The organism is Streptomyces sp. EDA2-14, from assembly GCF_054963755.1.
Genome location: NZ_JBUEGE010000016.1, coordinates 112,833 through 168,872, shown reverse-complemented (window position 1 = coordinate 168,872; position 56,040 = coordinate 112,833). Strand labels below are relative to the sequence as shown.

Sequence of the window (56,040 nt, the reverse complement as noted above, 5' to 3'; positions counted from 1 at the left end):
CATCTCGACGGCCGCGACCGCGTTGATGATCCGGTCGGCGCCGACCTCCTTGGGGTTGTCCATGAGGATCGGCACGCCGGTCTTGATGCCGGGCTCGACCAGGACGGCGGGCACGTCGCCGTAGTAGCGGCGGGTGACCTCGCGCAGCTCGTGCAGGACCGAGGGGACGGTCGAGCAGATCGCGATGCCGTCGATGCCGTCGCCGAGTTCGTCGCCGAGCAGCGGGTGCATGCCCATCAGGCCCTGGAGCAGGACGGCGAGCTCGTCGGCGGTTCTGCGCGCGTCCGTGGAGATGCGCCAGTGCTCGATGATCTCCTCGCCGTCGAACAGGCCGAGGACGGTGTGGGTGTTGCCCACGTCGATGGTGAGCAGCATCAGGCGTCCGCTCCAGAAGACGAGGCGCGAAGCGCTTCCTCAGAAGGGTGGTGGTGGGAGACGGGCGGGCGCAGGTCGAGGCCGATGTCGAGGATCGGCGAGGAGTGGGTGAGGGCGCCCACGGCGAGGTAGTCGACGCCCGTCTTCGCGTACGTGGCGGCGTTCTCCAGCGTGAGGCGGCCGGAGGACTCCAGGAGCGCGCGGCCGTCGTTGATCGCCACGGCCTCCTCGGTCTCGCCCGGCGTGAAGTTGTCCAGGAGGATCAGGTCGGCGCCCGCGTCGAGGACCTCGCGGAGCTGGTGCAGGGTGTCGACCTCGACCTCGATCGGCAGTCCGGGGAAGCGCTCGCGCACGGCCTGGAAGGCCTGCGACACGCCGCCGGCCGCGACCACGTGGTTGTCCTTGACCAGGGCCGCGTCCGACAGGGACATGCGGTGGTTGACGCCGCCGCCCATGCGGACCGCGTACTTCTCCAGGGAGCGCAGTCCGGGGGTCGTCTTGCGGGTGTCGCGGACCTTCGCCTTCGTGCCGTCCAGCACGTCCGCCCACGCGCGCGTGGCCGTCGCGATGCCGGAGAGGCGACACATGATGTTGAGCGCGGTGCGCTCCGCGGTGAGCAGGTCGCGGGTGCGGGTGGTGACGGAGAGCAGCTTCTGGCCCGCCTCGACCCGGTCGCCGTCCTCGGCGTGCCGCTCGACCTCGAACTCGTCCGCGGCCACTACGGAGATGACCGCCTCGGCGACGCGCAGGCCCGCCACGACGCCCGCCTCGCGGGCCGTGAAGTCGGCGGTGGCGACGGCCTCTTCGGGGATCGTGGCGACGGTGGTGACGTCCACGCCGCCGTCCAGGTCCTCGGTGATCGCCATGTGGGCGATGTCCTCGATCTCGACGGGGTGCAGGCCCGCGTCGAGCAGCAGTTGGGCGAGCGACGGGTCGAGGCCGCACTCCATGACGTCGGTGCCGTTCTCGTCGCTGCCCTGCGCGCAGCCGCAGTGGTCGCCGCAGCCGCCGGTGTCGGCGAGGGGGAGGTCGGGGGTGGCGCTCACGTCGGTCACTGCTCCTGAGTCGTTGCGGTTGCCGGATCGGTTGCCGCTTCCGGGAGATTCGTGGTCTCCGGGAAGTCGGCGGTCTGTGTGGTGTACGTGGCCGGAGTTCCGTCCGGATGCAGGCGTACGACGATGTGGCGGCGCCACGTGGCATCGTCGCGGTCCGCGTGGTCCTCGCGCCAGTGGCAGCCGCGGGTCTCCTCGCGGCGGCGCGCGGCGGCGACCATGACGCGGGCCACGCTCAGGAGGTTCGTGGCCTCCCAGGTGTCGACCCCCGGCTCGGCCGTCTTGCCGTTCTCCGTGAGGGAGTCGACCGCTTCGGCGTGGATGCGGTCGAGCCGGGTGGCGGCCTCGGCGAGGGAGTCGGCGGAGCGCAGGACGCCCGCGCCCGCCGTCATCACGCGCTGGACGGCGAACCGTGCCTCCGCGGGAAGCAGCGGGTGCGCCGGGGGCGACGGGTGCTCCACGGGGGCGGGTACGCGCGCGTGGAGGCCGTTCTGCGCGTGCTGCCGCTCGATGTCGTCCGCGATGCGCTCCGCGTAGACCAGGCCCTCCAGAAGGGAGTTGGAGGCGAGCCGGTTCGCGCCGTGGACGCCGGTGCAGGCGACCTCTCCGCACGCGTACAGGCCGGGCACCGTGGTGCGGCCCGAGAGGTCGGTGCGGACGCCTCCGGAGGCGTAGTGCGCGGCGGGGGCGACCGGGACGGGCTCGGTGACCGGGTCGATGCCGTGGGCGCGGCAGGCGGCGAGGATCGTGGGGAACCGGTTCTCCCACATCTCGGCGCCGAAGTGCCGTGCGTCCAGGTACATGTGCTCGGTGCCGAGCTCCTGCATGCGGCGGGTGATGCCCTTGGCGACGATGTCGCGGGGCGCCAGTTCGGCGAGTTCGTGCTGGCCCACCATGAAGCGCACGCCGTCCGCGTCCACCAGGTGTGCGCCTTCGCCGCGCACGGCCTCGGAGACCAGCGGCTGCTGGCCCTCGGCGTCCGCGCCCAGGAACAGCACGGTCGGGTGGAACTGGACGAATTCCAGGTCGCTGACCTCGGCTCCCGCGCGCAGCGCGAGCGCGACGCCGTCGCCCGTGGACACGTGCGGATTCGTGGTCGCCGAGAAGACCTGGCCCATGCCGCCGGTCGCGAGGACGACGGCGGGGGCCAGGACCGCGCCGACGCCGTCGTGCTGGCCCTCGCCCATGACGTGCAGGGAGACGCCGGCCGTGCGGCCCTCGGTGTCCGTCAACAGGTCGAGGACCAGGGCGTTCTCGACGGTTTCCAGGCCACGCGCGCGTACGGCCTCGACGAGCGCGCGGGAGATCTCCGCTCCGGTCGCGTCGCCGCCCGCGTGCGCGATGCGCCGGCGGTGGTGGCCGCCCTCGCGCGTCAGCTGGAGGTCGCCCTCGGCGGACTCGTCGAAGTGCGCGCCGGTCTCGATCAGTCGGCGTACGGCGCCGGGGCCCTCGGTGACGAGGGTGCGCACGGCCGCCTCGTCGCACAGTCCCACGCCCGCGACCAGGGTGTCGTCCAGGTGCTGCTCGGGGGTGTCGCCCTCGCCGAGCGCCGCCGCGACGCCGCCCTGCGCCCAGCGCGTGGAGCCGTCGTCGAGGCTGGCCTTGGTGACGACGACCGTGCGCAGACCCGCGGCGTGGCAGCGCAGCGCCGCGGTGAGCCCCGCGACACCGGAGCCGACGACCACGACGTCGGCCTCGACGGACCAGCCGGGGGCGGGGGCGTGCAGTCGTATGCCTGTGCTCGTCACTGTCGGGCTCCGAACGTCAGGGGCAGGTTGTCGATGAGACGGGTGGCGCCCACGCGCGCGGCGATCGCGAGCACGGCCTCGCCCTCGAAGCCGTCGGTCACGTCGGTGAAGTCGCGCGGGTCGACCAGCGCCACGTAGTCGAGCTCCACGGGCGGCCGGAGTCGCGCCGCCTCGTCGAGGACCAGGCGGGCCGCCGCGAGGACGGCCGAGGGACGGCCCGGGGACGCGGTGGCGACGGCATGCGCGTCGGCGGCGGCCCGGGCCTCGCCTATCTTGCCGAGTGCCTTGGCCCGCGCGCGCGGGGTCGGGCTCTCGGCGGCACGCGCGCGCAGCGCCTCCTGCGCGGCATGCCGGTCGCGGCCCGCGAACAGGGCGTCGGAGAGCGCGAGGGCGGTGCGCCGCTCGGCCGGGGACAGGTAGCGGTTGCGGGAGGAGAGCGCGAGCCCGTCGTCCTCGCGGACCGTGGGCACGGCGACGATCTCCACGTCGAAGTTCAGATCGCGCACCATGCGGCGCACCAGGGCCAGTTGCTGCGCGTCCTTCTGGCCGAACAGGGCCACGTCCGCGCGCGTGAGGTGCAGCAGCTTGGCGACCACGGTGAGCATGCCGTCGAAGTGGCCGGGGCGTGAGGCGCCTTCGAGGCGCTCCCCCATCGGGCCCGCCGTGATGCGGACCTCGGGCTGCCCGCCCGGATAGACCTCGTCGACGGACGGCGCGAACACGGCGTCGGCGCCCGCCTGTTCGGCGATCTCCATGTCCGCTTCGAGGGTGCGCGGGTAGCGGTCGAGGTCCTCGCCCGCGCCGAACTGCAGCGGGTTCACGAAGACGGTGACGACCACTTCGCCGTCGGCCCCTGCGCGGGCCCTGGCCGCGCGGATCAGGGTGGCGTGGCCCTCGTGCAGGGCGCCCATCGTCATGACGACGAAGCGCCGGCCGGTACGCGTGCGTGCCCGCATGTCCGCGCCCTTGTGAAGCAGCCGCACGTGTGCCGGCTTCGTGGGGGTCGGGGTCTTCGTGGGGCTCATCGGGTCTCCTCCGCGCCGGTCGCGAGGACGCCCAGCAGGTCCTCGGCGAGCTCCGGCTTCAGCAGGCCGTGCGCGAGCGCGCGGTCGGCGGTCGCACGGGCCATCGCGAGATAACCGGCGACGGTCTGCGGGGCGTGCTTGCGCAGCTCCGTGACGTGGGCGGCGACGGTGCCCGCGTCGCCGCGCGCCACCGGGCCCGTGAGGGCCGCGTCGCCGGACCTGAGCGCGTTGTCGAGCGCCGCGCCGAGCAGCGGGCCGAGCATCCGGTCGGGGGCGCCGACGCCCGCTTCGCGGAGCAGCTCCATGGCCTCCGCGACCAGGGTGACCAGGTGGTTCGCGCCGAGCGCGAGGGCCGCGTGGTAGAGCGCGCGGCTCTCCTCGGCGATCCACTCGGGTTCGCCGCCCATCTCGATGACCAGGGCCTCGGCGGCGAGCCGCAGCTCCTCGGGCGCGGTGACGCCGAACGAGCAGCCCGCCAGGCGCTGGACGTCGACAGGGGTGCCGGTGAACGTCATCGCGGGGTGCAGCGCGAGCGGCAACCCGCCCGCGCGCAGCGCCGGTTCGAGCACCTTCGTGCCGTACCGTCCCGAGGTGTGCACGATCAGCTGTCCGGGGCGCACGGCGCCGGTCTCGGCGAAGCCCTCGACCAGGCCCGGCAGGACGTCGTCGGGGACGGTGAGGAGCACGAGGTCGGCGTGGCCGAGGACCTCGGCGGGCGGCATGAGGGGCACGTCGGGCAGCAGCGTCGCGGCGCGCCGTACGGAGGCTTCGGAGACTCCGGAGACGGCGACGGGGCGGTGCCCGGCCAGTTGCAGGGACGCGGCGAGCGCGGGACCGACACGGCCCGCGCCGACGACGCCCACGGTGAGGCGGGCGGGGCGGTCCTTGGGGTCCATGGGTTCGGATCGCGGGTTCGGAGGAGGTGTTGTCACGAGGCGATGGCCTTCCGTTCCAGTCCGCTCGGGGTACCGGACGATTTCTCGTCATGTTAACGCTATCTGTGGACCCGCGGCCCGGCTGTCCACAGGCTGTGGGCAAGCGCACGCGCGTGCGACATGATCCAAGGATGAGCGGAACGTACGACACCGAGGAAGACTCCCTGGCCGCGCGGCGGCTCGCCGCCTGGCGAGGTGCGCAGCGCGTCCTGGCGCGCGGGGCGGACGAGGAGACCGTGGGTGAGCGTCTCGCCCGGCTCGCCGAGGCGGCCCGGACCGTGACGGACCCGGACGGGGAGGTCGACTTCTACGGAGGCGGGGTCGTCGCCGAGCTGGAGGCGCGGATCGCCGCTCTGCTCGGCAAGGAAGCGGCCGCGTTCTTCCCGACCGGCACGATGGCGCAGCAGGTCGCCCTGCGCTGCTGGGCCGGGCGCACCGGCAACCCCACGGTGGCCCTGCACCCGCTGGCGCACCCGGAGGTCCACGAGCGCGGCGCCTTCCACGCGGTGAGCGGCCTGCGCACGGTGCACCCCACACAGGCGCCGCGCCAGCCCACCGCCGACGAGGTGCACACCCTCGACGAGCCCTTCGGGACGCTGATGCTGGAACTCCCGCTCAGGGACGCCGGGTTCGTGCTGCCGACGTGGGAGGAACTGCGGGAGATCTGCGGGGCGGCACGCGCGCGGGACGCCGTCGTGCACTTCGACGGGGCCCGCCTGTGGGAGTGCACCGAGCACTTCGGGCGCCCGCTGGACGAGATCGCGGACCTCGCGGACAGCGTCTACGTGTCGTTCTACAAGACGCTCGGCGGGCTCAGCGGCGCGGCGCTCGCGGGCCCGCAGTCGTTCGTCGACGAGGCCAGGGCCTGGCGGCACCGCTACGGCGGCCAGGTCTTCCAGCAGTTCCCCCAGGTGATCGCTGCGCTGAGCGGCCTGGAGACGGAGCTGCCGAGGCTGCCGGAGTACGTGGCGCACGCGCGCGTGGTCGCGAAAGCCCTGCGGGAAGGCTTCACGGAGGCCGGGGTCCTTGGGGCCCGGGTGCATCCCGGGACGCCGCACACGCATCAGTTCCGGGTCTGGCTGCCGTACGACGCGGACGCGCTCACGGAGGCGGCTATCACGCAGGCCGAGGAGACGAGGACGGCCCTGTTCAGGCGCTGGACCGCCGCGGACGAGGCGCCGGGGCTCGCGCGCACCGAGGTCACGGTCGCGGGGCCGGGCCTGGAGTGGAGCGCCGCCGACGTCCGCGCGGCCGTCGCGGACTTCGTGGGGCGGATCCCCTCGTAAGCGGGACGGATCCCTTCGTGAGCGGGTCGAATCCCTTCGTGGATCCCCTCGCAGGGGGCTTGCGGGGTCAGCAACCGGCCGGGTGGCCGCGGCGCCCCGAGAAGCGGTGGCCCGGCAGTCGGCGGGTCAGGGCCGCCCGGATCCGGCCGCGGGCCGGGCGACCGGCCACGACCGCCTTGAACCGGCGGTAGTCGCGCAGCTCCCGGTAGACGGCCATCTCGTGCTGACCGGGCGCCGGCGGAGCCGCGTCGCCGCGCTTGGCGGCGCGGTAGAGGTCGAGGGCGTACTGCTGGGTGACGCTCATGTCGAACACCTCGCTCTTCATCTCGATTGTCGCGCTGTGCCCCGTAATCGGCCTGTTTGCTGGCTTTCGGGGCCGATGAATACGAGACTGCGCCGGGCGCCGTCACCCGGTCACGTCGATTGACGGAAGCCGTCAATCGACGGTCCGACTGTCAGTGCCGGCGTGCACCATGGGGTCATGAGCGTGAGCATCGACATCACGGGCCTGGCGCCCGAGCGGACAGAGGTGCGGCCGTCGCCGCTGGCCGAGCTCGGCATGGCACTGCACGCCCTGTCGGAGCCCGCGCACCACCCCCGCCTGCGGGGATGGACGACGAGCGTGTCCTCGTGCCTCGACCCGTGCCTGGCGGACCGGCTGTGCGAGGCCGACTTCCTGTGGCGTTCGACGTTCTCGGACGTGTTCGTGCCGTTCGCGGGGATGCCGGGGCGGCGGACACCCCCTGGTGCCACGCTCGCCGAGGAGCTGGACCTCCTCGACAAGCTGTCCGACGAGCAGTTCGTGGACGCGGCCCTGGAGTTCACCTGCCAGCACACCTACGCGACGCGGGATGCGAACCGGCTCTCCGACCGCGGCAACCGCGAGCGGGCGCTGGAGCTCGCGGCCACCCGCGGGGCCCACCAAGTGCGCTTCACCAAGCGCCTGCTGGACGACCCGCCGGCCATCAGGTCCTGGTTCCGCGAGCTGCTGCAGGACTGCGACGAGGCGTTCTTCGCGGACGTCTGGGACCGGGTGCGTCCCCAGCTGGCCGCCGACTCACGGCACAAGACGGAGCTGGTGCGCCACAAGGGCCTGCGCGAAGCGCTCAAGGAGGTGTCGGGGGCCGTCGCGCTGAACGAGGCGGGCGACGCCGTCGTCGTCGACAAGATCTCCGAAGGACACACCGCGACGGAGGACGGCGGCCTGCTCCTGGCGCCGACGAGCCTGGGGTGGCCGCATCTGTTCGTGGTGCACCGGCACGGCTGGCAGCCGGTGATCCTCTACCCGGCCGCCGCGCCGGGCCCGACCGACCCGCCCTCCGTGGAGCTGCTGACGCGCAGGATGGCCGCGCTGGCCCACCCGGTCCGAATGCGCCTGTGCCGGCACCTGGCCCGCGGCTCGTACACGACGAGCGAGCTGGTCGACGCGCACGGGATGACGGCGCCGGAGATATCCCGGCACCTCTCGGTCCTCAAGAAGGCGGACCTGATCACGACGCGGCGGCAGGGCCGCTACGTGCAGCACCAGTTGGACCTGAGCGTGGTCTCGCGCCTCGGCGGGGACTTCATCGAGGGCGTCCTGCGCTGACCGTCCGGCCGGGACCTCAGGCCCCGGCGCCGCCCGCGCGCACGAGCCCCGTCTCGTAGGCGAGGACGACGACCTGGACCCGGTCGCGCAGATCGAGCTTGGTCAGGATGCGGCCCACATGGGTCTTCACGGTGGCCTCGGACAGCACCAGGCGCGCGGCGATCTCGCCGTTCGAGTGCCCCTGGGCGACCAGGACCATGACCTCGCGCTCGCGCTCGGTGAGCCGCTCGAGGCGCTTGTGCTGCGGCTGGTCGGGGCCGCTGGGCAGCATCGGGGCGAACCGGTCGAGCAGCCGCCGCGTCGTGGACGGGGCGACCACCGCGTCGCCGCTGTGCACGGCGCGGATCGCGGTGAGCAGCTCGCCCGGCGGCACGTCCTTGAGCATGAAGCCGGAGGCCCCTGCCCGCAGGCCCGAGAACGCGTACTCGTCGAGGTCGAAGGTGGTCAGGATGAGGACCTTCGGCGGCTCGGCCGCCTCGCAGATCCGCCGCGTCGTCTCTACCCCGTCGAGCTTCGGCATGCGGACGTCCATGAGGACCACGTCCACCGCCGTCGAGCGCAGCACCTCCAGCGCCTCGACGCCGTCACCCGCCTCGGCGACGACCTCCATGTCCGGCTGCGCGGCGAGCACCATCCGGAAACCGGTGCGCAGCAGCACCTGGTCGTCGACGAGCATGACCTTGATCGACATCGAGCGGTCCTCACTTGTCCGTGGCAGTGGACTTGTCCGTGGAAATGGACTTGTACGTGTCAATGGGCGGGCTTGAGAGGCAGCAGCACGCTGATGCGGAAGCCACCGCCGGGGCGCGGTCCCGCGTCCAGCGTGCCGCCGACCATACCGACGCGCTCACGCATCCCGATGAGGCCGTGGCCGCGGCCGTCCGCGCCCCCGTCCTCGTACAGCTCGTGCGGGGCGCCCTTGCCGTCGTCCTCGACGAGCAGGCCGAGGCCGTCGTCGAAGTAGACGAGCCGGACGCTGGCACCCGCGTTCGGACCACCGTGCTTGCGGGTGTTGGTGAGGGCTTCCTGGACGATGCGGTACGCGGTCAGCTCGACGCCGCTGGGCAGCGGGCGCGGGGTGCCCTCGACCTTGAAGTCGACCGGGAGGCCGGACGTGCGGACCTGCTCGACGAGTTCCTCTATCTGCTCGACGTCGGGCTGCGGTACGTACTCGCCCGCCTCCTCGTGCTCCCCGGTGCGCAGCACGCCGAGCAGCCTGCGCATCTCCGCGAGCGCCTGGCGGCCGGTGCCCGAGATGGTCTCCAGGGCCTTCTTGGCCTGCTCGGGCGCCTGGTCGAGGACGTACGCGGCGCCGTCGGCCTGCACGACCATCACCGACACGTTGTGCGCGACGACGTCGTGCAACTCGCGCGCGATGCGGGCCCGTTCGGCCGCCACCGCGACCTTCGACTGCGCCTCGCGCTCCTTCTCCAGGCGGTTGGCGCGCTCCTCCAGCTGTGCCAGGTACGCGCGTCTGGTGCGCAGCGAGTCGCCAAGCACCCAGGCGAGGGCGAACGGCACCATCTGGAAGACGGTGACCGCGAAGTGCGCGAAGGCGGAGCCCTGCGCGGACGGCCAGCGCAGCTCCGACAGCGGCGCCGCGCACAGGCCCGCGACGAGGGCGAGCCGGGACGCCCAGCGCGCGCCGTTCGCGGCGCACGTGTAGACGATCACCAGCATGGCGAAGTCCGCCGGATTGACCTGCGCGTCGAAGACCAGCTGGCCCACGCCCGCGACGATCGCGAGCACGAGCATCCGCTCGGGCATCAGGCGACGCAGGGCGACGACCACGCTCAGCACGGCGGCGCTCACGAGGGCCGCCGGCACGTTCCCGTGCGGCGTCGGCCCGTCCATGCTGACGGCGCTCACGACCGTGATCCCGAACAGGATCGCGGCCCAGAAGCCGTCGACCCACGTCGGGTGTCTGCGGATGAAGTCGTAGACGCGCTGCACGTAACCCAGAGTAGGGAAGCGTGCAGCGTGCAGGGGTCAACCGGAGGGCCGATCCGGACCCGGCGCGCGTACTCCTGAAGGTGGAGACCCCAAGCGGCGCACGCGCCCGGCGCACATAGCCTTCAGGCGTGGAGAACGGACGACAGGTGGCCCCGCGCGGGTGGCGCGCGGCCACTGAAGAGGCGCTGTACGGACCGGCCGGCTTCTACCGCAGGCCCGAGGGCCCCGCGGGGCATTTCCGCACGTCGGTGCATGCGTCGCCGCTGTTCGCCGGGGCCGTGGCGGAGCTGCTGTGCCGGGTGGACGCGGCCCTCGGCGAGCCCGCAGAGCTGGCGTTCGTGGACATGGCGGCGGGCCGCGGCGAGCTGGTTTCGCGCCTCCTTCAGGTGCTGCCGGAAAAAGTGGCGGCACGCGTGCGTGCCTACGCGGTGGAGAAGGCGGAACCTCCCGCCGGACTCGACCACCGGATCGAGTGGCGGGCCGAACCGCCCACCGGAGTGACCGGGCTCCTCTTCGCGAACGAGTGGCTCGACAACGTGCCCCTGGAGGTCGTCGAGAGGGACGCGGACGGCACGGCACGGCTGGTCCTCGTCCGCGAGGACGGCACGGAGACCCTCGACGCGGCGCCCCTGGACGAGACGTCCGCGAACTGGCTCCTCCAGTGGTGGCCGCTGCCGCCGGAGCCGGGCCTGCGCGCCGAGGTCGGGTCGCCCCGCGACGCGGCCTGGGCGGCTGCCGTACGGACCCTGGAGCGCGGCCTCGCGGTCGCGGTGGACTACGCCCACACGCGCGCCTCCCGGCCGCTCTTCGGCACGCTCACGGGCTTTCGCGAGGGCCGGGAGACGGCACCCGTGCCCGACGGCTCCTGCGACATCACGGCGCACGTGGCACTGGACGCGTGCACCGCCACTGCCGGGGCCCGGCTCCTCACGCAGCGCGCCGCCCTGGGCGCCCTGGGGGTGAGCGCCGGCCGACCGCCGCTGGCCCTCGCGACGCGGGACCCGGCGGCGTACGTCCGGGCGCTCGCGGGCGCGGGCGAGGCCGCGGAGCTGACGGCGCGCGGCGGCCTCGGGGACTTCGGCTGGCTGATCGAGCCGGTGGACCTGCCCGGAGGGGCGGCCCTACTTGTCGATGTCCCCGACCACGAAGAACAGTGACCCGAGGATCGCCACCATGTCGGCGACCAGCGTCCCCGGCAGCAGCTCGGTCAGCGCCTGGATGTTGTTGTACGAGGCGGAGCGCAGCTTGAGCCGGTACGGCGTCTTCTCGCCCTTGGAGACGAGGTAGTAGCCGTTGATGCCGAGCGGGTTCTCCGTCCACGCGTACGTGTGGCCCTCGGGCGCCTTGAGGACCTTCGGAAGGCGCTGGTTGACCGGGCCCTGCGGGAGGTCCGCGAGCCGGTCGAGGCAGGCGTCGGCGAGGTCGAGCGCGTTGTGCGCCTGGTCCAGGAGGCACTCGAACCGGGCCAGGCAGTCGCCTTCTTGTCGCGTGACGACCTTCAGGGTGTCCTGCAGCTCTCCGTAGGCGAGGTACGGCTCGTCTCGCCGGAGGTCGAAGTCGACGCCGGAGGCGCGGGCGATCGGGCCGCTCACCCCGTAGGAGTGCGCGGCCTCGGCGGACAGCACGCCCACCCCGCGCGTACGGCCGCGGAAGATCTCGTTGCCGAGGACCAGGTTGTCGTAGACGTCCATCCGGGAGCGCACGCTCGCGACGGCCTCCCGCGCGCGGGTGGTCCAGCCGAGCGGCAGGTCCTCCTTGAGACCACCGACGCGGTTGAACATGTAGTGCATGCGCCCGCCGGAGACCTCCTCCATGACGTTCTGGAGCTCCTCGCGCTCACGGAAGGCGTGGAAGACGGGGGTGATCCCGCCCAGTTCGAGCGGGTACGAACCCAGGAACATCAGGTGGTTGAGCACCCGGTTCAGCTCGGCGAGCAGCGTCCGCAGCCAGACGGCGCGCTCCGGCACCTCCATGCCCAGCATCCGCTCGACGCCGAGCACGACGCCCAGCTCGTTCGAGAACGCGGACAGCCAGTCGTGGCGGTTCGCGAGCATCACGATCTGCCGGTAGTCACGCGCTTCGAAGAGCTTCTCCGCACCGCGGTGCATGTAGCCGATGACCGGCTCCGCGTGCTCGATCCGCTCGCCGTCGAGCACGAGACGCAGGCGCAGCACACCGTGGGTGGAAGGGTGCTGCGGACCGATGTTGAGCACCATGTCGGTGCTCTCCGCGGCACCACCGATGCCGACCGTGGCCTGAGTCGTGGGCGTCATGGACACAGTCTCTCGTACGTAGGCTTAATCCATGGAGACAGGGGCGACAGCGCCGACAGAGTCGACAGGACCCGACTGGACCGGACTGCCGTCCGGTCTGCTGAGACTGCGCCGCCTGCTGCTGCTCGTGTGGCTGGTGCCGCTGACGGTGGCGCTCGGGGTGCTGCTCGGCATGTTCGTGGGCCCCGGCTGGGCGGCGTTCGCCGTGCTGCCGCTCGGGGTCCTGGTGTGGGGCTGGGTGCTGCTCGGCCGCAACTGGCACTCGTGGCGGTACGCGGAGCGGGCCGACGACCTGCTGATCAGCCGCGGCGTCCTGTGGCACGAGGAGACGATCGTGCCGTACGGGCGGATGCAGCTCGTCGAGGTGACGTCCGGGCCGCTGGAGCGGAAGTTCGGCCTGGCCAGCCTGCAGTTGCACACCGCCGCCGCGGCCACCGACGCGACGATCCCCGGACTCGCGCCCGAAGAGGCCGAGCGGCTGCGCGACCGCCTCACCGAACTCGGCGAGGCCCGATCGGCGGGCTTGTGACGGCCTCCCGCGTCCCCGACGACGCCCCGGCCGTGGAGTCCGCCCGGGACGTCCGAGAGCGCCGCCTGCACCCCGTCACGCCGCTGCGCCGCGCGTGGGCGCCCATCGCGATCCTGCTCGGCTGGGCCGTCCACGACATGGACCAGGCGCAGCGCCAGCTGTCGCACCTCACCACCGCCACCCTGCTGATCGGCATCGGCGTGCTGGTTCCCGCGGCCGCCCTGTACGGATTCCTCACCTGGTGGTTCACGCACTTCGCGGTGACGGACACGGAACTGCGCATCCGTACGGGCCTGTTGTTCCGCCGCACCGCCCACATCAGGCTCGACCGCCTCCAGGCCGTCGACGTCACGCAGCCGCTTCTGGCCCGCTTCGTAGGCGTCGCCAAACTGAAGCTCGACGTGGTGGGAGCCGACAAGAAGGACGAGCTCGCCTTCCTGGGAGAGCGCGAAGCACGCGACCTAAGGGCCGAACTTCTCGCACGGGCCGCCGGATTCGCGCCCGAGTCGGCGCAGGAGGTGGGCGAGGCGCCGGCGCGCCCGATCCTGCACACGCCCCCGCGGATGCTCGCCGTGGCGCTGCTCCTGACGGGCGCGCCGTGGGCGATGCTGCTCGCCGCGGTCGCCGTCCCCGCGCTCCTGTGGTTCGCCACCCACAACCTGTGGACAGTGATCGCGGTCGCGGTGCCGCTGGTCGGCGGGGCGTTCACCAACAGCGCGGGCCGGTTCATCAAGGAGTACGACTGGACGGTCGGCGAGTCCCAGGACGGCCTTCGCATCGACCACGGGCTGCTCGACCGGGTGCACGAGACGGTGCCGCCGGGGCGGGTGCAGACCGTACGGATCGTCGAACCGCTGCTGTGGCGGCGGCGCGGCTGGGTCCGCGTCGAGCTGCACGTCGCCGGGACGTCGAACACCGTGCTCGTCCCCGTGGCGCCGCGCGAGGACGCCGAGGACGTCGTCGCGCGGATCCTGCCGGGCGTATCGGTGCCGAAGCCGGGCGAGTTCACCGGAGCGCCGCGGAGCGGGCGCTGGTGCGTGCCGGTGTGGTGGCGCAGCTACGGGGTGGCGGTCACGGAGACGGTGTTCGCCGCGCGCCACGGACTGCTGCAACGCAGACTCGATCTCGTCCCGCACGCCAAGGTGCAGAGCGTGCGCGTCACTCAGGGGCCCTGGGAGCGCCACTGGCGCGTCGCCGACCTGCACCTCGACACGGGCGCCAACAAGACGGTGACGGCCCGCCTGAGGGACGTGCACGAGGCTTCGGAGCTGCTGCGGGCCCAGGCCGACCGGTCCCGCACGGGGCGCCGGGACGCGCGGCCCGACCGGTGGATGGCGGGGGCCTGAGCTCGACAACGAACGAGGGGCGGGCCGGCACGCAGCCGACCCGCCCCTCATCTGCTCGTCATCTGCTCGATGTCACGCCTGAAGCGCGGACCTCAGCTCGCCCATGTCGATCTGCTCCGTCTCGTCGTGCGCGGTCAGGTCGATGACCTGCTGCTCGCGCTCGGCGTCCTCGGAGGCTTCGGCGTGCTCGGGGGCTTCGCCGTCCTTGGAGGCTTCAGGGGCCTTGGATGCCTCGGGGGACTCAGAGGCTTCGGGGGCCTCGGACGCCTCAGATGCCTCGGTGTCGGCGGTGGCGGTGGCGGTGGCGGTGTTGTCGCCGTTCTTGACCTCGGCCTCGGCTCCGGCCTCGGCCTCGGCTTGGACCTCGACCCGGGACTCGGCCGCGGCCTCCGCCGCCAGCTCCTCGCCCACCACATCCGCCAGGTCTTCGTCCCGCGACACCGCGCGCCCCGCGCCGAAGAAGTCGAATCCGCCCTGGGGCACCTTCCGCGCGGGGGCCGCGGGGACGACCGTCGCGGCAGCAGGCACGGTGTAGTGGCCCGCCACCGCCCCGGACTTCCCCGGGGTATCGGCCTCCCCGGCCTTGGACACCGTCGGCTCCGGCCGCGCGAGACGCCTGAGCGCGGCATTGGCCCGCCGGTACATCTCCGGGGTCGGCCGACTCGGCACCGCCGGGGGCGCCGGAGGCAGCTCCATCGTCGGGACGGCGGCCTCTATCGCGAGCCGGCGCCGGCCCTCGAGCGCGCTGGCCCGCTCCGTCTCGGCGTTCGCATACCGCCGCAGCAACGCCGCGTGCTCGCCCCGCAGCCCGGCCAGCTCGGTGCGCTTCGCCCGCAGCTTGACCTCCAGGCGGGTGCGCAGCTCGCGCGACTCCTCGAGGTCGCCCTCCAGCTCCGCCACGGCCTCCTCGTGCCGCCACCGCTCGCTCGCGGCGCCGCGCGTCAGCTCGGCGACGCGCTTGCCGGCCAGCCGGTCCCAGCGGCGCATCACCACGGCACCGACCACCGCTGCCACGGCGGCCGCGGCGGCGACACCCCGCAGGACGAGCGGATCATCGGACAGCCAGGCGGCCCCCGCGCAGACGAGGGGCACACCGGCGATCACCGTCGGAGGCAGGAGGCGGTGCAGGGGCGGAGAATGGCGGTGGCGTCCACGTGGCATGGCCAGAAACTTACCGCGCGTAGGCGAATCCCGAAGCCCCGCCCGGCAATATTCGGACACACCTGTCACAGAAACCACCTAACCCCCGTACGGACAAGGTCACTTACCGCCGCGTCACTTAACCCGACGGATACCGTCCGCCCCGCGACTCACCGGCGCGCGCCGTTCAAGATCATTTAGCGACGAGCCCCTTGGACTCCAGATACTCCTTCGCGACATCGCCTTCCTTCTGCCGCTCGGCGTCGACCTTCCGGTTCAGCTCGACGAGATCGTCGGTCGTGAGCGTCTTCGTCAACTTCCCGAGGGCATCGGCGATCTTCTTGTCGCCCGCGTCCTTGGCGTTCACCACGGGGACAATGTTGTCCGCGTTCTGGAGCTTCTTGTCGTCCTCAAGAAGAACGAGTCCGAAGTTCTCCAGTGTCGCGTCGGTCGTGGTCGTCAGGACCAGCTGATCCGTACCGTTCTTCACCGCCTGCTTGGACTGTGTCGTGCCGACGCCCTTGGGATCGATTCCCGTGACATCGATGCCGTACGACTTCTTGAGACCCGGCGCGCAGAACGGCCGTGTCTCGCATTCGTCACCGGCCGCGATCTTCACCTTCTGGCCCGACTTGCCAAGATCGGAAAGAGTCTTGAGCTTGTGCTTCTTGGCGAAGTCCTTGCTCACCGCGAACGCGTTCTGATCGACGGCCTCTCCCGCGTCCAGAACCTTCAGCTGCGGTTCGGCCAGCTTGCGCAGCGCGGCCACCGTGTCGTCGACATCGCTCGACGCGACCGGCTTCGCATCCGACCCGTTCTTCTTCAGGTTGAGGAATTCGGCGAGGGTCGCCGCGTATTCGGGCACCACGTCGATGGCGCCCTTCGCGAGCTGCGGTTCGTAGATCTCGCGGTTCTCCACCGTCTTGACCGACGCGTCGTACCCGGCGTCGGCCAATATCTGCCGGTACAGCTCGCCGAGCACCTTGGCCTCGGTGAAGCGCGCGGCGCCGATGACGACCTTGCCCTTCCCGCCGCCCGACGCGCCCGCATCGTCCTTGCCCTCCAGGCTGTCGCCACCGCACGCGGTGACCCCCGCGGTCAGCGCACCCACGGCCACAGCCGCCAGGGCCACTCGACGCGTTCTGCTGTTCATCGCTCTCCTCGTCGCACTGCCGGAACCGACTACAAAACCAAGCCTCAAAACCCGCGCCCGCCGATCGCGGCCGCCGGTCAAGCCCGCCGCCTCATGGGGTCGAAGACCCGCCCCACCGCGACGAACAAGCCCTCCGCGGCCAGCGCGAGCACGGCCACGAGCACGGCCCCCGCGACCACCTGCGGAGTGTCCTGGAGGTTGAACCCGGCCGTGATGATCCGCCCGAGCCCGCCCTCCCCGGCCATCGCCGCCAGCGTCGCCGTGGCGATCACCTGCACCGTCGCCGACCGCAGCCCGGTCATCACCAGCGGGTACGCCAGCGGCAGCTCGACGCGGGCGAAGACCTGGCGCCCGCTCATGCCCATGCCGCGCGCGGCCTCCACCACCGCCCGGTCCACCTCGCGCATCCCCACGTACGCGTTCGTGAGCAGCGGCGGCACCGCGAACAGCACCAGCGCGATCAGCGTCGGCACATCCCCGTGCCGGCCGAGCGGGGTGAGCGTGAGCAGCACCAGGACGGCCAGCGTCGGTACCGCGCGCCCCACGTTCGAGATGTTGACCGCGAGCGCGCCGCCCTTGCCCTTGTGCCCGAGCCACAGGGCCAGCGGCAGGGCGATCAGGCAGGAGACGGCCAGCGCGACACCGCAGAAGTACAGATGCTCGCCGAGCCGGTGCCACACCCCCTTCTCCCCCTGCCAGTTGGCCCCCGTGGCCAGCCAGTCCCAGGCCCCCGATATCGCGTTCATGCCACCTTCTCCGGCTCTGCGCGCGCCGCGTCGTCACGGCCGCGGAGCCCCGGTATTCGCGGTCCGCGCGCTTCCCGTCCGGACGTCGCCGCCCGGGTAACCCTCGTCCACGGCGTCAGCCACCGCTGCACACCGAGCAGCAGCAGGTCCGCCAGGACCGCGAGCAGCACGCACAGCACGGACGCGGTGAGCACCTGCGCCTTGAAGTCGCTCTGCAGGCCGCTGACGATCAATGTGCCGAGCCCGCCGTAGTCCACGATCGAGCCGACCGTCGTCAGCGCCACAGTGGAGACCGTCGCGATCCGCACCCCGGCCAGTAAGGCCGGCAGCGCCAGCGGCAGTTCGACCTCCCACAGCAGCCGCAGCGGCCCGTACCCCATCCCGCGGGCCGCCTCTCTCGCCTCCTGCGGCACCGCCTGCAACCCCGCCAGAACATTGCGCACGAGAATCGTCAGGGAGTACAGCACGAGCCCCGTGACCACCAGCGAGACCGAGAGCCCGAACAGGGGCAGCAGCAGCGAGAACATCGCGAGCGACGGGATCGAGTAGAGCACCGTGGTCACGCCGAGCACCGGCCCCGCGAAGGCGCGTGCGCGCCGGGCGAGCAGCGCGAGCGGGAGCGAGACCAGGACGCCTATCGCCACCGCCGCCACCGTGATGCCGAGGTGTTGGACGGTCGCGTCGACCAACTCCTGGCCGCGGGTGCGCACATATTCGCCGCACACCCAGTCATTGGCCACCAAGCAGTTCTGCTCGCTCACGCCGGCCACCTCCCCCGATTTCCCCGAACGTATGTCAGCCGCCCGAGCACCCGCACGCACGTTTCCGACTGCCGACGACCCTAGCCCCGACCACTGACAACGGCCGAGCCCCGGCCACCGGACGCAACACGCACTTCACATGACTGCCTCGCCCGGGCATCCCCAACCGGGCCCCGCCCCGGCAGAATGGGGTCCCATGATCCGGTTCGAGCACGTCAGCAAGCAGTACGCGGACGGCACCACCGCCGTCGACGACCTGTCCTTCGAGGTGTCCGAGGGCGAACTCGTCACGCTCGTGGGCCCGTCGGGCTGTGGCAAGACCACGACGATGAAGATGGTGAACCGGCTCATCGAACCCACCGCGGGCCGGATATTCCTCGACGGCGACGACATATCCGGGGTCGACCCGGTCCAACTGCGGCGCCGCATCGGCTATGTGATCCAGCAGGTCGGCCTGTTCCCGCACAAGACCGTCCTCGACAACACCGCGACCGTCCCGCACCTGCTGGGCGTCAAGCGCGCCAAGGCCCGCGAGCGGGCGGCGGAGTTGCTCGACCTGGTGGGCCTCGACCCGAAGGTCTTCGGCGGGCGCTACCCCGAGCAGCTCTCCGGCGGACAGCGCCAACGGGTCGGCGTGGCAAGGGCTTTGGCGGCCGACCCGCCCGTCCTGCTGATGGACGAGCCGTTCGGCGCGGTCGACCCCGTGGTCCGCGAGCACCTGCAGACCGAGTTCCTGCGCCTGCAGCAGACGCTCGGCAAGACCGTGCTGTTCGTCACCCACGACATCGAGGAGGCCGTCCGCCTCGGCGACCGTATCGCCGTCTACGGCGAAGGACGCATCGAGCAGTACGACACCCCGTCGGCGGTCCTGGGCATGCCCGCCACCGACTACGTCGCCGACTTCGTGGGCGCCGACCGCGGTCTCAAGCGCCTCTCGGTGACCCCCATCGAGGAGGGCGACCTGGAGCAGCCGCCCGTCGTGCACCTCGACGACCCACTGCCCAAGGAGCTCGAAGCCCGCTGGGCCGTCGTCCTGGACCACGACAACAACCTGCACGGCTGGATCTCCGCCGAGCACGCGCGCGTGGCCGCGAACAAGGGCGACACCGTGCGCGACCACGCGCGCCGCATGGAGGCCTGGCTGCCCGTGGGCGCCCCGCTCAAGCAGGCGTTCGCGACGATGCTCCAGCACGACGCCGGCTGGATCGCCGTCATCGACGAGCACGCCGAAGGGCGCTTCCTCGGCGTGCTGACCCCGGCCCGCCTGCACGAGGCACTGCGCCGCTCCACGGCCGCCGACGCACGGGACATCACGCGCGCGGAGGTCGACCTGGAGACGGTGGAGCAACTCCTGAAGTGACCAGGCCAGGACTCCTGAAGTAACCAGGCCAGGACTCCTGAAGTAACCGGGCCAGGACTCCTGTAAGCAGCCAGGACTCCTGTAAGCAGCCGCCCCCGCGAAGCAGCCGCAGCTCCCGAAAACCCCGCCCCTCCACCCCGTGTGACCGAACCCGCTCCCCGCGAATGAACCCGCCCCGCTCCACCGCCGTCCTAGAGGACGCACGTCACGGATGCCCCATTCGGCACCGTATTCGCGTATCTCGCAGAACGAGCGGAAGGGCACCGAGCCGTATGAAGCGGATGCCGCGCGGGCCCCGCCCGGACCACGAAACCCACCCCCGCGCGGACGCCGTGCAGCCGCCCCCGGCCGCAGGCGCCTGCCTCCTGGCCGGTGGTGTGGGCATCGCGGCCGGGGTCCTGCCACGGCTCAGGCGCGGCCCCACGGGCGGCGTCACGGAGGCGCTGCCGGGCCCGCTCGGCCCGTACGCCGCGGCTCTCGCCCTCGGCAGCGGCGTCCTGCTCGTCCTGCTCGCGCACGTCCTGGGGCGGCGCAAGCGGCGGGCCTGGTGGGCGGCGATGGTGCTGCTGCCCCTCGGGGCCTGCGGACAGCTCGTGTACCGGCACTCGCCCCCGGGAATCGTCGGCGCCGCCCTCGCCCTGGTGCCGCTGTGGCTCCTGATACGCGAGCGGCAGCAGTTCACCGCGCCGCCCGACCCGCGCGGCCGCTGGCGCGCCCTGGCCAACCTCGTACTGATGGGCGCCGGTTCGCTGCTGATCGGCCTCGTCGTCGTCAGCGCGCACCCGGCGCGGCTCGTCGGCGCCCCGAGCCTCGTGGACCGCCTGGAGCACGTCCTGTGCGGACTGCTCGGCATGCGGGGGCCGCTCGTCTACGCGGGCGGCACGGCGCACACGGTCGCCCTCTCGCTCGGCGTCCTCGGCCTGGTCACCGCGCTCAGCACGCTCTACCTCGCGTTCCGCCCCGAAGGCACGGCGGGCCGCGACAAGGGCATCGTGTTCTCGCCCAGCGGCAAGGCGGCCGTCCGCTACCGGGTGGTGTCGGGCGTGATGCTCGCCAAGGGCGACCCCGTGGGCGACGTGGAGGCATGGCCGGGGGCCATGGAGCGCTTCATGGACGAGGCAAGGACCCACTCCTGGACGCCGGCCGTCACCGACTGCTCCGAGACGGGCTGCGCGGTCTGGACCCGCGAGACCGGCCTGGCCGCGCGGCCCCGCCGCGAAAGCGGCGCCACCCGCGCGGGCCGTCAAAGCCGCGAGATCCCGCCCGCCCCGAAGGGCCTAGGCTTGAGACCATGAGCACGTCGCAGGTCCGCCGGGGCCACGTAGCAAACCTCCCCGTTTGGGACCGCTGCGCGGTCATGGGGGTCGTCAATGTGACCCCCGATTCGTTCTCGGACGGCGGCCGCTGGTTCGACACGACCGCCGCGGTCAAGCACGGCCTCGACCTGGTCGCCCGGGGCGCCGACCTCGTGGACGTGGGCGGCGAGTCCACCCGCCCCGGCGCCACCCGTGTCGACGAGGACGAGGAGCTCAGGCGCGTCATCCCCGTCGTCCGCGGACTCGCCTCCGAAGGCGTGACGATCTCGGTCGACACCATGCGGGCCTCCGTCGCCGAGCAGTCCCTCGCCGCGGGCGCCGCCCTGGTCAACGACGTGAGCGGCGGCCTCTCCGACCCCCAGATGGTCCCGGTCGTCGCCGCCGCGGGAGCGCCCTTCGTGGTGATGCACTGGCGCGGCCTCCTGGCGGGCACCAACGTCCCCGGCACCTACGAGGACGTCGTCTCCGAAGTCGTGAACGAGCTCCACGCGCGCGTGGAGGCCGCCCTCGAGGGCGGCATCGCACCCGACCGCATCGTCCTCGACCCGGGCCTCGGCTTCTCCAAGAACGCCGAGCACGACCTCTCGCTGCTCGCCCACCTCGACCGCCTGCACGCGCTCGGCCACCCGGTCCTCGTGGCGGCCTCCCGCAAGCGCTTCCTCGGCCACGTACTGGCCGGCGAGCAGGGCGCCCCGCCGCCCGCGCGGGAGCGCGACGCCGCCACGGCCGCCGTCTCCGCGCTCGCCGCCCGGGCGGGCGCCTGGGCCGTGCGCGTCCACGAGGTGCGGGCCACCGCCGACGCCGTCCGCGTGGCACGCGCGGTCGAAGGAGCCCAGTGACCGGCACGGACGCCGAGGCCGTCGACGCGGCCAACCGCTCGTACTACGAGGCCATGGAGCGCGGCGCCTTCGAGGAACTGGCGTCGCTGTGGCTCGCCCCCGAGGACGTCGCCTACGCCGAGGACGCCGACCCGGACGACGCCGAGGACACCTCCGTCAGCTGCGTGCACCCCGGCTGGCCGGTGCTCTCGGGCCGCGGCGAGGTGCTCCGCAGTTACGCGCTGATCATGGCGAACACCGAGTACATCCAGTTCTTCCTGACCGACGTGCACATCAGCGTCGTCGCCGACACCGCCCTGGTGACGTGCACGGAGAACATCCTCAGCGGCGGCCCCGCCCCCGAGGAAGGCGACGAGTTGGGCCCGCTCGTCGGGCAGCGCGTCGTCGCCACCAATGTGTTCCGGCGCACACGCGACGGCTGGAAGATCTGGTCGCACCACGCCTCCCCCGTGCTCGCCGAATCGGATGACGAATCCGACGAGATGGGCAACACCGACGGCGGCGGATCACCCGCCTGAGTGGGTAAGCGCCCCCAAAGAGCCCGAAATCCCGATGCGAGGTTGGGCTCTCGACCGCCCGGGTATGGGCGGCTACCAGCCGAGAGCGCACCATGGGGCGGGTGTGCCGGGTGGGATCCGTCATAGCCCCCACGGCCGGGTGCTGTCAGTGCCCAAAGGTAGATTCGAACGAGGCCGGGACATCGACCGCACATCGATGCACCGGCCTTCACCGACGACTGCAGGAGTGATTCGCGTGGATCGTGTCGCGCTGCGCGGCCTCAAGGCCCGCGGGCACCATGGCGTCTTTCCCGAGGAACGCGAGGAAGGCCAGACCTTCATCGTGGACCTGGTGCTCGGCCTGGACACCCGAGCGGCGGCGGCCGACGACGACCTGGCGAAGACCGTGCACTACGGCATCGTGGCGGAGGAAGTCGTGGCCGTGGTCTCCGGCGACCCCGTGGATCTCATCGAAACGCTCGCCGAGCGCATCGCACAGACCTGTCTGAAGCACGAAGGGGTCCAGGAGGTCGAGGTCTGCGTCCACAAGCCGGATGCACCGATCACCGTGCCCTTCGACGACGTGACCGTCACCATCACCCGGAGCCGAGTATGAACAAAACTCCGTTCGACCCGACCGTCCAGCCGGTGCCGACCTCCGTGGTGGAACAGGTCGACGCGGCCGACACCACGCTCTCCAACCCCAAGCGGGCCGTGATCTCCCTCGGCTCGAACCTGGGCAACCGCCTGGAGACCCTCCAGGGCGCCGTGGACGCCCTGGAGGACACCCCCGGCGTCCGCGTCAAGGCCGTCTCCCCCGTCTACGAGACGGAGCCCTGGGGCGTCGCCCCGGACAGCCAGCCCTCGTACTTCAACGCCGTGGTGGTCCTGAAGACGACGCTCCCGCCCGCCTCGCTCCTGGAGCGGGCGCACGCGGTCGAGGAGGCCTTCGACCGCGTCCGGGACGAGCGCTGGGGCGCCCGCACCATCGACGTGGACATCGTCGCGTACGCCGACGTGGTCTCGGACGACCCGCACCTCACGCTCCCGCACCCGCGGGCCCACGAGCGGGCCTTCGTGCTCGTCCCCTGGCTCGACGTGGAGCCGGAGGCCCAGCTTCCGGGACGCGGCGGCATCGCCCAGCTGCTCGACGGCGTGACCCGCGAGGGCGTCGCGGCACGCGCCGACCTGGAACTCCGGCTCCCGGAGTAGTCGTTAGGGTCTACCGGGCACGGTAAAACGGCCGGGCGGACCGCAGGGCCATGACGACGAGGGGCGACCAACCGGGATGAAGCAACTGCGCATCAGGACGCTGGTCGGCCTCTTCGTCGTCGCCGGAGTGCTGTCCTGGGCGGGCGCCCGCCTGTGGGACTCCCTTGGCACTCTGCCGAAGGTCCCGCTGGCCGCACCCATCGTGCTCGCCGTGATCGCCGTCGTGCTGCTCGCGACGGCCCTGTCGATCCGCTCCCGGCTGCGCGCGCAGCGGGAGCGCCGGCCCGAGGCCAAGGGCGTCGACCCGATGATGGCGGCGCGCGCCCTGGTCTTCGGCCAGGCCAGCGCCCTGGTGGCGGCGCTCGTGGCCGGCATGTACGGCGGCACCGGCGCCTTCCTCCTGGAGTCCCTGGACGTCCCGGCCCGCCGCGACCAGGCGATCTACGCCGGCCTCTCGGTGGTCACCGGCATCGCCGTGGTCGCCGCGGCCATCTTCCTGGAGCGCATCTGCAAACTCCCGGACGACGAGGACCCGGAGGAGACGGCGTCAGCCGCTTAGACAGGCCCGCAAGGCCCGCAGCCGCCCTGGCGCCCTGGACAGGCCCGCACAGGGCCTGTCGGGCCTAGAAGGGCTCCTGGGCCTAGCGCCCGATGATCAGGCTCATGGCCTCGCTGCGGGTCGCCGGGTCCCGCAGCTGACCGCGCACGGCCGACGTGATCGTCTTCGCGCCGGGCTTGCGGACCCCGCGCATCGACATGCACATGTGCTCGCACTCCACGACGACGATGACGCCGCGCGGCTCCAGGATCTCCATCAGGGAGTCCGCGATCTGCGTCGTCAGCCGCTCCTGGACCTGCGGGCGGCGGGCGTAGACGTCGACGAGGCGGGCCAGCTTCGACAGGCCCGTGATCTTGCCGTCGGCGGACGGGATGTAGCCGACGTGGGCGACGCCCACGAACGGCACCAGGTGATGTTCACAGCTGGACTGCACTTCGATGTCCTTCACCAGGACCATCTCGTCGTGCCCCAGGTCGAACGTCGTCGTCAGCACGTCCTCGGGCTTCTGCCACAGGCCCGCGAATATCTCCTTGTACGCACGAGCGACCCGCCCCGGCGTCTCCCGCAGGCCCTCGCGGTCCGGGTCCTCGCCGACCGCGATGAGCAGTTCGCGCACGGCGTTCTCGGCCCGCTTCTCGTCGAACTCACCGATCGAGCCCTCGCCGTCCAGCGTCACCGGGTCGGTCATCTGGTGCCTCTTTCTCTACTTACATTCGCGCGCGGCAGCGCAAAGGCCGCGTCCCCCACACCGTAAAGCGTGGGGGACGCGGCCTGCATTCCGGGTCTGGCCTGCCCAGTGAGGGTCGGGTCAGCTCTCGGGGCGCTCTTCCTTCACCGTGTCCACCGGGGTGGTGGTCTCGATGGCGGGCGTCGCTCCGTTCGCCCCGTTCGTCAGCGACAGCTCCTTGGGGGAGAGCACCGGCGGGCGGGTCGAGGGGGTGCGGCGGTTGGAGCCGGTCCACGCGGGGCGGGCCGGGCGCTTCACGATCGGAGCGAAGATCTCGGCGATCTGCTCCTTGTTCAGCGTCTCCTTCTCGAGCAGCGCGAGGACCAGGTTGTCGAGAACGTCGCGGTTCTCGACGAGGATCTCCCAGGCCTCGTTGTGCGCGGTCTCGATGAGCTTCTTGACCTCTTCGTCGACGAGCGCGGCGACCTCTTCCGAGTAGTCGCGCTGGTGACCCATCTCGCGGCCCAGGAAGGGCTCGGAGTTGTCGCCGCCGAACTTGATCGCGCCGAGCCGCTCGGTCATGCCGTACTGCGTGACCATCGCGCGGGCCGTACCGGTGGCCTTCTCGATGTCGTTCGCAGCGCCCGTGGTCGGGTCGTGGAAGACGAGCTCCTCGGCCGCGCGGCCGCCCAGCATGTAGGCGAGCTGGTCGAGCATCTCGTTGCGCGTGGTCGAGTACTTGTCCTCGTCCGGGAGCACCATCGTGTACCCGAGCGCGCGGCCGCGGGACAGGATCGTGATCTTGTGGACCGGGTCGGAGTTCGGCGAGGCCGCCGCGACCAGGGCGTGACCGCCCTCGTGGTACGCGGTGATCTTCTTTTCCTTGTCCGACATGATCCGGGTCCGCTTCTGCGGGCCCGCGACCACACGGTCGATCGCCTCGTCGAGCATCTGGTTGTCGATCAGCTTCCGGTCCGAGCGGGCCGTCAGCAGGGCGGCCTCGTTCAGCACGTTGGAGAGATCGGCACCGGTGAAGCCCGGCGTACGGCGGGCGACGGCCGACAGGTCGACGTCCGGAGCGACCGGCTTGCCCTTCTGGTGAACCTTGAGGATCTCCAGACGGCCCTGCATGTCCGGGCGGTCGACCGCGATCTGGCGGTCGAAGCGGCCGGGACGCAGGAGAGCCGGGTCGAGGATGTCGGGCCGGTTCGTGGCGGCGATCAGGATGACGCCGCCCTTCACGTCGAAGCCGTCCATCTCGACGAGCAGCTGGTTGAGCGTCTGCTCGCGCTCGTCGTGTCCACCGCCGAGGCCGGCGCCGCGGTGGCGGCCGACCGCGTCGATCTCGTCGACGAAGACGATCGCCGGGGCGTTCGCCTTGGCCTGCTCGAAGAGGTCGCGGACACGGGAGGCACCGACACCGACGAACATCTCGACGAAGTCGGAACCGGAGATCGAGTAGAACGGGACGCCCGCCTCACCCGCGACAGCGCGCGCGAGGAGCGTCTTGCCCGTTCCGGGCGGGCCGTACAGCAGTACGCCCTTGGGAATCTTGGCGCCGACGGCCTGGAACTTGGCCGGCTCCTGCAGGAACTCCTTGATCTCGTGGAGTTCCTCGACGGCCTCGTCGCTGCCGGCGACGTCGGAGAACGTCGTCTTGGGGGTGTCCTTGGTGATGAGCTTGGCCTTGGACTTCCCGAAGTTCATGACTCGGGAGCCGCCGCCCTGCATCTGATTCATCAGGAACAGGAACACGACGACGATGAGAACGAAGGGCAGCAGCGAGAGCAGAATGCTCACGAAGGGGTTCTGCTTCGACGGGGAGACGGTGTACCCGTCAGGGATCTGCTTGTCCTCGAACTTGGCCTGGAGACTCTTCGCCACGTCGACGCCCTGGTCGCCGATGTAGCTGGCCTGAATCTTGTTCGAGCCGTCGACCTTCTGGCCGTCCTTCAGCTCGACCTTGATGGTGTCTTCATCGCCGGTGGTCAGCTTGGCCGACGTCACCTTGTTGTCGTTGATGGCCTGAATTACCTGGCCGGTGTCCACCGTCTTGTAGCCGCCGGACGAACCGACGACCTGCATCAACACGACCACGGCAAGGACGGCCAGCACGATCCACATGACCGGCCCACGGAAGTATCGCTTCACGTCCATCCATACGGAGCGGTGCCGCCCCGTCCCTCCTGCCATAGTGAGTTTGATAAGGCTGTTTGAAGCTGTTGCTGCTGTTGGAGCTGTTTGAAGAACTGTTCTTCGGACGGTACCCCAGCATTGTCACCCGAAGCCGCAGGGGACGACCGAGAATCTGCCCTTCGCATGCTCCAACGGCGGGAATCCCGCGAGGGTTCCCGCCCCCGCCAGCTGGTCTGACGGCTCTTCAGCCACCGTAGACGTGCGGTGCGAGGGTGCCGACGAACGGCAGGTTCCGGTACTTCTCCGCGTAGTCCAGGCCGTACCCGACCACGAACTCGTTCGGAATGTCGAAGCCGACCCACTTCACGTCGATGTCGACCTTGGCCGCCTCGGGCTTGCGCAGCAGCGTGCACACCTCGAGGGAGGCGGGCTCACGCGAGCCGAGGTTGGTGAGCAGCCAGGACAGCGTCAGACCGGAGTCGATGATGTCCTCGACGATCAGGACGTGCTTGTCCTTGATGTCGGTGTCCAGGTCCTTGAGGATCCGCACGACACCGGAGGACTGGGTGCCCGAGCCGTACGAGGACACCGCCATCCAGTCCATGGTGAGCGGGGTGGACAGGGCCCGGGCCAGGTCGGCCATGACCATCACGGCGCCCTTGAGGACCCCGACGATCAGCAGCTCCTTGCCCGCGTACTCCGCGTCGACCTTCGCGGCCAGCTCGGCCAGCTTCGCGTCGATCTCTTCCTTGGTGATGAGCACCGACTGGAGGTCGGTGCCCATGTCTTTCGCGTCCACCCGCATCACTTTCGGTCGTCCCACCGGCCGCCGCGACGTGAGCCGCGTAGTCAGCCTTGCCGGATGACCAGTCTGCCACCCTGCCGCTGAGCGAGAACTTTGCCCGGCAGATTGATCTCTCCCTGGCCCCGCCACCCCGTGATCAGGCGGTCGACCTCCTCGATGTGCCGGGCGAACAGCGCTCCGGCCGGGGCGCCCGCCTCGATGGCCGACCGGCGCAGGACCCGGCGGCGCACGGCGGGCGGCAGGGCGAACAGCTTGGCGCATTCGAGCAGCCCGGCCGCGTCCCGTACGGAATCGGCGGCCTCGCGGGCCCAGGTGTCGAGCGCGTCGGCGTCGTCGCGCGACAGTTGGGCCGTCCGGGCGAGGGCCTCGACGACGCCCTTGCCGAGCGCCTTCTCCAGAGCGGGCAGGCCCTCGTGGCGGAGCCTGGACCTGGTGTATGCCGGGTCGGTGTTGTGCGGGTCGTCCCAGACGGGCAGGTGCTGGACGAGGCAGGCCTTGCGGGCGGTCTGCCGGTCGAGCGCGAGGAAGGGGCGTCGGTACCGGCCGCGGGCGCCGGAGGTCGCGGCCATCCCGGACAGGGAGCGGATGCCGGAGCCGCGGGCGAGGCCGAGCAGAACCGTCTCCGCCTGGTCGTCGCGGGTGTGGCCGAGCAGGACGGCGGCGGCGCCGTGGCTTTCGGCGGCGGCGTCGAGGGCGGCGTAGCGGGCGTCGCGGGCGGCTGCCTCGGGGCCGCCGTCGCGGCCCACGTCGACGGCGACGGCGTCGACGGGATTCAGGCCGAGGGCGGTCAGGCGCAGGGCGACGTCCTCGGCGCGGGCATCGGAGCCGGGCTGCAGGCCGTGGTCGACGGTGATGCCACCGGCGCGGATGCCGAGTTTGGGGGCCTCGAAGGCGAGCGCGGAGGCGAGGGCCATGGAGTCCGCTCCGCCGGAGCAGGCGACGAGCACCACGGGCTCGGTGTTCGGCGAGGACTCATTGAGGATGTCGTGGAGGACGCGGCGGACCGCCAGGCGTATCGCCGCGACCGCAGGATGGGGACCCATGTCCGGTTCCCTTCATTCCGTTGTCTTGGGGGGTGGGCGCTACCGGAGACTCAACGGCGATCCGGTGAGATCGGTCACGCAGAGTGTGTCGATGGTGACAGAGCCGAGCCGTTCCCCGAGCATTGCACGCCAGCCCACGGCCTACGGTCCCTCGGATGGGTGATCCTGAGCAATTATGGGCGTGCCTTACGGGGCTTCGTGAGCGCCGTCCGACTTGTTGTGCACCCTCGCGACCCAGTCCGCCGGTTTCGCGATCTCCGACTTCGTCGGCAGCGTGTTGGGCGAGGTCCACACCCGGTTGAAGCCGTCCATGCCCACCTCGTCGACGACGGCCCGGACGAACTTCTCGCCGTCGCGGTACTGGCGCAGCTTGGCGTCGAGGCCGAGGAGCTTGCGCAGGGCCAGGTCGAGCCGGGAGGCGCCCTTCTGCCGGCGCTGCTGGAACTTCTCGCGGATCTCCTCGACGGACGGCACGACGGCCGGGCCCACGCCGTCCATCACGAAGTCCGCGTGCCCTTCGAGCAGCGACATGACGGCGGTGAGGCGGGCGAGGATCTCGCGCTGCGCCGGGGTCTGCACGAGTTCGACGAGCGAGCGGCCGCCGTCGTCCTCCTCGCCCTCGGGGCGCCCGCCGGCGAGCGACTGGGCCGCTTCCCGTACGCGCTCCAGGAACGTCGACGGGTCGACCTCGGTCTCGGCGAGGAATGACTGGATCTCGCCCTCCAGGTGGTCGCGCAGCCAGGGCACGGCCGTGAACTGGGTGCGGTGCGTCTCCTCGTGGAGGCAGACCCAGAGCCTGAAGTCGTGCGGTTCCACGTCGAGTTCGCGCTCCACGTGCACGATGTTCGGCGCGACGAGCAGGAGCCGGCCGCCGCCGTCGGGCGCGGCGGGCAGCTCACGCGTGGCAGGGGCGAAGGTCTCGTACTGGCCGAGGACGCGGGAGGACAGGAACGAGAGCAGCATGCCCAGTTCGACGCCCGTGACCTTGCCGCCGACGGCGCCGAGCATCGCGGGTCCCGGCCCTGAGCCGCGCCGGTCCTGCATCTTGTCGAGCAGGGGTTTGAGGAGCTCGCGGAAGCCCGCGACGTTGGCCTTCACCCAGCCGGGGCGGTCGACCACGAGCACCGGGGTGTCGTGGTCGGTCTCGGTGGCCATGCGCGTGTACGCGCGTACGTGCTCCTCGGAGGCCTTGGCGTGCCGGCGCAGCTCCGCCACGACGGCCCGTGCCTCGTCCCGACTGACCTCGGGGCCTGGTCGTACGAGGCGCGTCGCGGTCGCCACCGCGAGGTTCCAGTCGACCATCCCCGAAGATGCGGCACCACCGATGCTCGTCATGCGTCAACGGTACGTGACGCTCTGCGCACCTGGAGAGGGGTTTGGCCCCCGATTCGACCGCTGTGAACCCTTAGGGGTTCACCGGCAGCCGCAGTTGGCGACCGAGGAGGCGAGGCGGTCGAGGCCCGACTGGGCGGCCTTGGGGTCGACTGCGCCCTCCGTCATGAACGCGAAGACGAGGAGCCGTCCGTCGGCGTCGACGACCGTTCCGGCAAGCGTGTTGACGCCGGTGAGGGTGCCGGTCTTGGCGCGGACCAGGCCCGTTCCGGAGGCGACGGCCGCGTCCTCGTAGCGGCTCGCGAGGGTTCCGGTGAAGCCGGCGACCGGCAGGCCCGTGAGGACGGAGCGCAGTTCCGGGCGGGACGGGTCGGCGGCCTTGGCGAGCAGCCCTGTGAGCAGACCCGCGGAGATCTTGTCGGCGCGGTCGAGTCCGCTGCCGTCGGCGAAGTGGGTGTTCTTGAGGGGCAGCCGGAGCTTTCCGAGCTGCTTCTTGACGGCCTTGCCCGCGCCGTCGAAGTCGTGGCTCTCCCCCGCGGCGATCGCGGTCTGCCGGGCGAGTGCCTCGGCGATGTCGTTGTCGCTGTGCGTCAGCATCCGCTCGACCAGCGCGGACAGCGGCGGCGAGGACACCTTGGCGAGCTTCTGTGCCGTGGCGGAGGCCTTGCCGGAGGCGGGGTCGCCGCCCTTGGTCCTGATCCCGTGGTCGTTGAGCAGGTCCGCGAACTTCCTGGCCGCGGCGGCGGCCGGATCGCCCTCGCGCGTGGCCGGTCCGCTGTCGGAGTCGTCGGTGCGGGCCTCGTCGGCCATCAGCGGGGTGACGCGGGCGAGGTTCTCGTTGGGGCCGATGGGGTGGATGTCGGTTCCCGAGTACAGCGAGGTGTCGTACGTGAGGGTGACCTCGTCGATGTCCCGCTTCTTGAGGTCCTTGGCGGTCTTCTCGGCGAGAGTGCGCAGGCCGGCGGCACCGTAAGGATTCTTCTCACGGGCCGTCAGGGTCGGGTCGCCGCCGCCCACCAGGACCAGCTTCTTGCCGCCCTTCTCCAGGGCCGTGCGGGTGGCGATGCGGTGGTCGGGGCCCGCGGCGGAGAGCGCCGCGACCGCCGTGGCCAGCTTCGTCGTGGACGCCGGGGTGAGGGTGTCGTCCGGCGACTTTCCGTAGAGCCTCTTTCCGGTGACGGCGTCGACGACCGCGGCCGTGCGGTGGCCGCCCAGCGTGGGGGCCTTCAGGAGCGGGTCGAGCACGTCGGCCAGGGCGCTCTTCGTGGGGCCGGGCACGGCCGCGCCGGGGGCCGCGAGCACCGCGGGCGCGCTCGGCGCCGCTTCGGCGGCGCCGCCGTGATCTGTACCACCTCCGACCTCCGAGGAGGCGGCCCGGTCGGCCTCGGCCTTACGCTGACCGGAAGCGTCCCAGGGACCGGCCGCGACCGCCACGACGGCCGCGAGGGCGAGACCAACCGCCGTCGCGCCCACCGTGACGTGCTTGGCCTTGGATCCGGCAACAGTCTTCGCGGCACTCTTCACGAGTTGCGAAGCCTTCGGCTCCGGCACCGTGGACCAGCCCCTTTCGCGATCACACATCTGCGTAGGGGACACTTAACCACCAGACGTTTGTGTTGATCATGGAGGAGCCACCGGTGGAGTTCGACGTCACGATCGAGATTCCGAAGGGATCGCGGAACAAGTACGAGGTCGACCACGAGTCCGGTCGCATCCGCCTCGACCGTCGCCTGTTCACGTCGACCGCCTACCCGACGGACTACGGCTTCGTCGAGGACACCCTCGGCGAGGACGGCGACCCGCTGGACGCCCTGGTCATCCTGGACGAGCCGACGTTCCCGGGCTGCCTCATCAAGTGCCGCGCGATCGGCATGTTCCGGATGACGGACGAGGCCGGCGGCGACGACAAGCTGCTGTGCGTCCCGGCGACGGACCCGCGGATGGAGCACCTGCGCGACATCCACCACGTGTCCGAGTTCGACCGCCTGGAGATCCAGCACTTCTTCGAGGTCTACAAGGACCTGGAGCCCGGCAAGTCCGTCGAGGGCGCCGACTGGGTCGGCCGTACCGAGGCCGAGGCCGAGATCGAGCGTTCCTACAAGCGCTTCCAGGACAACGGCGGCCACTGAGTCCCCTGCGTTCACCTGCGGGCCGCCCCCCTGGGGCGGCCCGTTCGCGTATCTGTGCGCATACTGAGGCGTACGTGCGGTACATGGATACGCAGCGATGTGAAGGGTGAGGAACGACAGAGGTGACGGAGCGGGAGTCCGAGGCCCCCGAGGACCGCAAGCCGCAGTCCGACGAGGCGCGCAGCGCGTTCACACAGCCGATCGGGATCATCACGCAGGCCCCGGTGGCCGACGAGGAGTCGTCGACCACTTCGGAGTTCGCGGTACCCAACGGGCTGAGCGTGCAGGCACCGGAGCCGGTGGACACGGAGGGCTCGGCGTTCACGCCGCCGCGGACGTACAGCGCCCGCGAGTCGCCGCCCGCGTTCACGCCGCCGCAGGGCATCCCCATGGTCAGGCTGACCAAGGAGGCGCCCTGGCAGGACCGGATGCGCACGATGCTGCGGTTGCCGGTCGCCGAGCGGCCCGCCCCCGAACTGGTGCAGAAGCACGACGAGGAGTCCGGCCCGGCCGTTCCTCGCGTGCTCGACCTGACGCTGCGTATCGGGGAGCTGCTGCTCGCCGGTGGTGAGGGCGCCGAGGACGTGGAGGCGGCGATGTTCGCCGTGTGCCGGTCCTACGGGCTCGACCGCTGCGAGCCGACGGTGACGTTCACCCTGCTGTCGATCAGCTTCCAGCCGTCCCTCGTGGACGACCCGGTGACGGCCTCGCGCACCGTGCGGCGCCGCGGCACCGACTACACCCGCCTCGCGGCCGTGTACCGGCTCGTCGACGACCTCAGCGACGAGGAGACCGAGGTCTCCCTGGAGGACGCCTACCGGCGCCTCGCGGAGATCCGCCGAAACCGGCACCCCTACCCCGGCTGGGCGCTCACCGCGGCGAGCGGGCTGCTCGCCGGTTCCGCCTCCATCCTGGTCGGCGGTGACCTGCTGGTGTTCGTCGTCGCCGCGATAGGCGCGATGCTCGGCGACCGCCTCGCGTGGCTCTGCGCGGGGCGTGGGTTCCCGGAGTTCTACCAGTTCACGGTGGCCGCGATGCCGCCCGCCGCGATGGGCATCGCGCTGACGCTCGCGCACAACTACGTGGATGTGAAGGCGTCCGCGGTGATCACCGGTGGACTGTTCGCGCTGCTTCCCGGGCGGGCCCTCGTGGCCGGTGTGCAGGACGGGCTGACCGGCTTCTACATCACGGCAGCCGCCCGCCTCCTGGAAGTCATGTACTTCTTCGTGGGCATCGTCATCGGCGTTCTGATCATGCTCTACGTGGGTGTGCAGCTGGACGCCCAGCTCGACCCGGAGGAGGCGTTGCAGAGCGTCGACCGGCCGGTCTGGCAGATCCTCGCGTCGATGTCGCTGTCGCTCGCGTTCGCCGTGCTGCTTCAGCAGGAGCGGGCGACGGTGATCGCCGTGACGCTCAACGGCGGCGTCGCGGGCGCGATCTTCGGGGCCCTGCACTACCAGGGCGAGATCTCGCCGGTGGCCGCCACGGCCGCGGCGGCGGGGCTCGTGGGCCTCTTCGGGCAGCTCTTCTCGCGGTACCAGTTCGCGTCGGCGCTGCCGTACGTGACGGCCGCGATCGGTCCGCTGCTGCCCGGTTCGTCGACGTACTTCGGTCTGCTGGCGATCGCCCACAGCGATGTGAACGGCGGGCTCACGTTCCTGGCCAAGGCGGCGGCGCTCGCCCTGGCCATCGCGATCGGGGTGAACCTCGGTGGCGAGGTCTCCCGCCTGTTCCTCCAGGGGCCGGGCGCCGCGGGACGGCGCGCGGCCAAGCGCACGAGGGGCTTCTAGGGCGCCGGGCCCGAAGGCCTGTCGCCCCGCCCTCGGGGTCTAGCGCTTCGCGTGCCGGCGACGGGTCGGCGCGGGCCGGTCCTCGCCGCTCTGCGCGGACCCGGCAGCCTCCTTCTTCGACTTGCCGCGGGCCCGCAGGAACTCGATCACGATCGGCACCACCGAGATCAGGACGATCAGGATCAGGATCGCCTCGATGTTCTTGTGCACGAACTCGATGTTGCCGAGCCAGGAGCCGAGCAGGGTGACGCCCGCGCCCCACAGCACGCCGCCGATCACGTTGAACGTGAGGAACGAGCGGTACTTCATGCCCGAGACGCCCGCGATGATCGGCGTGAACGTACGGACGATGGGCACGAAGCGGGCCAGGACCAGGGACTTGGGGCCGTGCTTCTCGAAGAACTCGTGCGCCTTGGTGACGTTCTCCTGCTTGAAGAGGCGGGAGTCGGGGCGCTTGAAGAGGGACGGTCCGACCTTCTTGCCGAACATGTAGCCCGCCTGGTCGCCCAGGATCGCGGCGAGGCAGATCAGCCCGATCGCCCCCCACAGCGGGAAGTCCAGCTGCTTCGAGGTGATCAGCAGGCCCGTGGTGAACAGCAGCGAGTCGCCGGGCAGGAAGAAGCCGATCAGCAGTCCCGACTCGGCGAACACAATGAGCAGCAGGCCCCAGATGCCGAACGTGTTCAGCAGATAGTCCGGGTCCAGCCAGCTTGGTCCAAGAGCAAGCGTCATCACGGGTCCGGACTCCTGAGGGGCTTGGGTGACAAAGGCAGGGCAAAGCAATGGCGGTGCAAAGTTATCAACGCCGATTTTCCCTGCCAGGTTCCAGTGGTCCCCTCAGGATGCACTGTGCGGAAACTGTGGCAAACCTGTCGTACGGACGTTTCAGGCAGCTCAGACGCCCCGGACCGCGTTGGCGTGGATCGCGTCACGCAGGTACTCCGCGACCCCCTCGCCCAGGGCGTCGTAGTGCGCCTTGAAGCGCTCGTCGTCCACGTACATGTCGCCGAAGCAGACATGCATCTCGTACGAGACCTCGAAGAACCACCGCGACTGGTGCGCGCGGTGCTCCTCGGCGAGGTCCATGGCCCGCTCGCCGTCCGCCGGCTCGCCGGAGGCGGCCAGGGCCGCGAGGCGCGCGTTCCAGTCGTCGATCTCGGCCCGCAGGCGCTGCCAGTCCTCCTTGGTGTAGGTCGCGGCCCGGCGCTGCGACTCGGCGTAGGCGTCCGTGTCGCCCCAGCGCTGCTGGGTCTCCTCCTCGTACCGGGCGGGGTCCTCGTCCCCGAAGACCTCGAAGCGCTCCTCGGGGGTGAGCCGGATTCCCATCTTCTGTGCCTCCATGGCGTGTTCGACGGCCTCCGCCATCTTCTTCAGCTTCTCGATGCGGACGGTCAGCAGTTCGTGCTGGCGCCGCAGGTGTGCGCGCGGATCGGAGTCCGGGTCGTCCAGCAGGGCCTGGATCTCGTCGAGCGGGAAACCGAGTTCCCGGTAGAACAGGACCTGCTGGAGCCGGTCGAGGTCGCCCTCGCCGTACCGGCGGTGGCCCGCCGTGCTGCGCTCGCCCGGGGCGAGCAGACCGATCTCGTCGTAGTGGTGCAGGGTGCGCACCGTGATCCCGGCGAACCGGGCGACCTGGCCGACGGAGTAGCTCATCCGCCGTACCTCCTTCCTCGTACGTCCTTCAGCTTGGGTCCTCACGTGACGTGAGGTGCAAGTCGATTGCTTCGGCGATTTCTCGGGGTGTTATGCGTTTTATGTCCGCTTAAAGTGGCGCCGTGAGCACGCATACGGAGACCGAGACGCCGCCCCCGCCCGCCGTGTCCGCCCGCACGCTGCTGCCGCTCGTGCTGCCCGCGCTGGTGGTGGGCGTCGCCTGCAGCGTGCTGTTCCTCGCGCTCGACTGGATCGCGGAGAAGCTGGCCGACCTGGTGTGGGAGGACCTGCCGGACGCCCTCGGCATCGGCGGCTACTCGGCGCTGTGGATCATCGTGATGCTCACCGTCACGGGCGTCCTCGTCGGGCTCGTGGTCTGGAAGGCACCCGGTCACGCGGGCCCCGACCCGGCGACGATGGGGCTCGGCGGCGAGGAGCCGCTGCCTCCGTACGTGCTGCCGGGGCTCGCGCTGGCCGCCGCGCTGATGCTGGCCGGCGGGCCGAGCCTGGGCCCGGAGAACCCGGTCATCGCGGTGAACGTGGGGCTCGCGTTCTGGCTCGGCAAGAAGCTGGTGCCGAAGTCGCCCGCGACGCTGTGGGTGAATCTGGCGACGGCGGCGACCGTGGGCGCCCTGTTCGGTACGCCGATCGCGGCAGCGCTGCTCGTCTCCGAGGGGCTGGCCGGGCGGCCGATGCCGCTGAAGGGCTCGCTGTGGGACAACATGTTCGGGCCACTTCTCGCGGCGGCCGCGGGCTCCATGACCACCGCCCTGATCGCCTCGCCCTCCTTCGACCTGGGACTGCCGCCGCTGAGCGATCCCGGCTGGGCGGACCTCCTGGCCGCGATCGTGGTCGCGTGCGCGGCCGCGGTGTTCGCGATGACCGCCGTGTACGCCTTCCCCTACGCGCACCGGGCCTTCGGCCGCCTCGGCCACCCGATGCTGATGCTTCCGCTGGGCGGCCTCGTGCTCGGCCTGCTCGGGGCGCTCGGCGGCGAACTGACGCTGTTCAAGGGCCTCGCGGAGGTCAAGGAGATCGCCGCGTCGCCGGACGGCTGGTCGGCCGGTGAGTTCGCCGTCATGACCGTGGTGAAGCTGGCCGCGCTGCTCATCGCCGCGACCTGCGGGTTCCGGGGCGGGCGGATCTTCCCCGCCGTGTTCGTGGGCGCGGCCTTCGGCCTGTTCGCACACGCGGCCGTGCCCGGCGTGAACCCGTCGGTCGGCATCGCGGCCGGTGTCCTCGGGGTGCTGCTCGCGGTCACCCGGCAGGGCTGGGTGAGCCTCTTCACGGCGGCCGTCCTGGTCGCGTCCCCCGCGATCATCGCGCTCATGTGCATCGCATCCTTGCCCGCTTGGCTGCTGGTGACGGGACGGCCGCAGATGCAACTGTCGAAGGACGGATCGGCGATCCGCTGAGCGTGTCGACAACCGCACAACCTCCCTTCCCTGCAAAGGAGTTGCCTCATGTCACCACTGCACCAGAGCCCCGCCGACCGCTACGGCAAGCCCGACGAGCGCCCGATCGCCGTCAACCCCTTCTACGGGGAGGCGAACCCGACGGCCGGGATGACGGACGCCCCGCCCAAGCACCGGCTGCCGAACGGTCCGCTCGCGCCCATGACCGCGTATCAGCTGGTCCGTGACGAGCTGATGCTGGACGGCAACGCGCGCCTCAACCTCGCCACCTTCGTCACCACGTGGATGGAGCCGCAGGCGGGCGTCCTCATGGGCGAGTGCCGGGACAAGAACATGATCGACAAGGACGAGTACCCGCGGACGGCGGAGCTGGAGCGGCGCTGCGTCGCCATGCTCGCCGAGCTGTGGAACGCGCCCGACCCGTCCACCGCCGTGGGCTGTTCGACCACCGGGTCGAGCGAGGCGTGCATGCTCGCGGGGATGGCGCTCAAGCGGCGCTGGGCGCTGAGGAACGCCGACCGCTATCCCTCGCGCGAGGCCCGCCCCAATCTCGTCATGGGCGTGAACGTGCAGGTCTGCTGGGAGAAGTTCTGCAATTTCTGGGAGGTGGAGGCCCGGCAGGTGCCGATGGAGGGCGACCGGTTCCACCTCGACCCGGCCGCCGCGGCGGAGCTGTGCGACGAGAACACGATCGGTGTCGTCGGCATCCTCGGCTCGACCTTCGACGGTTCGTACGAGCCGATCGCCGATCTGTGCGCGGCGCTCGACCAGCTGCAGGAGAAGACCGGCCTCGACATCCCGGTGCACGTGGACGGGGCCTCGGGCGCGATGGTGGCGCCGTTCCTCGACCCGGACCTGGTGTGGGACTTCCGGCTGCCGCGGGTGGCCTCGATCAACACGTCGGGCCACAAGTACGGGCTCGTCTACCCGGGCGTCGGCTGGGCGCTGTGGCGCGACGCGGAGGCCCTGCCGGAGGAGCTCGTCTTCCGGGTCAATTACCTGGGCGGCGACATGCCGACGTTCGCGCTCAACTTCTCGCGGCCGGGCGCCCAGGTCGTGGCGCAGTACTACACGTTCCTGCGGCTCGGGCGCGAGGGCTACCGGGCGGTGCAGCAGGCCACGCGGGACGTGGCACGGGGGCTCGCCGAGCGGATCGAGGCGCTGGGCGACTTCCGCCTCCTCACGCGCGGCGACGAGCTGCCGGTGTTCGCGTTCACCACGGCGCCGGACGTGAAGGCGTACGACGTGTTCGACGTGTCGCGGCGGCTGCGGGAGCAGGGGTGGCTGGTGCCCGCGTACACCTTCCCCGCGCACCGGGAGGATCTCGCGGTGCTGCGGGTGGTGTGCCGCAACGGCTTCTCGTCCGACCTGGCGGAGCTCCTGGTGGAGGACATCGACCGGCTCCTGCCGGAGCTGCGGAGCCAGCCGCACCCCGGTACGCGGGACAAAGGTGCGGCCACCGGGTTCCACCACTAGGAGGCGCCGGCTAGCGGCTCAGCCCCGCGAGCCTCCGTGCCGCCAGCGGGAAGAACACCGCCACGAGTCCCACCGGCCACGCCACCGCGAGCCACACCTCGTCCGCGCCGCCGGGGTTGCCGAAGAGGTGGCGGACCGAGGACGCCGTGGCCGACATCGGGTTCCACTCCACGACCGCGCCCAGCCAGTCCGGCATGGTCTGCGGCACCGCAAAGGCGTTGGAGAGGAACCCGACCGGCCACACGAGGATCTGCACGGCCTGCACCAGCTCCGGCCTGCCCGCCACCATGGCCAGCCAGATGCCGAGCCAGAGCATCGCGAAGCGCAGCAGGAGCAGCAGCCCGAAGGCCCCGGGGACCGCGCCGAACGAACCGTGCACCCGCCAGCCGAGCGCCAGGCCGACCCCGGCCATCACCACGACCGACGCCGCCGACTGCAGCATGTCCGCCACCGAACGGCCCACCAGGACCGCCCCGTTGGCCATCGGCATGGACCGGAACCGGTCGACCACCCCCTTGTTGAGGTCCTGCGTGATCGCCAGCATGGTCGACTCCAGGCCGAACGCCATGGTCAGCGCGAGCATGCCGGGGACGAGGAAGTCGACATAGTCCCCTTCAACGCCCTTGCCGCCCCCGATCAGGTAGCCGAACATCACGAGCAGCATCACGGGGAACACCAGGCCGACCACGACCTGCACCGGCTGCCGCCCCCAGTGGGCGAGTTCGCGCCGGGTCATCGTCCAGGAGTCCGTGACGGCCCAGCTCAGCGACGTACTCATGCGGGCACCTCCGTCAGGTGCAGGAACACCTCGTCGAGCGTCGGGCGGCGCAGCGCCACGTCCTCCGCCTCGACGCCGGTCTCCTGAAGGGTGCGTACGACGTCGGTGAGCGCGGCCATCCGGTCGTGCACCGGGGCACTCACCAGGCGGCGGTCGGCGTCGACCGTGGCGCCCGCGGGCAGCATCGCGGCCACCCGGGGCAGCTGCGCCGCGTCCCGGACCACGACGTCGATCCGGCCGCCGCCCAGCTTCGCCTTCAGCTCGTCCGGGGTGCCGTCCGCCACGACGCGGCCCCGGTCGACCACCGAGATCCGGTCGGCCAGCTGGTCCGCCTCCTCCAGGTACTGCGTGGTCAGCAGCACCGTCGTGCCGCCACCGACCAGTGAGCGCACCGCGTCCCAGACCTCGGCGCGGCCCCGCGGGTCGAGTCCGGTGGTCGGCTCGTCGAGGAAGAGGACCTCCGGGTCGGTGAGGAGCGACGCGGCGAGGTCGAGGCGGCGCCGCATGCCGCCGCTGTACGCCTTGACGGCCTTGCGGCCGGTGTCGGCCAGGCCGAAGCGGGCCAGGAGTTCGCCGGCCCGTACGCCCGCGCGCCGGGCGCCCAGGTGGTGCAGGCGGCCGAACATCTCCAGGTTCTGCCGACCGCTCAGCTCCTCGTCGAGCGCCGCGTGCTGGCCGAGCAGGCCGATGCGGCGGCGGACCTCGTCCGGGGCGCTCCGCACGTCGTGGCCCGCCACCTCGACGCGGCCCTCGTCGGGCCTGAGCAGGGTCGTCATGACGCGTACGGCGGTGGTCTTGCCCGCCCCGTTCGGCCCGAGCACGCCGTGCACGGTGCCGCGGCCCACCGTCAGGTCGAGCCCGTCGAGTGCCGCCTTCTCCCCGTACCGCTTCCGCACTTCCTCGGCGACGATCGCGTCCGTCATCCGGCTCCCTCCGTGACCAAACCCGTCGTAGTCAAACTTGACTAGGTGGGCGAAGGTAACCGAGGCACCTTCATTCGTCAAACTTGATTAGCGGTTCTTCCTCATGGCCTGCTCCCCCGCCGCGTAAGGGTTCTCCTGCCCCTCCGCGAGCACGCCGACGAAGGGTTCGCCCTCGCCCGCGAAGGTGTAGGCGCCGCCCTCGATGCGGGCGATCAGGCCCTTGGTCCACTGCGCGCCGGTGTCGGCCGAGAAGACCCAGTGGTTCATGATCTCGCCGATGTGGCCCAGCTGTTCGGGGCCTTCCTCGGGCGTGTAGTACTCCGTGACGGAGCGCCGCCACTCCTCCATGGCGCGCACCCGCTCCTTGAGCAGGCCCACGACCTCCTCGCGGGGCAGGTCCACCATGCAGCCGAGCGCCGCCGTGAGGATGTCGGGCCGCTGGTCGTACGAGGTCAGCGACGCACGGACCAGGGAGAGGTACTCCTCCTGCCCCTGGTCCGTCAGCTCGTACTCGGTGCGCGGCGGACCGCCGGCCGTCGAGGGCGCGATCTCATGGGCGCGCAGCAGTCCCTGCTTCGCCATCTGCTTGAGCGCGTGGTAGATCGAACCGGGCTTGGCGTTCGACCACTCGTGGGCGCCCCAGTACTCCAGGTCGTTGCGCACCTGATAGCCGTGCGCACGGCCGTGCTGACGCACGGCTCCGAGAACCAGGAGGCGGATCGCTGACATGCACTCCAGCCTAGAGCCCGGCAACCGCGGGACGTCACTGGTGGGCGAGTGCCACCAGCTCGAACGCCGTCTTCCCGTCCAGGGACTCGCGGACGATGTCGGCGTGGCCCGCGTGCCGCGCCGTCTCGCGGATCAGGTGCAGGCCGAGCCAGCGCAGCGAGACCTCCTGGCCGTCGGGGAACCAGGGCTCGTCCGGCAGGGGGAACGTGTCGTCGAGGCTGGGCGCCGCCCGGAAGAACTCCTCGGTGCGGCGGGCCACGTCCTCGTAGTAGGCGAGCACCGACGCCACCGTCTCGCCGTCCACCAGCTCGAACCCCTTGCCGTACGTCTCCGGGGTGCGCGCGACGTCGGGCGCGGTGCCGCCGGCGAGCGCGATCCAGCCCTGCTCCACCTCGGCGACGTGCTTGGCGATGCCGATCAGCGAGAGGGCGCTGGCGCTGGGCTTCGACGAGGCCTGCTCGTCGGTCAGGCCGAGCAAGGCCCGGCGGATGCCGCCGCGCTGCTCGGCGATGAAGGCGAGCAGCGCTCCGCGCTCGTCGCCACGGGCTTCGGGACTCACATGCATGACCATCGGGTGCCACCTCTCGTGTCGTCGTGTGCACGAACCTACGGGGCATCCAGGTCGGATCCTGGCCTGGACGCGGGGCGATGGGCCGATCGGGATTCGGCCAATTCCGCTGGCCGGATCATCACTTGGGCGCCGCACCCGGAAGGCCACGGGATGCTTCTTTTCTTGGTTCACGAGGGATTCGATCCGGACGGCCCGGCGCGGCCGATGGCTCGAAAAAACGTGGACGGTGGATGGCGCTCGCATGTAATGCGGGCACGGGGGCAGGCGCTTTCCGAGCTGTAACTGCGAGAACACCCCGCGTGCACGTGCATCTGCCCATGCATGGGAATTTGAACGCAGCTATGATCCTGGACAGTTGAGGCAGTTGATCACTGCTGTCTCGGCTTTCACATTGACCACAGAATCATTCACTGTTAGAGCACTGACAGCACCACCGGGGAGCGAACCGTGCACCACGTGTACAACGGCATGGCGGCCACGGAGTTGTACGGAGTGGTCTGGCAGAAGAGCAGGCACAGCAACTCACAGGGTTCCTGCGTGGAGTTCGCGAAGTTGCCCGGCGGAAGGGTCGCCGTGCGCAACTCGAACTTTCCGGAGGGTCCCGCGCTCGTCTATACGCCCGCGGAGATAGAAGCGATGCTCCTCGGCGTGAAGGACGGGGAATTCGACCATCTCGTGGCAGGGGCCTGACGCGGCGTCAAAACGCCTTCTTCACAACCGGAACAGCGCCCAGACGACCTTGCCGCACGGCGCTCCGGCGAGGGGATGCCAGCCCCAGCTGTCGGCAAAGGAGTCGACGAGGAACAGACCCCGCCCCGACTCGGCCGAGAAGTCGGAGAAGTCGGCGTCCACATCCACCTCTTGGGCGACCGGACTGTCGTCGCTGGGATCACGGACCGCGCACACCACGCGCGAGGACCAATGCATCAGATGCAGCCGCACGGGCGGCTCCGAACCGCGTGGGGTGTCCGCGGGAAGGCCGTGCCGCAGGGCATTGGTGACCAGTTCGGAGACGACGAGACAGATGTCGTCGAAACGCTCCAGGGCCTCCCAGTCGGCGAGCGTCCTGCGACTGAACTCGCGGGCACAGCGGACCGCTTCGTAGCGGGCGGGGAGAGCGCAGGACGCGGTACTGGAAACGGCCGAAGGGTCGACCGGCGGCAAGCCCCTTCTTAACGGCTCGAGCATGGTCGATCCATTCGTCCCCATGCGAGACACTCCCCAGTTTCGCAGTACACAGCAGCGAGCGGTGGTGGTGGCGCCATCGTTCCGAATGCGTACGGCGGATGCAAGGGCAGATGCACGTGCACGCGCCCGACTTGAGGGGCCCCGTACCGCTTCTCGTGCATTTCTTCCTACGCATACTTGCGCATCTACTTCGCGATCTTTCCGTTTCTGTAACCGAACGAGTACAGGCTGGAGCGTTTTGATGGCAGACTTCGGCCGTGGACCAATGGGGAGGATGAAGAGACGTGACGGCAGGGGAGGCTTGGGGGTCGCCCCAGGCGCTGAACTCTGGCGGGGGCTCGGTGGTGCGACGCATCCTGCTGGGCTCACAGCTGAGGCGCCTGAGGGAATCGCACGGGATCACCCGCGAGGCCGCCGGCTACTCGATTCGCGCCTCCGAATCGAAGATCAGCCGCATGGAGTTGGGACGGGTGAGCTTCAAGACGCGCGACGTGGCCGACCTGCTGACGCTGTACGGAGTGGACGACGAGGCCGAGCGCTCCGCCCTGCTCTCCCTCGCCAAGGAGGCCAACGTCGCGGGCTGGTGGCACAGCTACAGCGACATCCTGCCCGGCTGGTTCCCCACCTACCTCGGCCTCGAAGGCGCGGCGACGCAGATCCGCGGCTACGAGGCCCAGTTCGTGCACGGACTGCTGCAGACCGAGGGGTACGCCCACGCGGTCGTCGAGCAGGGCATGAAGGGCTCCTCGCGCGAGGACATCGAGCGGCGGGTCGCACTGCGCATCGAGCGGCAGAAGCTCCTGGTCGCCGAGCGGGCGCCGGAGGTGCACATCGTGCTCGACGAGGCCACCGTGCGGCGCGTGCAGGGTGGACCCGAGGTGATGCGCGGGCAGCTGGAGCACCTCATCGAGCTGGCCTCGCTTCCCCAACTGACCCTGCAGATCATGCCGTTCAGCCACGGCTGGCACCCCGGCGAATCCGGCACGTTCACCATTCTCACGTTCCCGGAGTCCGACCTTTCGGACGTCGTCTTTCTCGAACAGCTCACCAGTGCGCTGTATTTGGACAAGCGCGAGGACGTCACGCAGTACGAGAAGGCGATGACGGATCTCTCCTCCCAGTGCCCTTCACCCGAAGACAGTGTGCGACTGCTGCACAACGCTCTGTCCGAATTGGGTTGAGCATTCTGTGAGTTGACGGATCTCTTGCCGCGCCTCGTGCTACTCGCCCGTACGATGACGTCACATCAGAGGTGCCCGGCGCTGCAGCAAGGGATTACATGTCCTACTTCACGGAACTGGACCGGCAATACATCGACGGCTCGTGGCGTCCCGGACGCGGTGCGTGGGACATCATCGACTTCAATCCGTACAACGGGGACAAGCTCGCCTCCATAACGGTCGCATCGGTCGAGGAGGTCGACGAGGCGTACCGCGCCGCCGAGCGGGTCCAGAAGGACTGGGCGAAGACCAACGCGTACGCGCGCCGCGCCGTCTTCGAGCGCGCCCTGCGCCTCCTGGAGGAGCGCGAGGCCGAGTTCACCGAGGCGATCATCGACGAGCTCGGTGGTACGCGGGTCAAGGCCGGCTTCGAGCTGCACCTCGCCAAGGAGTTCCTGCGCGAGTCGGTCCAGCTGACGCTGCGCCCGCGCTGCACCGTGATCCCCTCCCCGGTGGACGGCAAGGAGAACCGGCTCTACCGGGTGCCGGTCGGGGTGGTGGGCGTGATCTCGCCCTTCAACTTCCCGTTCCTGCTGTCGCTGAAGTCCGTCGCCCCCGCGCTCGCGCTCGGCAACGGCGTCGTCCTCAAGCCGCACCAGAACACCCCGATCACGGGTGGCTCGCTGATCGCGAAGCTCTTCGAGGACGCGGGCCTTCCGGCGGGTCTGCTCAACGTGGTGATCACCGACATAGCCGAGATCGGCGACGCCTTCCTGACCCACCCCGTGCCGAAGGTCATCTCCTTCACCGGCTCCGACCAGGTCGGCAGGCACGTCGGCACGGTCTGCGCCGCGCAGTTCAAGCAGGCGATCCTCGAACTCGGCGGCAACAGCGCGCTGACCGTGCTCGACGACGCCGACATCGACTACGCGGTGGACGCCGCGGTCTTCAGCCGGTACGTCCACCAGGGCCAGGTCTGCATGGCCGCGAACCGGATCCTCGTGGACCGCAAGGTGGAGAAGGAGTTCACGGCGAAGTTCGTGGCGAAGGTCGGCTCGCTGAAGGCGGGCGACCCGCGCGACCCGGACACCGTCATCGGCCCGGTCATCAACTCCACGCAGGCGGACGCGATCTCCGGCGTCGTCTCCACGGCGGTCGCGGAGGGCGCCACCGCGCTCGTGCGCGGCAGCGTGGACGGGAACCTGGTCGAGCCGGTCGTGCTCACCGGGCTGCCCACCGACTCCCCCGTCCTACGCCAGGAGATCTTCGGTCCCGTCGCGCTCCTCATCCCGTTCGACGGGGACGAGGAGGCGGTGCGGATCGTCAACGACACCCCGTACGGGCTGAGCGGCGCCGTGCACACGGGCGACGTGGAGCGCGGGGTGGCCTTCGCCCAGCAGATCGACACCGGCATGTTCCACGTGAACGACGGGACGGTGCACGACGAGCCGCTCGTCGCCTTCGGCGGGCAGAAGCAGTCGGGGGTCGGCCGGCTCAACGGCGAGGCGACGCTGGAGGCGTTCACCGCGCAGAAGTGGATATCGGTGCAGCGGGGGCGCTCGCAGTTCCCGTTCTAGTGGGGGAAGTCGTGCACATCAGGAACGTACGGATCGCCGCAGGAACCCTGGCCGTCGTGGCGGCGCTCGCCGTGAGCGGGTGCAGCGGCGGCGGGGGTGACGACGGCAAGGACCGGAGCAAGGGCACGGAAACGGGCGGGGACGCGGGCGCGCCCTCGGATGGCGGTTCATCCGCCTCGTCCGATTCCGGGTCCGGGTCCGATTCCGGGTCCGATTCCGGGTCCGGTTCGGGGTCCGGTTCGGGGTCCGGTTCGGTGAAGGATGCCGAGGGCGTCTGGAAGGCGTCCGCGGGCGGCAAGCCCGTCGTCCTCGTCGTCGGCGCCGAGCAGGCCGCGCTGACCACCTCCGACGGGCACCTGTGCACCGGGACCGTGGCCGGCTCCGGCAGACCGGCGCTGTCGCTCAGGTGCGCGGACGGGAACACGGACCGGACGAAGGGCTCGGTCGAGTCCAACGACGGCAGCACCATGCGGATCTCGTGGGGTGCGGGCCGGCAGGACACGTTCAAGAAGACGAAGGGCGACAAGCTGCCGACCGACCTGCCCAGCGGCCTCCCGACGAACTGAGCCACGGGCCACGGGCCACGGGCGGGCCGGGGCCGACGACGTCACCGGCTGTCGGTGGACTCCCGTGTCATCGGCGGCACGTCGGTGTCGAGCGCGTCGGAGAGCTCCTCCAGCGTTTCGAGGAACAGGGTCGCCCCGCGCCGCACCACCCGGTCAGGGACGCCCTCGCCGTCCCAGGCGTCGAGGGCCTCACGGACCGGTTTCCAGCGCGGGATGCGGCGCTCGCGGATGGCGGTGGCGCCGTCGCGCGTCGCGGTGCGCAGCGCGTCGGCGAGCGCGGCCGCCGCGGGCACCGGGGTCGCGCCGCGCTCCGGCAGGTGCGCCTCCATCAGCATCACGACGCGGCCGATGTGGTGCAGCGCGTGCGCGGCGTCGTCGGCCGCGGCGTTGGACAGGCCGCGGTGGCGTACGGGTTCGGTCTTGGCGCGGGCCGCGGCCTGCTCCCAGGCGATGTGCGCGTCACGGGCCTTCAGGAGGGCTTCGCGCACGTCCGGGCAGCTCTTGCCCGCCGGGCTCGCGTAGTGGCCGACGACCGCGGCGGCGTACTCGCCGAGCGCGACGAGCCAGTCGGCGAGCCGGGTGCGCAGCCGCGGCGTCTCCCAGGCCGGGTACAGGGCGTACGACAGCATGGCCAGCACGCCGCCGACCAGCGTCAGCACGACGCGCTCGGGGACCGTCTGGCTCCACTCCTGGCCGCCCATGCCGAGCAGGAACACGACGTACATGGCGACGCAGGCCTGGGCCGCGAGCTGTCCCGTGCGCATCAGCAGGTACATCAGCGCGGCGCACACCACGGCGAACAGTGCGGAGAGGTACGTGCCGGGGTGCGCGAGCTGCAGGATCGCGGTCGCCAGGGTGACGCCGACGAGCGTGCCGCCGAAGCGGGCGACCGCGCGTGAGTACGTCTGCGAGAAGTCGGGCCGCATGACCATCACGGCCGACATCGGCGCCCAGTAACCGTGCCCGAAGGGCAGCACCTCCCCGAACAGATACCCGGCGACGGCCACCGCGGCCACCCGGTTCGCATGCCGCAGCACCGGCGACCCCGGCCTCGCCTCCCGCCGAATGGCCCGCACGGCCACAGGCAGCAAATGAAACACACTGGGCCGCCGCAACGGCCGAGCCGGAGCCGGGGTGAGCGTCTCAAGCCCCGCCGACGCTTGAGACGTCGGGACGGCTCCCGTGTCGGCCGACTCCGGCAAATCAAGCCCCTGCGGCGATTGAGCAGCGGGGTCCGGGGCAGAGCCCCGAGACGTGACGGGGGCGGCCGACCGATGCCGATCTCCAAGCCCCGCCGGCGATTGAGGCGCGGGGTCCGGGGCGGAGCCCCGTGACGTGGGGACGGCTCCCGTGTCGTCGGAGGGCCGCACCCCACCCGCCGTCTCCAGCACATCCCGCAACAGCGACCCCAAACGGGTGGCCGCCCGCTGCGGCGGCCCCGAAAGAATCGCCCCCGTATCCGGCGTCCGGAACACGGCAATCGCATCCGGCGGAACCTTCACCGGCGACCCATGCCGAATCGCCCGCGCCGCCGCATCAAGAATCGCCCCCGCGGCAGCGAGCAGCTCCCGCACCCGATCCCGCTCGGGCCCCTCCTCCGGCACCCCGACCGCCGGATCGGCCAGCGAGGCGAGCACCGGCCGGATCCGCTCGGCAAGCCCCCGCGCCCCGTGCAGCTGCGCGGGCCGAGTACGCGCCTGGCGGGGCGTGAGCGCGGCAGCGTTCCGCGCCAGCATCAGCGGCTCGGGATCGAACGCGGCGACCGGATCATGGCGGAGCCGACGCGCATAGTCGGCCTCGGCGGCGAGCGCGTCGGCGAGGGCGTCGCGGTGCGCTCCCCATCGTCGTACGGGAAAGAGGACCACCAGCGCCGCCTGGACCAGGCCGCCGAAGGCCATCATCGCCGCGTGGCCCGCCGCCTCGGCGATCGTCGTCGGCAGGGTGATGGTGACGAGCATCATCGCGACGTTCGACGACGCCATGATGCCGATGGTCGGCCCCGCCGCCCACGCGAGCCCCGCGAGATACGTCCACAGCGCGAGCAGCGGCAGGAAGAGGAGCAGGTGGGAGCCGGTGAGATAGCCGAGGAACGTGGAGATGCCGAGGCTCGCGCCGGAGGCGAGCGCCAGTTCGGGCCGCGGCCGCCAACTGCGCTGGAACGTGGCGATCGCGGCCTGGAACGCGCCGAACGCGGAACCGGCCGCCACCGCCGGGCCGAACAGCGACAGGCTGACGGCGAGCACGATCGCGAGCCCCGCGGCGCCGCGCAGGGCGATCAACGGTTCGAGGCGCTTGCGCTCCACGGTCAGGCCCGAGCGCGTGGTCACCTTCAACGCCCGGAACCAGCTCATTTCGCCAGAATACGGGCATTGCTCCTTCCCGGATCGCCCGGGTTCACCCGTCGAGCCGGGCCCGCTGCGCCGCCGCGACGCCCTCTTCCCAGCCCGCGCCGTCGGTGACGCCCCTCATCCGCGTCGTCACGGTCGCCGGGAACATCTCCTCGGCCCGCCCCGTGACGGCCGCGTCCCGCGCCGCGAGCACCGGCAGCACCTCCCCCGCCGATTCCCCCACCGAGCCCGTGACCTGCTCGGTGACCGCGGCGAGCCGGTCCCCGATCCGGTGCGCGTACGCGGCGAGGAACGACTGCCGGAAGGTCTTCGTACGCTTGCGGCCGCCCGCCCGCTGCTCGGCCTCCGCACGCGTCATCGCGGCCGTGGCCTGCACGAGCAGCGACGTGTGAAGGACCTCGACCACCTCCAGGTCGGGCTCGAAGCCGACCACGGTCGAGAATCCGAACGCCGAGTTCCACACCGCGCGACAGCGGTTCGCCGTGGCCACCGCGTCGAGGAGCACCGCCTTCGCCGTCTCGTAGGGGGCGTCGACGCCGATCCGGCAGGCGGCGGGCGCGTCCTTCGCGTGCGTACGGGAGGCGAGCAGCGCCTCGTCGACCGAGTGCCGGGCCATCAGCTCCTGCGCCTTCGCCGACAGCGCCTCCGCCTCCGGCGGGTACCCGGTCCGCTCCGCCTTGGCGAGCAGCGCGCGGATCCGCGCCAGGGCCCGCGGCTCCCCCGCCACGGGCACGGTGATCGACTCCCCCGGCACCGGGCCGACCGGCTCGATCGCCGGCAGCCGTGCAAGGAGCCGGTACAGCTCAAGGGCGGTGGTGGCGGACGAGAAGCGGTCCGCGCGCACGGGTTCCGCCGCCGGCAGCTCGGCGAGCTGGGCGGTCCAGCGCGGCGGCAGGCGCTCGTAACGCTCGGTCTCCGTGCGGATCAGTCGCGCCACGAGCCGTTCGTGGGCCGCGTCCAGGCCCTCGTCCCGTACGACCATCCGCAGCACGTCGGCCGGCTGCCAGCCGCGCTCCCACGCGCGCCGCACGAACTCCCGCCCGCGCAGCGCGAGTTCAGCGTCGGCGGACGGGTCGGCGGCGAGCAGTGACGCACCGGTGTCGAGGTCGCCGCCGTCGTGGAGGGCGGCGGCGAAGGCCCGCTCGACCGTGCTGTCACTGCTCGTACCGCTCATACGGCAATGATCCCAGCCCGTCCCAGCCCTACGAGGTCAGGGACTCCACGATCAGCTCGGTGGCCCGCGCCACCAGCGGGCTGTCGCCCTCGGTGTCCTTGTCCTTGCCCGGCTTCGTCGACAGGACCGACAGGACGACCGGCGCCCCGTCGGGCGTCCAGGCGATGCCGACGTCGTTGGCGGTGCCGTACCTGCCCGTGCCGGTCTTGTCGCCGACCAGCCAGTCGGCGGGCAGCGCCTTGCGGAACCGTTCGCCGCTGGTGGTGTTGGCGAGCAGCCAGCGGGTCACCCGCTCGCGGTCGGCCGGGGCGAGGGCGCGGCCGAGGACCAGGCGCGCGTACGTGGTGCCGATGGCGCGGGGTGTGGAGGTGTCGGTGACACGCCCCGGCTCGGCCGAGTTCAGGTCGGGCTCCCAGCGGTCGAGCCGGGTCGTGCGGTCGCCGATGGAGCGGACGAAGCGGGTGACGGCGGTGGGGCCGCCGAGGTGCTCCATCAGGAGATTGGCCGCGGTGTTGTCGCTGTACGAGATCGCGGCGCCGCACAGTTCCTCGACGGTCATGCCGTGCGCGAGGTTCTCCGGCTTCCCGGTGACCGGGGCGCCGACCGCGCGGTCGATGTCGGCCTGCGTGTAGTGGACGCGGCGGGCCAGGAACTCGCCGTCCTTGTCGAGGTCGCGCAGCACGGCGGCGACGGCGAGCGTCTTGAACGTGGAGCACATCGGGAAGCGCTCACCGGCGCGGTACGAGACTGTGCGCCCGGTGCTGAGGTCGTGCGCGAACACGCCGAGGCGGGCGTCGTGCCGGCGCTCCAGGGCGGCGAAGCGGCGGCCACCGGCGGACTCGGCGCGGGCGGCGCCGGTCGCCGCGTGGGCGGTGGCGGTCCCGGTGAGCGCGGTGGCGCCGAGGGCGGTCGCGGTGGTCAGTATGGCGCGGCGGGTGGTGGACACGGTGGGAGTTGGCCCCTTCTGAGCGAGGACGGTCTTTCCGACCCGTACGAGTACGACGACGATCTTTCCGCCCCATACGGTTGCGTGCGTGCACCTCATACGGTGACGAGCCCTCACCTCGTACGGCTGCGAGCTTCACCCCCGTACGGCCGGAGCTTCACCCCCGTACGGCCGCGAGCTTCATCCCCGTACGGCCGCGAGCTTCACCTCGTACGACGACGGTCTCCCGACCCTCACGACGACGCCTCTCGATCCTCACCCCGCCGAGATGCCGGACGCCTCCGCGACATGCGAGGCTCGGGGGCATGAGAGTGGCACTGGCGCAGACCGACTGCGAACTCGGCGACGTGGACGCCAACCTGGAGACGGCCCGCGAGCAGATCGCGCAGGCCAAGGGCCAGGGGGCGGACCTGGTCGTCTTTCCCGAACTGAGCCTGCACGGCTATCACCTGGGCGGCCTGAAGTCGGACACGTCGATCGCCACGAACGACCCGCGCCTGCTCGGCCTCACGTCCCCGGACGACCCGCATTCCCCGGACGTCATGGTGGGCCTGCACGAACACACCAGCCTGCGCGCGTACAACACCTCCGCCTACTACTCGGGCGGCGCCCTGCTGCACGCTCACCGCAAGCTGTACCTCCCGAACTACCTGGCCTGGGAGGAGCGCAAGCACGTCAGCCCCGGCCAGCACGCACGCGCGTACGACCTGCCGCGCGACCACGGCCGGGCCGCGACGCTGGTCTGCAACGACGCGTGGCAGCCGGTGCTGCCCTGGGTCTCGGTGCAGGACGGCGCGGAGGTCCTGTTCGTGCCCGCGAACAGCGCGGCGACGCTCGACCCGGAGGCCATGGACACGACCCTGTACTGGGACACGCTCCTCTCCTACACGGCGAAGATGCTCCAGTGCTGGGTCGTCTTCGTGAACCGCGTCGGCAACGAGAACGGGGCGTCCTTCTGGGGCGGCTCCCGCGTCGTCGACCCGCGCGGCACGGTGGTGGCGCAGGCGCCGCAGTGGGAGCCGGGTCTGGTGACGGTCGACATCGACGTGCACGAGGCGCGCCGCCAGCGCAGGGCGGTCCCCTTGGTGGCGGAGGCGCGCCTCGGGTTGATCGACCGGGAGGTCCGCCGCCTGATCGACGAGGGCGGCGACAGCTAGGCGGAGCAGCGCCCCGAGACCGCAACGCCGTCGCAGGACACGCATTGTCAGTGCCGGGTGTGAAACTCGGCAGCGTGACCGAACGCTGGGCCCTGGCCCCCACCGAGCACGGCGGCGCCGACCTGGTGCCGCTGAGCCCGGACGGCCTGCCCGCAGGCCCCGTCGTCCACGAACCGGACCTCGCGGAAGCCGTCCGCTCCCGGCCCGAGGTCACCCGATGGGTGTGGCGGGACACGCACGCCGTCTACCCGCGGCTGCTCGCCGCAGGCGCCCGCGTGGAGCGGTGCTACGACATCGAGGCCGCCGAGAACCTCCTGATCGCGCACGAGGGCCGGCACGGCGAGCCCCGTTCCGCCGCGGCGGCGCTGGCCCGGCTCAAGGGCACGCCGGTCCCACCCGATCCCCCGCCCCGCGTCGCGGCCCCCGGCTCCCAGTCCTCCCTGTTCGAACCGCGCCCGCCCGTGGACGTCACGCTGACCGACCTCGTCGAGGTGTACGCCGAGCAGCAGCGCCGCCACGAGGCGACCGCCCACCCGGACCGGATGCGGCTGCTCACCGCGTCCGAGTCGGCGGGCATGCTGGTGGCCGCCGAGATGCACGCGGCGGGCCTGCCGTGGCGGGCGGACGTGCACCGCGCGGTCCTCGGCGAGCTGCTGGGCGAGCGGTACGGGGGCGGCGGCGAGCCGCGCCGCCTGGCCGAGCTGGCGGACGAGGTGTCGGCGGCATTCGGCAGACCGGTGCGCCCGGACCTCCCCGCCGACGTCATCAAGGCGTTCGCCCACGCCGGCATCAAGCTCACCTCCACCCGCCGCTGGGAGATCGAGGGGATCGACCACCCGGCCGTACCGCCGCTGATCGAGTACAAGAAGCTGTACCGGATCTACACGGCGCACGGCTGGTCCTGGCTGCAGGACTGGGTGCGCGAGGGCCGCTTCAGACCCGAGTACCTGCCGGGCGGCACGGTCTCGGGCCGGTGGACGACCAACGGCGGCGGCGCCCTGCAGATCCCCAAGGTCATCCGACGCGCGGTCGTCGCCGACCCGGGCTGGCGGCTCGTCGTGGCTGACGCCGACCAGATGGAGCCCCGAGTACTCGCCGCGATCTCCCGCGACCCCGCGTTCATGGAGGTCTCGGGCCAGGCCGCCGACCTGTACCAGGCGGTGTCCGACCGGGCGTTCGCCGGTGACCGGGGCCAGGCCAAGCTGGCCGTGCTCGGCGCGATATACGGGCAGACCTCGGGCGACGGCCTGAAGAATCTGGCGCTGCTGCGGCGCCGCTTCCCGCAAGCGGTCGCGTACGTCGACGAGGCGGCGCGCGCGGGCGAGGAGGGCCGCCTGGTCCGCACGTGGCTGGGCCGCACCTGCCCGCCCGCGGTGGGCGCCGCCGACCCCGAGGAGGCCGGCATTCCCCAGGACGAGCCCGAACAGACCGCGGAAACCGGCGCATTGACGTACGGCTACGGCTACACCTCGTCGAACCACCGCGCCCGCGGCCGCTTCACCCGGAACTTCGTCGTGCAGGGCAGCGCCGCCGACTGGACCCTGCTCGTCCTCGCCGCCCTGCGCCGTGACCTTGCTTCCATGGCGGCCGAGTTGGTGTTCTTCCAGCACGACGAGGTGATCGTGCACTGCCCCGAGGAGGAGACGGAGCGGGTGAGCAAGGCGATCGAGGCGGCAGCGGACCTCGCGGGCCGCATCACCTTCGGCGAAACCCCGGTGCGCTTCCCGTTCACGGTGGCAGTCGTGGAGTGCTACGCGGACGCCAAATAGCCCCCGCCCCCACGACAAAACCCCAGACAAACCCCAGGCACGACAAAACCCCAGGTCGGAGTCGGTTCCGTCCTGGGGTTTCCGTCTGAGCCGCCTTCGGGATTCGAACCCGAGACCTACGCATTACGAGTGCGTTGCTCTGGCCATCTGAGCTAAGGCGGCGCCGCCGCGCGCACCGGAGTGCGTCAGCAACGTCGCCAATCCTACACGCTCCGCGGGGGTGCTCCGTACAGCCTTTATGACCAGGGGACACGCACTACGAGCAGCGCTTTCCGTCGGTGGGCGGGGTGCCGGTCAGGAGGTAGCCGTCGATCGCGCCGTCCACGCAGTCGCTGCCGCGGCCGTACGCCGTGTGGCCGTCGCCGTCGTACGTGAGGAGGTGGCCGGAGGAGAGCTGGGAGGCCAGGGACTTCGCCCAGCGGTAGGGAGTGGCCGGGTCGCGGGTGGTGCCGGCGACGACGATGGGGGCCGCGCCGTCGGCGGTGATGCGGTGGGCCTCGCCGGTCGCCTTCACCGGCCAGTGGGCACAGTTCAGGGAGGACCACGCGAGGCCCTCGCCGAAGACAGGGGACGCCTTCTCGAAGTCGGGGAGCTCCTTCTCGACCTGGCCGGGCGAGGTGAAGGCCGGGGGCTGGTCGAGGCAGTTCACGGCGGCGTTGGCGAACATCATGTTCGAGTACGTGCCGTCGGGGTCGCGCTCGTAGTAGCTGTCGGAGAGGGCGAGCAGGCCCGCGCCGTCCTTGTCCTTCATCGCCGACGTGAGGGCCTCGCGCAGCTGCGGCCAGGACCCCTCGTCGTACATCGCGGCGATCACGCCGGTCGTGGCGAGGGCCTCGCCGAGCTTGCGGCCCTTCTCGTCGCCGGTGGACAGCGGCGTGCGGTCCAGGGTGGTGAAGAATTTCTTGAGGCGCTTGCCCGACGCGTCGGGGGTGCCGGAGCCGAGGGGGCAGCCGGAGCGCTTCGCGCAGTCCTTCGCGAAGGACTTGAACGCCGTCTCGAAGCCGGCGGTCTGCTGCTTGTTCATCTCGCGCGCGGTCAGCGACGGGTCCATCGCGCCGTCGAGGACGACCCGGCCGACCCGCTCCGGGTACAGGCCCGCGTACGTGGCGCCCAGGAACGTCCCGTACGAGGCGCCTACGTAGTTCAGCTTTTCGTCGTCGAGCGCCGCGCGCACGACGTCCATGTCGCGGGCCGCCTCGACCGTGGACACGTGCGGCAGGACCCGGCCCGAGGTGCGGTTCGACGTCTCGCAGCCGGCCCCGAACCCCTTGTAGGCGGCGGTCAGGCGCGCCCGCTCCGCCTCGTCGTCCGGGGTGACGTCGGTCTGCGTGAACGCGTCCATCCGCTTGCCGTTGAGGCAGGTGACGGGTTCGCTGCGGGCGACGCCGCGCGGGTCCACGGCCACCATGTCGTAGCGGGCGCGGACCTTCTCCGGGTAGCCGATGCCCGCGTACGACTGGAGGTAGCCGATCGCGGAGCCGCCGGGGCCGCCCGGATTGACCAGGAGCGAACCGAGGCGCTTTCCGGGGCCCGTCGCCTTCTTCCGGGAGACGGCGAGGTCGATGTCGCCGGAGGACGGCTTGTCGTAGTCGAGCGGCGCCTTGAGGGTGGCGCACTCGAAGCCGGGCACACCGCACTTGTGCCACTTCGGCGCCTGGTCGTAGTACGGGGCCAGATCGGCGGGCGTGGAGCGGGGCAGCGCGGCGAGCGAGGCGCCCGGCGTGCCCGAACTGCCCGACGCGCAGGCCGAGATGGCGGCGAGGGAGATTCCGACAGCGACGGCGAGCACGGCGGACCGGCGGCGTGGGGTGAGGGGGTGGCGCCTGGAGTACATCGAGCGAGCGTAACGCTCTGCGTCGAGATGGTCACCTTGCGTACCCGTAGCTGCACGATCCAGCCCCGCCGCGATTGAGGCGCGGGGTCCGGGGCGGAGCCCCGTGGCGTGGGGCGCGGTGGCTAGCCCGCGCGGAGGGACACCGTCATCGCCTCCACCGCCAGGAGCGGCGCCACGTTCCCGTCCAACGCCACCCGGCACGCCCCGATCGCCTCGATCCGCCGCAGCGTCGACTCGGGAGACGTGCCTCGGGCCAACCGCTCCAGGGTGTCCTGAATCTCCGTGTTGGCCAGCTCCACGCGCGAGCCGAGCTGCATCGCGAGCACGTCCCGGTAGACGCCGGTCAGCTCGGTGAGCGCCAGGTCGAGGCTGTCACGCTGCGAGCGCGTGCGGCGCCGCTTCTGCATGTCCTCGAGGTCCTTCATGACGCCGGCCGTACCGCGCGGCATCCGCCCGCCGCTCTGCGCGCCGAGCGCCGCCTTCAGCTCCTCCGTCTCCTTCGTGTCGACCTCTTCGGCGAGCTGCTTGGAGTCCTCGGCCGCCGCGTCCACCAGCTCCTGCGCCGCCTTGAGGCAGCCGCCGATCTCCTCGACGCGCAGCGGCACCTTCAGGACGGCGGCCCTGCGCTCCCGCGCGCGCGGGTCCGTGGCCAGGCGCCGGGCCCGGTCGATGTGGCCCTGCGTGGCGCGGGAGACGGCGGCGGCGACGTCGGGCTCGATGCCGTCACGCCGTACGAGCATGTCGGCGACGGCGGAGACGGCGGGAGTGCTCAGGGTCAGCAGGCGGCAGCGGGAGCGGATCGTCGGCAGTACGTCCTCCACCGACGGCGCGCACAGCAGCCACACGGTGCGGGCGGCGGGCTCCTCCACCGCCTTGAGGACCGCGTTCGCCGACTTCTCGTTGAGCCGCTCGGCGTCCTCCACGAGGATCACCTGCCAGCGGCCGTTCGCCGGTGACGTGTACGACTTGCGGACCGTGTCGCGCATGTCGTCGACGCGGATCTGGGTGCCGACCGCGGCCACCGTCGACACGTCCGCGTGCGTGCCGAGCAGGGCGGTGTGGCAGCCGTCGCAGAATCCGCAGCCGGGGGCTCCGCCGAGGGCGCGGTCCGGGCTCACGCACTGGAGGGACGCGGCGAAGGCGCGGGCCGCGGTCTCCCGGCCGGCGCCCGGCGGGCCGGT

Annotated in this window: 52 protein-coding genes, 1 tRNA gene and 1 pseudogene (2 of these 54 running past the window's edge); 22 read left to right on the top strand and 32 right to left on the bottom strand. The window is 71.3% G+C overall.

The window, feature by feature from the left end:
* The 5 genes from ACY34M_RS30860 to ACY34M_RS30840 form a co-directional block, all read right to left on the bottom strand.
* Window positions 1–375, bottom strand: partial view of a type III pantothenate kinase gene (locus ACY34M_RS30860; protein ID WP_457475042.1) — the beginning only. 423 nt of this gene lie to the left of the window's left edge; the window shows 375 of its 798 coding nt (coding positions 1–375); its start codon is at window positions 373–375; its stop codon lies beyond the left edge, outside the window.
* A complete protein-coding gene (gene nadC, locus ACY34M_RS30855) occupies window positions 375–1,430 on the bottom strand; it encodes a carboxylating nicotinate-nucleotide diphosphorylase (protein WP_462721514.1) in 1,056 nt (351 codons plus the stop codon). Before nadC ends, ACY34M_RS30860 begins: the two co-directional genes overlap by 1 nt.
* Window positions 1,427–3,175 (bottom strand): L-aspartate oxidase, encoded by a 1,749-nt coding sequence (locus ACY34M_RS30850; RefSeq protein ID WP_462721515.1) that lies wholly within the window; start codon window positions 3,173–3,175, stop codon window positions 1,427–1,429. The genes nadC and ACY34M_RS30850 overlap by 4 nt, the downstream gene beginning before the upstream one ends.
* Window positions 3,172–4,131, bottom strand: a complete 960-nt coding sequence (gene panC, locus ACY34M_RS30845) for a pantoate--beta-alanine ligase (protein ID WP_462721656.1) — start codon at window positions 4,129–4,131, stop codon at window positions 3,172–3,174. The genes ACY34M_RS30850 and panC overlap by 4 nt, the downstream gene beginning before the upstream one ends.
* Before the next feature lie 65 nt (window positions 4,132–4,196).
* A complete protein-coding gene (locus ACY34M_RS30840) occupies window positions 4,197–5,096 on the bottom strand; it encodes a Rossmann-like and DUF2520 domain-containing protein (protein ID WP_462721516.1) in 900 nt (299 codons plus the stop codon).
* A 170-nt stretch (window positions 5,097–5,266) separates the two neighbouring features.
* Between ACY34M_RS30840 and ACY34M_RS30835 the strand changes: the two genes are divergently transcribed.
* Window positions 5,267–6,421 (top strand): threonine aldolase family protein, encoded by a 1,155-nt coding sequence (locus tag ACY34M_RS30835; RefSeq protein WP_462721517.1) that lies wholly within the window; start codon window positions 5,267–5,269, stop codon window positions 6,419–6,421.
* Window positions 6,422–6,488: 67 nt separating this feature from the next.
* On the opposite strand, the gene ACY34M_RS30830 is transcribed toward ACY34M_RS30835, so the two are convergent.
* Window positions 6,489–6,725, bottom strand: a complete 237-nt coding sequence (locus tag ACY34M_RS30830) for a hypothetical protein (RefSeq protein WP_462721518.1) — start codon at window positions 6,723–6,725, stop codon at window positions 6,489–6,491.
* A 177-nt stretch (window positions 6,726–6,902) separates the two neighbouring features.
* Between ACY34M_RS30830 and ACY34M_RS30825 the strand changes: the two genes are divergently transcribed.
* Window positions 6,903–8,009 (top strand): DUF5937 family protein, encoded by a 1,107-nt coding sequence (locus ACY34M_RS30825; protein ID WP_462721519.1) that lies wholly within the window; start codon window positions 6,903–6,905, stop codon window positions 8,007–8,009.
* A 16-nt stretch (window positions 8,010–8,025) separates the two neighbouring features.
* On the opposite strand, the gene ACY34M_RS30820 is transcribed toward ACY34M_RS30825, so the two are convergent.
* Together ACY34M_RS30820 and ACY34M_RS30815 are read right to left on the bottom strand one after the other, a co-directional pair.
* On the bottom strand, window positions 8,026–8,700 hold the full coding sequence (locus ACY34M_RS30820) for a response regulator (RefSeq protein ID WP_462721520.1): 675 nt from the start codon (window positions 8,698–8,700) through the stop codon (window positions 8,026–8,028).
* Between the two features lie 59 nt (window positions 8,701–8,759).
* A complete protein-coding gene (locus ACY34M_RS30815) occupies window positions 8,760–9,962 on the bottom strand; it encodes a sensor histidine kinase (RefSeq protein ID WP_462721521.1) in 1,203 nt (400 codons plus the stop codon).
* 128 nt (window positions 9,963–10,090) lie between these two features.
* Between ACY34M_RS30815 and ACY34M_RS30810 the strand changes: the two genes are divergently transcribed.
* Window positions 10,091–11,119 (top strand): SAM-dependent methyltransferase, encoded by a 1,029-nt coding sequence (locus ACY34M_RS30810; RefSeq protein ID WP_462721522.1) that lies wholly within the window; start codon window positions 10,091–10,093, stop codon window positions 11,117–11,119.
* Here ACY34M_RS30810 and ACY34M_RS30805 read toward each other — a convergent pair.
* The gene (locus ACY34M_RS30805) at window positions 11,084–12,235 is read right to left on the bottom strand and encodes an NADH-quinone oxidoreductase subunit D (RefSeq protein ID WP_462721523.1); all 1,152 of its coding nucleotides are present in this window, start codon (window positions 12,233–12,235) and stop codon (window positions 11,084–11,086) included. The two genes, ACY34M_RS30810 and ACY34M_RS30805, sit on opposite strands and share 36 nt — an antisense overlap.
* A gap of 31 nt (window positions 12,236–12,266) precedes the next feature.
* Between ACY34M_RS30805 and ACY34M_RS30800 the strand changes: the two genes are divergently transcribed.
* Both ACY34M_RS30800 and ACY34M_RS30795 read left to right on the top strand, forming a co-directional pair.
* Entirely contained in the window at window positions 12,267–12,764 is a 498-nt protein-coding gene (locus ACY34M_RS30800; RefSeq protein ID WP_462721524.1) for a PH domain-containing protein, read from the top strand.
* A complete protein-coding gene (locus ACY34M_RS30795) occupies window positions 12,761–14,110 on the top strand; it encodes a PH domain-containing protein (RefSeq protein WP_462721525.1) in 1,350 nt (449 codons plus the stop codon). The genes ACY34M_RS30800 and ACY34M_RS30795 overlap by 4 nt, the downstream gene beginning before the upstream one ends.
* 72 nt (window positions 14,111–14,182) lie before the next feature.
* Here ACY34M_RS30795 and ACY34M_RS30790 read toward each other — a convergent pair whose 3' ends face one another.
* From ACY34M_RS30790 to ACY34M_RS30775, 4 genes are all read right to left on the bottom strand, one after another.
* Window positions 14,183–15,271, bottom strand: a complete 1,089-nt coding sequence (locus ACY34M_RS30790) for a hypothetical protein (RefSeq protein WP_462721526.1) — start codon at window positions 15,269–15,271, stop codon at window positions 14,183–14,185.
* A 172-nt stretch (window positions 15,272–15,443) separates the two neighbouring features.
* The gene (locus ACY34M_RS30785; protein WP_462721527.1) at window positions 15,444–16,403 is read right to left on the bottom strand and encodes an ABC transporter substrate-binding protein; all 960 of its coding nucleotides are present in this window, start codon (window positions 16,401–16,403) and stop codon (window positions 15,444–15,446) included.
* A 77-nt stretch (window positions 16,404–16,480) separates the two neighbouring features.
* The gene (locus tag ACY34M_RS30780; protein WP_462721528.1) at window positions 16,481–17,149 is read right to left on the bottom strand and encodes an ABC transporter permease; all 669 of its coding nucleotides are present in this window, start codon (window positions 17,147–17,149) and stop codon (window positions 16,481–16,483) included.
* Complete coding sequence (locus tag ACY34M_RS30775; RefSeq protein ID WP_462721529.1) at window positions 17,146–17,910, bottom strand: ABC transporter permease; 765 nt, start codon at window positions 17,908–17,910, stop codon at window positions 17,146–17,148. Before ACY34M_RS30775 ends, ACY34M_RS30780 begins: the two co-directional genes overlap by 4 nt.
* Before the next feature lie 196 nt (window positions 17,911–18,106).
* Between ACY34M_RS30775 and ACY34M_RS30770 the strand changes: the two genes are divergently transcribed.
* The 7 genes from ACY34M_RS30770 (at window position 18,107) to ACY34M_RS30740 (ending at window position 23,693) form a co-directional block, all read left to right on the top strand.
* Complete coding sequence (locus ACY34M_RS30770) at window positions 18,107–19,270, top strand: ABC transporter ATP-binding protein (protein ID WP_462721530.1); 1,164 nt, start codon at window positions 18,107–18,109, stop codon at window positions 19,268–19,270.
* A 272-nt stretch (window positions 19,271–19,542) separates the two neighbouring features.
* Window positions 19,543–20,565: a phosphatidylglycerol lysyltransferase domain-containing protein gene (locus ACY34M_RS30765; protein ID WP_462721531.1), complete on the top strand. Its 1,023-nt coding sequence runs from the start codon at window positions 19,543–19,545 to the stop codon at window positions 20,563–20,565.
* On the top strand, window positions 20,562–21,425 hold the full coding sequence (folP, locus tag ACY34M_RS30760; protein WP_462721532.1) for a dihydropteroate synthase: 864 nt from the start codon (window positions 20,562–20,564) through the stop codon (window positions 21,423–21,425). Before ACY34M_RS30765 ends, folP begins: the two co-directional genes overlap by 4 nt.
* Window positions 21,422–21,943, top strand: coding sequence for a nuclear transport factor 2 family protein (locus ACY34M_RS30755; protein ID WP_462721533.1), 522 nt, complete (start codon window positions 21,422–21,424; stop codon window positions 21,941–21,943). The genes folP and ACY34M_RS30755 overlap by 4 nt, the downstream gene beginning before the upstream one ends.
* A gap of 235 nt (window positions 21,944–22,178) precedes the next feature.
* Complete coding sequence (folB, locus tag ACY34M_RS30750; RefSeq protein ID WP_462721534.1) at window positions 22,179–22,538, top strand: dihydroneopterin aldolase; 360 nt, start codon at window positions 22,179–22,181, stop codon at window positions 22,536–22,538.
* Entirely contained in the window at window positions 22,535–23,134 is a 600-nt protein-coding gene (folK, locus tag ACY34M_RS30745) for a 2-amino-4-hydroxy-6-hydroxymethyldihydropteridine diphosphokinase (RefSeq protein ID WP_462721535.1), read from the top strand. The genes folB and folK overlap by 4 nt, the downstream gene beginning before the upstream one ends.
* 76 nt (window positions 23,135–23,210) lie before the next feature.
* The gene (locus tag ACY34M_RS30740; protein WP_462721536.1) at window positions 23,211–23,693 is read left to right on the top strand and encodes a DUF3180 domain-containing protein; all 483 of its coding nucleotides are present in this window, start codon (window positions 23,211–23,213) and stop codon (window positions 23,691–23,693) included.
* A gap of 82 nt (window positions 23,694–23,775) precedes the next feature.
* Here ACY34M_RS30740 and folE read toward each other — a convergent pair whose 3' ends face one another.
* The 6 genes from folE to dacB all read right to left on the bottom strand — a co-directional run bounded on the left by folE (window position 23,776) and on the right by dacB (window position 31,257).
* Complete coding sequence (gene folE / locus ACY34M_RS30735) at window positions 23,776–24,381, bottom strand: GTP cyclohydrolase I FolE (protein WP_462721537.1); 606 nt, start codon at window positions 24,379–24,381, stop codon at window positions 23,776–23,778.
* Between the two features lie 120 nt (window positions 24,382–24,501).
* Window positions 24,502–26,517, bottom strand: coding sequence for an ATP-dependent zinc metalloprotease FtsH (ftsH, locus tag ACY34M_RS30730; protein ID WP_462721657.1), 2,016 nt, complete (start codon window positions 26,515–26,517; stop codon window positions 24,502–24,504).
* 223 nt (window positions 26,518–26,740) lie between these two features.
* Window positions 26,741–27,301, bottom strand: a complete 561-nt coding sequence (gene hpt, locus ACY34M_RS30725) for a hypoxanthine phosphoribosyltransferase (protein WP_356389760.1) — start codon at window positions 27,299–27,301, stop codon at window positions 26,741–26,743.
* A gap of 44 nt (window positions 27,302–27,345) precedes the next feature.
* Window positions 27,346–28,344, bottom strand: a complete 999-nt coding sequence (tilS, locus tag ACY34M_RS30720; RefSeq protein ID WP_462721538.1) for a tRNA lysidine(34) synthetase TilS — start codon at window positions 28,342–28,344, stop codon at window positions 27,346–27,348.
* A 186-nt stretch (window positions 28,345–28,530) separates the two neighbouring features.
* The gene (locus tag ACY34M_RS30715) at window positions 28,531–29,679 is read right to left on the bottom strand and encodes a zinc-dependent metalloprotease (protein ID WP_462721539.1); all 1,149 of its coding nucleotides are present in this window, start codon (window positions 29,677–29,679) and stop codon (window positions 28,531–28,533) included.
* Window positions 29,680–29,757: 78 nt separating this feature from the next.
* Window positions 29,758–31,257 carry a D-alanyl-D-alanine carboxypeptidase/D-alanyl-D-alanine endopeptidase gene (gene dacB / locus ACY34M_RS30710; protein WP_462721540.1) on the bottom strand — a complete coding sequence of 500 codons (1,500 nt, stop codon included), beginning with the start codon at window positions 31,255–31,257 and terminating at the stop codon, window positions 29,758–29,760.
* Window positions 31,258–31,313: 56 nt separating this feature from the next.
* Between dacB and ACY34M_RS30705 the strand changes: the two genes are divergently transcribed.
* A complete protein-coding gene (locus tag ACY34M_RS30705; protein ID WP_457481625.1) occupies window positions 31,314–31,805 on the top strand; it encodes an inorganic diphosphatase in 492 nt (163 codons plus the stop codon).
* Between the two features lie 122 nt (window positions 31,806–31,927).
* The gene (locus ACY34M_RS30700) at window positions 31,928–33,595 is read left to right on the top strand and encodes a threonine/serine exporter family protein (RefSeq protein WP_462721541.1); all 1,668 of its coding nucleotides are present in this window, start codon (window positions 31,928–31,930) and stop codon (window positions 33,593–33,595) included.
* Between the two features lie 72 nt (window positions 33,596–33,667).
* Here the strand turns inward: ACY34M_RS30700 and ACY34M_RS30695 are convergent.
* Both ACY34M_RS30695 and ACY34M_RS30690 read right to left on the bottom strand, forming a co-directional pair.
* Window positions 33,668–34,330 (bottom strand): annotated as a pseudogene (locus ACY34M_RS30695) (DedA family protein); the annotation flags it as partial.
* A 159-nt stretch (window positions 34,331–34,489) separates the two neighbouring features.
* Window positions 34,490–35,248, bottom strand: a complete 759-nt coding sequence (locus tag ACY34M_RS30690) for a MerR family transcriptional regulator (protein WP_462721542.1) — start codon at window positions 35,246–35,248, stop codon at window positions 34,490–34,492.
* Between the two features lie 122 nt (window positions 35,249–35,370).
* Between ACY34M_RS30690 and ACY34M_RS30685 the strand changes: the two genes are divergently transcribed.
* Both ACY34M_RS30685 and ACY34M_RS30680 read left to right on the top strand, forming a co-directional pair.
* A complete protein-coding gene (locus tag ACY34M_RS30685) occupies window positions 35,371–36,663 on the top strand; it encodes an ion channel protein (protein ID WP_462721543.1) in 1,293 nt (430 codons plus the stop codon).
* A gap of 48 nt (window positions 36,664–36,711) precedes the next feature.
* The gene (locus ACY34M_RS30680; protein ID WP_462721544.1) at window positions 36,712–38,139 is read left to right on the top strand and encodes a glutamate decarboxylase; all 1,428 of its coding nucleotides are present in this window, start codon (window positions 36,712–36,714) and stop codon (window positions 38,137–38,139) included.
* A gap of 10 nt (window positions 38,140–38,149) precedes the next feature.
* Here ACY34M_RS30680 and ACY34M_RS30675 read toward each other — a convergent pair whose 3' ends face one another.
* From ACY34M_RS30675 to ACY34M_RS30660, 4 genes are all read right to left on the bottom strand, one after another.
* Window positions 38,150–38,917 (bottom strand): ABC transporter permease, encoded by a 768-nt coding sequence (locus tag ACY34M_RS30675; protein WP_462721545.1) that lies wholly within the window; start codon window positions 38,915–38,917, stop codon window positions 38,150–38,152.
* Window positions 38,914–39,840: an ATP-binding cassette domain-containing protein gene (locus ACY34M_RS30670; protein WP_462721546.1), complete on the bottom strand. Its 927-nt coding sequence runs from the start codon at window positions 39,838–39,840 to the stop codon at window positions 38,914–38,916. The genes ACY34M_RS30675 and ACY34M_RS30670 overlap by 4 nt, the downstream gene beginning before the upstream one ends.
* 87 nt (window positions 39,841–39,927) lie before the next feature.
* On the bottom strand, window positions 39,928–40,569 hold the full coding sequence (locus ACY34M_RS30665; RefSeq protein ID WP_462721547.1) for a PadR family transcriptional regulator: 642 nt from the start codon (window positions 40,567–40,569) through the stop codon (window positions 39,928–39,930).
* A gap of 34 nt (window positions 40,570–40,603) precedes the next feature.
* The gene (locus tag ACY34M_RS30660) at window positions 40,604–41,140 is read right to left on the bottom strand and encodes a DinB family protein (RefSeq protein ID WP_462721548.1); all 537 of its coding nucleotides are present in this window, start codon (window positions 41,138–41,140) and stop codon (window positions 40,604–40,606) included.
* A gap of 447 nt (window positions 41,141–41,587) precedes the next feature.
* On the opposite strand from ACY34M_RS30660, the gene ACY34M_RS30655 reads away from it, so the two are divergent.
* A complete protein-coding gene (locus ACY34M_RS30655) occupies window positions 41,588–41,830 on the top strand; it encodes a DUF397 domain-containing protein (RefSeq protein ID WP_462721549.1) in 243 nt (80 codons plus the stop codon).
* Window positions 41,831–41,851: 21 nt separating this feature from the next.
* On the opposite strand, the gene ACY34M_RS30650 is transcribed toward ACY34M_RS30655, so the two are convergent.
* The gene (locus ACY34M_RS30650) at window positions 41,852–42,349 is read right to left on the bottom strand and encodes an ATP-binding protein (RefSeq protein ID WP_462721550.1); all 498 of its coding nucleotides are present in this window, start codon (window positions 42,347–42,349) and stop codon (window positions 41,852–41,854) included.
* Between the two features lie 263 nt (window positions 42,350–42,612).
* Here ACY34M_RS30650 and ACY34M_RS30645 point away from each other — a divergent pair, with 263 nt between their 5' ends.
* The 3 genes from ACY34M_RS30645 (at window position 42,613) to ACY34M_RS30635 (ending at window position 45,631) form a co-directional block, all read left to right on the top strand.
* Window positions 42,613–43,509, top strand: a complete 897-nt coding sequence (locus ACY34M_RS30645) for a helix-turn-helix domain-containing protein (RefSeq protein ID WP_462721551.1) — start codon at window positions 42,613–42,615, stop codon at window positions 43,507–43,509.
* Between the two features lie 98 nt (window positions 43,510–43,607).
* A complete protein-coding gene (locus tag ACY34M_RS30640; RefSeq protein ID WP_462721552.1) occupies window positions 43,608–45,065 on the top strand; it encodes an aldehyde dehydrogenase family protein in 1,458 nt (485 codons plus the stop codon).
* Between the two features lie 11 nt (window positions 45,066–45,076).
* Window positions 45,077–45,631, top strand: coding sequence for a hypothetical protein (locus ACY34M_RS30635; protein WP_462721553.1), 555 nt, complete (start codon window positions 45,077–45,079; stop codon window positions 45,629–45,631).
* 41 nt (window positions 45,632–45,672) lie between these two features.
* On the opposite strand, the gene ACY34M_RS30630 is transcribed toward ACY34M_RS30635, so the two are convergent.
* Genes ACY34M_RS30630 through bla form a run of 3 tightly spaced genes read right to left on the bottom strand, consistent with a single transcriptional unit; the run spans window position 45,673 to window position 50,099 of the window.
* Window positions 45,673–47,982, bottom strand: coding sequence for an FUSC family protein (locus ACY34M_RS30630; RefSeq protein WP_462721554.1), 2,310 nt, complete (start codon window positions 47,980–47,982; stop codon window positions 45,673–45,675).
* Between the two features lie 43 nt (window positions 47,983–48,025).
* Complete coding sequence (locus ACY34M_RS30625) at window positions 48,026–49,153, bottom strand: DUF2786 domain-containing protein (RefSeq protein ID WP_462721555.1); 1,128 nt, start codon at window positions 49,151–49,153, stop codon at window positions 48,026–48,028.
* A 28-nt stretch (window positions 49,154–49,181) separates the two neighbouring features.
* Window positions 49,182–50,099, bottom strand: coding sequence for a class A beta-lactamase (bla, locus tag ACY34M_RS30620; RefSeq protein WP_462721556.1), 918 nt, complete (start codon window positions 50,097–50,099; stop codon window positions 49,182–49,184).
* A 305-nt stretch (window positions 50,100–50,404) separates the two neighbouring features.
* Here bla and ACY34M_RS30615 point away from each other — a divergent pair, with 305 nt between their 5' ends.
* Window positions 50,405–51,256, top strand: coding sequence for a nitrilase-related carbon-nitrogen hydrolase (locus ACY34M_RS30615; RefSeq protein ID WP_462721557.1), 852 nt, complete (start codon window positions 50,405–50,407; stop codon window positions 51,254–51,256).
* Window positions 51,257–51,330: 74 nt separating this feature from the next.
* Entirely contained in the window at window positions 51,331–53,025 is a 1,695-nt protein-coding gene (locus tag ACY34M_RS30610; protein ID WP_462721558.1) for a bifunctional 3'-5' exonuclease/DNA polymerase, read from the top strand.
* Between the two features lie 88 nt (window positions 53,026–53,113).
* Here ACY34M_RS30610 and ACY34M_RS30605 read toward each other — a convergent pair.
* The 3 genes from ACY34M_RS30605 to ACY34M_RS30595 form a co-directional block, all read right to left on the bottom strand.
* Window positions 53,114–53,187 (bottom strand) — tRNA-Thr (locus ACY34M_RS30605).
* Window positions 53,188–53,281: 94 nt separating this feature from the next.
* Window positions 53,282–54,859 (bottom strand): alpha/beta hydrolase, encoded by a 1,578-nt coding sequence (locus ACY34M_RS30600; protein WP_462721559.1) that lies wholly within the window; start codon window positions 54,857–54,859, stop codon window positions 53,282–53,284.
* 122 nt (window positions 54,860–54,981) lie between these two features.
* Window positions 54,982–56,040 carry the 3' portion of a DNA polymerase III subunit delta' gene (locus ACY34M_RS30595; protein ID WP_462721560.1) on the bottom strand. The gene runs 147 nt beyond the window's last position, so the window shows 1,059 of its 1,206 coding nt (coding positions 148–1,206); its start codon lies beyond the right edge, outside the window; the stop codon is at window positions 54,982–54,984.

Bases quoted from the DNA above. Each gene is read 5' to 3' on its own strand.
- ACY34M_RS30785 (WP_462721527.1), bottom strand. From the start codon at position 16,403: ATGAACAGCAGAACGCGTCGAGTGGCCCTGGCGGCTGTGGCCGTGGGT.
- panC (WP_462721656.1), bottom strand. From the start codon at position 4,131: ATGCGGGCACGCACGCGTACCGGCCGGCGCTTCGTCGTCATGACGATG.
- folP (WP_462721532.1), top strand. From the start codon at position 20,562: ATGAGCACGTCGCAGGTCCGCCGGGGCCACGTAGCAAACCTCCCCGTT.
- hpt (WP_356389760.1), bottom strand. From the start codon at position 27,301: ATGCGGGTGGACGCGAAAGACATGGGCACCGACCTCCAGTCGGTGCTC.
- ftsH (WP_462721657.1), bottom strand. From the start codon at position 26,517: ATGGACGTGAAGCGATACTTCCGTGGGCCGGTCATGTGGATCGTGCTG.
- ACY34M_RS30825 (WP_462721519.1), top strand. From the start codon at position 6,903: ATGAGCGTGAGCATCGACATCACGGGCCTGGCGCCCGAGCGGACAGAG.
- folK (WP_462721535.1), top strand. From the start codon at position 22,535: ATGAACAAAACTCCGTTCGACCCGACCGTCCAGCCGGTGCCGACCTCC.
- ACY34M_RS30625 (WP_462721555.1), bottom strand. From the start codon at position 49,153: ATGAGCGGTACGAGCAGTGACAGCACGGTCGAGCGGGCCTTCGCCGCC.
- ACY34M_RS30680 (WP_462721544.1), top strand. From the start codon at position 36,712: ATGTCACCACTGCACCAGAGCCCCGCCGACCGCTACGGCAAGCCCGAC.
- ACY34M_RS30690 (WP_462721542.1), bottom strand. From the start codon at position 35,248: ATGAGCTACTCCGTCGGCCAGGTCGCCCGGTTCGCCGGGATCACGGTG.
- dacB (WP_462721540.1), bottom strand. From the start codon at position 31,257: ATGTGTGATCGCGAAAGGGGCTGGTCCACGGTGCCGGAGCCGAAGGCT.
- ACY34M_RS30790 (WP_462721526.1), bottom strand. From the start codon at position 15,271: ATGCCACGTGGACGCCACCGCCATTCTCCGCCCCTGCACCGCCTCCTG.
- ACY34M_RS30780 (WP_462721528.1), bottom strand. From the start codon at position 17,149: ATGAACGCGATATCGGGGGCCTGGGACTGGCTGGCCACGGGGGCCAAC.
- ACY34M_RS30830 (WP_462721518.1), bottom strand. From the start codon at position 6,725: ATGAGCGTCACCCAGCAGTACGCCCTCGACCTCTACCGCGCCGCCAAG.
- folE (WP_462721537.1), bottom strand. From the start codon at position 24,381: ATGACCGACCCGGTGACGCTGGACGGCGAGGGCTCGATCGGTGAGTTC.
- tilS (WP_462721538.1), bottom strand. From the start codon at position 28,344: ATGGGTCCCCATCCTGCGGTCGCGGCGATACGCCTGGCGGTCCGCCGC.
- ACY34M_RS30600 (WP_462721559.1), bottom strand. From the start codon at position 54,859: ATGTACTCCAGGCGCCACCCCCTCACCCCACGCCGCCGGTCCGCCGTG.
- ACY34M_RS30615 (WP_462721557.1), top strand. From the start codon at position 50,405: ATGAGAGTGGCACTGGCGCAGACCGACTGCGAACTCGGCGACGTGGAC.
- ACY34M_RS30675 (WP_462721545.1), bottom strand. From the start codon at position 38,917: ATGAGTACGTCGCTGAGCTGGGCCGTCACGGACTCCTGGACGATGACC.
- ACY34M_RS30765 (WP_462721531.1), top strand. From the start codon at position 19,543: ATGAAGCGGATGCCGCGCGGGCCCCGCCCGGACCACGAAACCCACCCC.
- ACY34M_RS30800 (WP_462721524.1), top strand. From the start codon at position 12,267: ATGGAGACAGGGGCGACAGCGCCGACAGAGTCGACAGGACCCGACTGG.
- ACY34M_RS30660 (WP_462721548.1), bottom strand. From the start codon at position 41,140: ATGGTCATGCATGTGAGTCCCGAAGCCCGTGGCGACGAGCGCGGAGCG.
- ACY34M_RS30665 (WP_462721547.1), bottom strand. From the start codon at position 40,569: ATGTCAGCGATCCGCCTCCTGGTTCTCGGAGCCGTGCGTCAGCACGGC.
- ACY34M_RS30640 (WP_462721552.1), top strand. From the start codon at position 43,608: ATGTCCTACTTCACGGAACTGGACCGGCAATACATCGACGGCTCGTGG.
- ACY34M_RS30840 (WP_462721516.1), bottom strand. From the start codon at position 5,096: ATGGACCCCAAGGACCGCCCCGCCCGCCTCACCGTGGGCGTCGTCGGC.
- ACY34M_RS30835 (WP_462721517.1), top strand. From the start codon at position 5,267: ATGAGCGGAACGTACGACACCGAGGAAGACTCCCTGGCCGCGCGGCGG.
- ACY34M_RS30630 (WP_462721554.1), bottom strand. From the start codon at position 47,982: ATGAGCTGGTTCCGGGCGTTGAAGGTGACCACGCGCTCGGGCCTGACC.
- ACY34M_RS30650 (WP_462721550.1), bottom strand. From the start codon at position 42,349: ATGGGGACGAATGGATCGACCATGCTCGAGCCGTTAAGAAGGGGCTTG.
- ACY34M_RS30820 (WP_462721520.1), bottom strand. From the start codon at position 8,700: ATGTCGATCAAGGTCATGCTCGTCGACGACCAGGTGCTGCTGCGCACC.
- ACY34M_RS30770 (WP_462721530.1), top strand. From the start codon at position 18,107: ATGATCCGGTTCGAGCACGTCAGCAAGCAGTACGCGGACGGCACCACC.
- ACY34M_RS30715 (WP_462721539.1), bottom strand. From the start codon at position 29,679: ATGACGAGCATCGGTGGTGCCGCATCTTCGGGGATGGTCGACTGGAAC.
- ACY34M_RS30805 (WP_462721523.1), bottom strand. From the start codon at position 12,235: ATGACGCCCACGACTCAGGCCACGGTCGGCATCGGTGGTGCCGCGGAG.
- ACY34M_RS30740 (WP_462721536.1), top strand. From the start codon at position 23,211: ATGAAGCAACTGCGCATCAGGACGCTGGTCGGCCTCTTCGTCGTCGCC.
- ACY34M_RS30670 (WP_462721546.1), bottom strand. From the start codon at position 39,840: ATGACGGACGCGATCGTCGCCGAGGAAGTGCGGAAGCGGTACGGGGAG.